Origin of the sequence: Roseibium sp. MMSF_3544 (assembly GCF_030732845.1) — a bacterium.
Classification (GTDB): Bacteria; Pseudomonadota; Alphaproteobacteria; order Rhizobiales; family Stappiaceae; genus Roseibium.
The window spans coordinates 1-57671 of sequence record NZ_JASHKA010000006.1; the positions used below are offsets into that span (position 1 = coordinate 1).

The window sequence follows — 57671 nt, forward strand, 5'->3', positions numbered from 1 at the left end:
GCTCTTCACACGCTTCCTTGCGTGATTTCGCCATTTATGCCGCCAAATCGGCTTCATTTATGGGTCCGTACCCTAACGTCCAACCGGCATTGTTTCGGGCAAACCGGGACGACAATTCCGCAATTCAGCCAAGCTCACTTGCAGATCGGCAGTTCCAGCGGCGGTTGCTTTGGCAGGGAACGGCGCCATGCGTTGATGATCGGCTGCAGCTGTCTCTTCGGCCAGAATTTGGGAGCGCCAATGGACTTGAGGCATGTGGCGTTCCAGTAGAGACCGGCACTGGAGAGGGACTTTCCGCTCTTCACCGCTTTTGCGACGGCATTGATGTCGCGTCCTTCGGGGTAAATATAGAGCGTCGTCGGTCTTCCTTTCACCAGTGACAGGATCTCTCTGGATACAGATGGTGACCAGGTGGTGCAGCCGTTGCTGCGGCCGCCCGTATAGTTCACCAGCTTTCCGAAAGGGACATACCCCTCCTTGTCGGCATGGGGGCTTTTAGGGTTTTTGAACCGGCATTGCCATCTCAGGAAGACGGCCTGGTGACCGCCGATGTCCCGCTCTCTGGCATTTGAGGTTTCGCCTTCTCCGTCAAACAGCAGGAACGTGCGGTGAAAGGCTTGCCTCTTTCCAGCGCTGCGATAATACCCCTTGAAGGATGTCCTTGTTTCAGCTGTTACGTAGGATCCGCCAGCGGTCAGCTTCGACCCTTCCGCATTGCTGAAGTTTCTGGCGCATTGGCGCCCATTCGAGAAGTTTGCACGCTGCAGTTTTCGCCCATTGCCGTAGCCTGACGAAACTGCGCGAAATGACTTTCGGTTCTCGCAGATGGTGTAAAACCGGCGCCCGGGCTTGCCGCTTCGCGACGTGCTCGGGCGCGTCGCGTCCATGGCGAAGTAGCAGGGATTTCGCACCTTGCCCTGGCGACGTTTACGCTCGTAGAGCGCACGCGCCCTCTGAAGGACGATTGGAGCAATCTGCCCATCGGCCGTGCCCACGTGTTTTTGCAGCCAGGCGGGAATTTTTGAACTTTGCTGAGCCGAAACCGCCGGCACCGCCGCCAGCGTGGCAACGGTGAAAGCGATGGCAAGTGTCAGATGAGGCCAAACAATCCGCAACGGTCAAGTCTCCTCCAAACCGAATCAGCGTCACTCGTGGGACTGAATCCTAACCTGTGTTTGTTAAATCAATGCCATCAGGCGACACGGTCCTCCCGTACCGCCCTTATGCTTGGGGGCGCCAACAATCAAAGTGGCGCCGGTCGCAGGCAACTGGTCCAGATTGGCCATGTTTTCCAGCGCCCAGCGGTTCGCCGGCAGCCATGTGTAGTGGGTCGCAAAATCTGCCGAGAGGCCATAATCGATGGAAAGCGTATCGACACCGATGCCTGCGACTTCAGCCTCTTCCAATAGCATCTTCACTGCTTCAACGTGGAACCCCGGAAAGTGCATTTTTCCGGCATCGTCGGCATTGCGGAAATCCGGAGAACCCAGCCGTTTTTGCCAGCCCGCGTTCTGGGCGACACAAGCTCCCTGCGGAATTGGGCCATTGGCGGCGATCCAGGCCTTCAGATCGTCTGGCGTTACCTGTGCATCCGGATCGGCATCTGCCTTTTCCCGAATGTCGACCACCGCAAGGGGGCAGACCAGGCTTTCGACCGGAACCTCGTCAATCCCGGCTCCGCCATCGGTGAAATGCAGGGGGGCGTCAATGTGGGTTCCCGTATGTTCGTTTACCCGCAGGTTCTTCAAGTTGAAGCTGTTCTTTGCATAGGTGAACACATCTTCGTCGAAGAACTGTTGTTCGCCGAAATAGGTCGGAAAGTCGTGTGTCAGGGTGTGGGTCAGGTCGATGACCTGATTTGCAGCCTGTGCAAGCGCAGGTCGCGGCGCAATCGCCGTCGTGGCGACAATCGCCGCACCGGCTGCCGCCGAACCGCGAAAGAAGTCGCGGCGGCTGAGCGCCTTTCCCTTGACGTAGTCCATGATAATTGGATGACACATATGAGACCTCCCCGAATTGCGAAAGAAACTGGTGATCGCCACCAGCCAGATAAAATCCAAAGGAACGTTTGATGCGAAGACGTTACCTTGTAACAAGACTGGCCGCAACTTCCGCTCCCCGCGCGACCGGGGCTTGGTCTCCGAGGTCGAGACCGGCTCTCAACTCTGGTCAGAGGTCGTTTTCATTTTCAGTTAAAGGCAGATTGCCGGACGCACGCTGGGGCGCACCCGGTGCCTCGTGCCCAACGCGGGTTCGAGGATGCAAAAGTCCTTTGAAGGCTACTTCTTTTATTGTTCCAACTGCCCAAGCCATTCAAACACCGATGCAGCGGAGGGATTGGACTGTGCCCGGGCAGTCAGGCAGGCGAAATACCCGCGATCAGTCGACACGCGTCGCTCCGTAACAGGTGTCAACAGTCCGAGTTCGAACTGGTCATCAAGCAGAGTTTCCCATCCAAGCATGACACCGTCACCGTTGAGCGCCGCCTGGAGATAGACAGTAAAGCTTGTAAATTTGCTGCCGGAGGAGGGATGCGCCGGCGTCAGGCCGGTGCCTGCCAGGAAAGTCTGCCAGTCGTTGCGATGAATACCCATTGTCAGGTGCAGAAGGTTCTGTTGCATCAGATCCTCCGGCTCGCCACCCGCGCCAGCGGCCACATCCGGCCTTGCTGCGGCAACCAGCGTCTCGCTGAAAATGCGTTTGTGATGTGTTCCGGGAAGACGCTCGGGATGATCGAAAACAATTACGATATCCGAAGCTTCGGACGCGTAGGCGTCGTTCTGGTCGCGGGAAACAAGCTCGATGGAAACGTCCGAATTTGCGGCTCGAAAGACCGGGAGCCGTTTCATCAGGTAACAACTCGCAAATCCGATCGTCGTGTTGACCGTAACGACGTGCTGCTCCGGCCTTGCGCGAACCTGCTCGATCGCATTTCCAACTTGGAATATGCCGCCCGATATGGCGCGAAACAGGATTTCACCCTCGGGTGTGAGCGTGGCACGGGGCCTGGAGCGCAGCAGAAGCCTCGTGCCCAGCTGGTTTTCAAGTGCAGCGACACGGCGGCTTATCGCCGGCTGCTGCACATTGAGTTCCTGCGCCGCTCGCGTGAAGTTTCGATGCCGAGCAGCGGCCTCGAATGCCGTGAGCAGCTTCCAGTTCAATCCCTGCATTTCATTCCCTCAAGGAATGCTGACTATACGCTTTTTGCGCGTTCCGTTGAGAACAAAACAAAATTAGATTTGAGGCAGAAGCAACACATTCCACGATGGGTGGGTGATGTCTGATCACGTTAAGGATGCGCCGGTCGCGCCCGGTGAAGCCAGGGAATGGAACTGGAACCCGGCCTTGCCCATTCCGGTCAGCCCGGTCTTTGCCTGGCCACCCCGGCCCTTGGCCGCCCTGAAATGGCTCTCCGGGTACTGGCTTGCGATCTCGTCAACCGTGCTCGAACTGGCTTTGGCATTTTGTGTCTGGTTCCTGACGCAGCCCACATGGGAGGTAATGCAGAGCCTTGCGCCCGGCTGGGTCCTGACGATCTGGATGCGCAATCTCGTCCTCCTTGTCCTGGTTGCGGGTTCACTTCATCTCTGGCTGTGGAAGCTGCAATGTCAGCAAACACACTTGAAGTTCGACGCGCGCGGCATGGCCCGGAACAACGGTCACTTCACCTTCCGCAATCAGGTGTTCGACAACATGTTCTGGTCGCTCGCTTCCGGGGTCACGGTCTGGACACTCTACGAGGTCGGGTATTTCTGGCTGGCCGCGAACGGATTTGCTCCCGTTCTCGGACTTCTCGAGGCGCCCGTCTGGTCAGTTCTCTGGTTCCTGCTGATCCCCTTGTGGGCGTCCTTCCACTTTTACTGGGTGCACCGGTTCCTGCACTGGCCGCCGCTGTATCGCCGGGTTCACAGCCTGCATCACCGCAATATCAATGTCGGGCCCTGGTCGGGACTGTCGATGCACCCTGTCGAGCACGTGTTCTATTTCTCATCCGTCCTGATCCATCTGGTGGTGCCGTCCGATCCGGTGCACGTGATCTGCCACCTCTACAATCTTGCGCTCAATCCGGCGGTATCGCATGCGGGTTTTGAGAAACTCTTCCTGGGCTCGCGAAACCGGATGGTGCTCGGTGATTTTTTCCATCAGCTGCATCACCGCTATTTCGAATGCAATTACGGAACCGCCGAAGTGCCCTGGGATACGGTTTTCGGTTCGTTTCACAACGGAACGCCTGCAGCTACTGACAGGATACGCGAGCGCAAGCGCAGGAAGATGATCTGACATGATCTGCCCGCGCCGGTTTCCCTGTGGGCCCGTGATCCTGGCTGCGGCCCGCGTCCCCCCGTTTTTCGGAAGAAGGAGCAAGTCATGAAAGCGATGGCTGCCGTTCTTTATGAAACAGGATCGGCGTTGGAAGTCGAGGCGCTCGACCTTGATCCTCCGGGCCCCGGCGAAGTTCTTGTCCGGATGGGTGCTGCAGGTGTCTGCCACTCCGACTATCACGTGATGACGGGGCAGGCGGAGCATGCGCTTCCTGTCGTGCTTGGGCATGAAGGGGCCGGTGAAGTCATTGGTCTGGGCGACGGTGTCACCGGGATCTCGGTCGGCGATCATGTCGTCCTGAGCTGGATACCTTTTTGCGGCGACTGCTTCTTCTGCTCAAAAGAGAAAACCCATCTCTGCCAGACCTACAAGACCCCGCTCTGGAACGGAACGATGATGGACGGCACATGCCGTTTGTCGAACGGCAAACAAAGGGTGCGCCATCTTTCGATGTTGGCCTGTTGGGCCGATCTCGCGGTCATTCCGCAGGAAAGCTGCGTCGTCATTGACAAGGCTGTTCCGTTTGAAATCGCCGCGCTCCTCGGCTGCGCGGTCACAACGGGTGTTGGTGCGGCGCTGAACCGGTCCAAGGTCGCGCCCGGAGAGACCGTGGCCGTGATCGGTGCCGGAGGGGTTGGCCTATCGATCATCATGGGCGCCCGGCTGGCAGGAGCGGCCCGGATCATGGCGATAGATGCCTCTCCCGGCGCGGAAGCCAAGGCAAGAGAACTCGGCGCGACGGACTTCCTCCTGGCCGGGGACGACCTGCGTGCGCAGATCCTGGAGTTGATACCTCATGGTGTGGATCACGTCTTCGAAGCCGTCGGGAAGCGAACGCTGCAAAGAGCGGCTATCGATTACTGTTGCCCCGGCGGGCAAGTGACCTTTGTCGGACTGGATTCCAACGACGCAACGATTGATCTTCCCTCTACCGGGATCACCCGATCCGAAATCAATGTCACCGGGTCCATGTTCGGCTCGGCCTGTACGACCCGTGATTTTCGGACTTACGCTCAGCACTACCTGGACGGAAGGCTTCCTATCGACCAGCTGATCGGGAAACGCTACCGGCTAGCCGACATCAACCAGGCGGTAGACGACATGCTTTCAGGTTCCACGGGCCGTGGGGTGATCCTTTTTGAGGGGGCCGCTTCATGAGCGACGATGCGCTCGTCCGTCTGGCCCGCTTTGTCGTCGACGATCCGTTGGACGCGGATCCACGGACGCTGGCTATTCTGCGTTCAGGTGTGATCGATACGCTTGGCTGCATTCATGCCGGCGCCCGATCCGACGTGGCGGGACGTTCGCGCAAAGCTGCCACGGCTATGGAGGCCGCAGGGGCGGCGAAAGTGATCGGAACGGACCTGTGCGCATCACGACCGCAGGCGGCCTTTCTGAATGCCGTTGCCGGCCATGCGCTAGACTTCGACGACTGGGAGATCCCCGGTAATACGCATCCCACCGTCGTGTTGCTGCCCGCTCTTCTTGCTGTCATCGGCAAGGAGGTTCGCGGAGAGGATTTGGCGCGTGCTTACCTGGCAGGGTTTGAGGTTATCGCCCGGCTTGGCGAAGCCTTGAATTTCGATCACTACGACGCGGGCTGGCATACGACCGCAACGCTTGGAGCACCGGGTGCCGCCGCAGCCTGTGCCCGCGTCCTGGGGCTGAGTGTCGAGCAGACGGTCAACGCGTTGTCTTTCGCAGTCAGTGCGGCGAGCGGCTTCACCTGTCAATTCGGGTCGAATGCGAAACCTCTACAGGCTGGCTTTGCGGCGCGATCGGGTGTCGAGGCAGCCTTTCTGGCATCGGCAGGTTTGACGGGCCAGCCTGACGTGCTGGACCATTCTCGTGGTGCGGCCGCGCTCATGGGCGGGTTGAACACCAGCCGTCTTTCTGCCGCGCTTGCGAAGCTTGGCGGCACTTATGCGCTCGCGGAGCACGGCCTAGTCATGAAACCCTGGCCAAGTTGCGGCTACACCCACCGGATCATGACGTGCGCGCTTCGGATGCGCGATCGCGTCGGTTCAGGTCGAATTGAACGGATAGAGCTGCATCTGCCGGATTTCCACGCGGCGGTGCTTCCTTTCGGATCACCTTGTGACAGGTCCGAAGCCTTGTTCAGCTTGCCTTTTGTCGCAGCGATAGGGCTCTCGAAGGCAGGTCTCGATCTTACCGACCTTGAAACGCGCGCCTGGGAGCAGCCTGATATCAAAAAACTGATGGCAGTTACCGAAGTCCACCCGTTCAAGCCGGTCAAGCCAGAGGTGAACTATAGCGAGGAAGATCCGGATCGCATGATCGTTGTCGGATCAAACGGACAACGTCTTGAGGAAACATGTTCGTTTCCAACAGGTTCCCCCCAGTTTCCGATGGATGAGCGGCAGATCTTGAGCAAGTTCGAAAGCAATACCGGGCCTGTCTCCGAGGCGCAGGCATGCAAACGTCTTTGGACCAGAAAGCTTCGAAACTGGTTGCAGGAAGACAACGTTCATTCTCTCTTTTTCGAGCAAGGATCAATGCAATGAGCAGAGCAAGGGGAGGGCGCGCCGCGCGCCGGGCTGCGCGTGAGGGTGGCGCGGGGTCAGGACCGACCACGTCAATCTGGCCAGGTATCGATGGCGGGCAATACCGCCCCATCCCTGACGACGGCATCGCGGCAATCCACAGGACGTCCTTGCGCATTCTGGCCGAAATCGGATTGGCCAACGCTTCAGAGCGCTGCATCGAGACCGTTTGCGCCGCAGGTGGATCAGTGTCCGACGACGGACGGCTCTTGTTTCCTGAAAGTCTGGTGGAACAGGGGCTTCAGATCGCGGGACGGGGGTTCAGGCTCCATGGCCAGCGGCCCGAGTATGACCTTGATCCAAGCGGAACCCGAATTCACCTCGGAACGTCAGGTGCTGCGGTCCATGTCATCGATAGCGAAACCGGTGATGTGCGAAACAGCACGTTGGAAGATCTGCAAGACATGGCGCGCCTGGCAGAGGCACTTCCCAACATTCACATGTTTCAACGCACCGTCGTGGCCCGTGATATCGAGGACCCGCACGCAATGGAGCTAAACACGGCCTATGCCTGTGCAGCCGGCACTGCCAAGCCGATCGGCACATCTTTCAGCTCCGCAGAAACAATGCGGGCAGCGATTGAGATGTTCCACATGATTGCAGGTGGGGAAGCTGCCTGGCGCGCACGTCCTTTCTGTTGCGTTTCCACCTGCTTCGTCGTGCCGCCGCTGACCTTTGCCGAAGAAGCCCTCAGCATCATAGAATGTGCGGCCGACACGGGAACGCCGCTGAAACTTGTCGCGGCTGGTCAGGCCGGAGCGACAAGTCCCGCTCCGCTTGCCGGTGCGGTCGCTCAGCAGACTGCGGAAGTCCTGGCCGGGCTGGTTTATGTGAACTTGCTGAACCCGGGACATCCGGCGCTCTTCGGGGCTCTTCCCTTTGTCAGCGACTTGCGCACGGGGGCCATGTCGGGCGGCAGTGCGGAACAGGGTGTTCTGATGGCCGCATGCGCCCAGATGGCACAGCATTACGGCATTCCGTGCGCCGTCAGCGCCGGGATGACCGACTCCAAGCTTCCGGACTTCCAAGCTGGCTATGAGAAAGGCATTACCGAGCTGCTCAGCGCTCTTGCAGGTGCCAACCTGATCTATGAGGCTGCCGGCATGTACGGCTCTCTCCTGGCGGCCAGCAAGGAGAGTTTCGTCCTCGACAACGACCTCATCGGCTCGGTTCTGCGCGCAACGCGCGGGTTTGAAATCAATGATGATGCACTGGCATTCGACGTGATACGCGATGTCTGCATCAACGGGCCCGGCCACTTTCTCGGCAGTGGGCAGACCCTCGGTCGAATGCAGAGCGACTATTACTACCCCGCGCTTTCCGACCGGGCGACGCCACAAGCCTGGGCGGAGGCAGGGGCGCCTTCGCTTGTGGCGGCTGCGCGCGCCAGAACCGATGCGATCCTTTCTGAATCGCGAGCGCCTGTCTTTGGTGTTGAAACCGCAGGTCGCATCGTCGACCGCTTTCCGGAATTGGCCAGGCATTGGCCGGCGCATCGGCAGGAGCTGTGTTCCGGCGCAGACAGCGTCGGCGCGTAGTCGGTCTCCGGACGTTCGTACCCTAGTCGCGGGCGGAGTCCTTGTTCGTTTCGGCAAGAATCCAGTCGCAGAAAACCCGAGCATCTTTCCGGTTTTTGGTTGTGTCGATCAGGTAGAAAAAATCCCGTTCGTGTTCGAGAAATCCGTCCAGCTTTCTGAGCGACCCATCGGCCAGGTATGTGTCGACAAGTGGATACCCGGCCAATGCGACGCCCTGGCCGGCAATCGCGGCCTGCAGCATGTTGATATAAGTGTTCATCACCACGCCGCTTGCCTCAGGCGGCGCGTTCAGACCGTTCAAGCGAAACCAGTTGGGCCAGCGCGCTCCCGGGCGATAGATGCCGGACAAATGAAGCAGGTTCTCGCTCAACAGGTCCTGTGGTGTCGCAAGCGCCGTGCGCGCCACGTATTTCGGACTGACGACCGGAAAGATCCTCTCCTGCAGTAGTCTCGTCACATTATCCCAGGGAGGCGGTGTCCTGGCATAGCGGACAGCGACATCCACCCCTTCTGCCGCAAGATCGAGCATGCGGTCGGAGACGACGAGGTTCAGTTCAATTTCGGGGTGAAGGTTGTTGAAGTTCACCAGCCGCGGCATGAGCCAGTAGGTGGAAAAGGCCGAGGTCGTGGTGACCGTCAAACGTGTGCGGCCCGAAACAGCCGACACATTGTTGAGCGCGCCGGCGATCTGGTGCAGGGCAGGGCAGACTTCCGCCTCGAGCATGCGCCCTGACTGAGTCAGGAGAACTTTCCGGTGGCCGCGATGAAACAGGCGCACGCCCAGGAGCTCTTCCAGTTCCCCGATTTGCCGGCTCACGGAGACCCGGGTAACGCCGAGTGCTTCAGCTGCTCGTGTAAAATTTTCGTTTCTGCAAACTGCCTCAAATGTGATGAGATGCGGCAACTTTGTCAGAGTTTTGCGCAAGTTTCCCATAACACACAAGTTAACAGATTGAACCGAATTTTGGAACTTCACAAACCAATCGCATCGGCCGAACATGCAGGCAGAGAAGGGTTTGGTCGCATGTTTGGGAGGAGAATATGAGACAGCTGTCACACTTGGTTCTTGCAGCGGTTTTGGTGTCAGCCGTTCCGGCTACAGCACAGGAAATGCCCGGCAAGGGCATATCGGTGTCGCCGATCAAGGGGTCGCCGGCAAATGCCTGGTTCCAGCACATGGTGGTCCAGCTCGGCCTTGAAGCGCTCGGCTACGATGTTCAGGAAACGCTGGAAGCGGACTTTCCTGCCGTTCACCTGGCGGTCGCTTCAGGGGATGCGGATTACACGTTCAATCACTGGAGACCCCTGCACAACGATTTCTTTGACAAATCCGGCGGCGAAGGCGTGATGACACGCGTAAATGCCTCGATCACCGGCGCCGGACAAGGCTACTTCATCGACAAAAAGACAGCCGAAGAACACGGCATCAAGGACATCGGTCAGCTGAGCGATCCCGCCGTCAGCGCCATCTTCGACAGTGACGGCGACGGGCGCGCCAACCTCTCGGGATGTAATCCGGGATGGGGCTGCGAGCTGGCGATCGAGAAGCATCTGGACGACTATGAACTGCGCGACACAGTCCAGCATGACCAGGGCAGCTATTTCGCGATCATGGCGGATACGATCACGCGCTACAATGAAGGCGGTTCCATTCTTTACTACACCTGGACCCCCAACTGGATCAGTGACGTTCTGGTGCCGGGTAACGACGTGGTGCAGATCGGCGTTCCGTCCGACGGCGACTTTGATGCCGGCTTTGCCGTCAACGATGTCTACATCGTCGCAAACAACGACTTTCTTGAAGACAACCCGGCCGCGGCGAAGTTCTTCGAGTTGGTGGAGATCCCGATCGCAGCGGTGAACGCCGCCCAGGTCAAGCTGCGCGATGGCGAGAATACGCTCGAGGACTTCCGCCGCCACGCCGAAGATTGGGTCAAGGCCAATCAGGCGGATTTCGACGGCTGGGTTGCGGAAGCAGCCAAGGCAAACTGACATCCCTCCCCACCTTCAGGGCGCGGTCTTGACCGCGCCTGTTTTTCTCAAAGGGAACATGTCATGAGCGATGCGCAGATCGAATGCCGGGACCTTTGGAAGATCTACGGCAAGCGCTCCGACGAAGCCATGAAGGCTGTCCTTTCCGAAGGCCTGACAAAGGACGAAGTTCGCGACCGCTACGGCTGTGTCCTGGGTGTGCGCAACGCGAGTTTCTCCGTCAAGAAGGGCGAAATCTTCTGCATCATGGGGCTGTCCGGATCGGGAAAATCCACCCTGGTGCGGCACGTGAACCGCCTGATCGAACCGACGGCCGGTGAAATCCATGTGGCAGGAAAACGGGTCGACACGATGGGCGAAGACGCGCTCAGGCAGCTTCGCGCGGAAACCATCGGCATGGTGTTCCAGCACATGGCCTTGTGGCCCCACAGAACGCTTGGAGAAAATGTCGGTTTCGGCCTTGAGGTGCGCGGGGTTCCCCTGGAGGAGCGCCGCAAGTCGGCGGAGACCGCGTTGGGAGCGATGGAACTCAGCGGCTGGATTGATCACTATCCGGACCAGCTGTCCGGCGGCATGCAGCAGCGGGTGGGGCTGGCGCGCGCCCTTGCAGCAGACCCGGAAATCCTCTTGATGGACGAACCGTTTTCCGCGCTCGACCCACTCATCCGGCGGCAGCTGCAGGATCAGTTTCTCAGCCTGTCGGAACACATGCACAAGACCACCTTGTTCATCACCCACGACCTCGATGAAGCGATCAGGATGGGAGATCACATCGCCATCATGAACGACGGCGAGATCGTGCAGATCGGAACACCGGAAGAGATCGTGACCAATCCCGTCGACGATTATGTCGCAGACTTCGTCAAGGGGATAAGCCGCGTCGGTCTCGTGCGTGCCGAAACGATCATGGAGCCACTGGACGGCCGCGAAGGAACGCCGAAACAGGTGCGCGCCGACGCGGAGCTCGGGGAGATCATCGACAAGTTCATGGAGGACCAGTCGCCGGTAACGGTGACGAACCCGGAGAACGCTCCTGTCGGACTGATCACAATCAAGGCGGCGCTCACGGCGCTGCGGGGCTAGACCCCTTTTGAATGATAGGGAGGCGACGGTGGATCTCTGGAACATCTTCGACAAAGAGTGGATCCCGGTCGGTGTCTGGGTCGAAACAGCGCTGCAATGGGTTGTCGCGAATTTCCGCTTCATCTTTCAGGCAATCAAGGTCCCCTTCGATCTGGTTCTCACCGCGCTTGAAGACGGGCTGACGGAGGCTCCGGATCTTCTGGTGCTGGCACTGATTGTCCTGATTGCGTGGCAGGCCGGTGGCCGCAAGCTCGGGATCATCTCGGCTATCTGCATGACGGCGATCGGGCTGATGGGTGCCTGGGAAGAGAGCATGACCACGCTGTCGATCGTGCTGACCTGTGTTGTGTTCTGTTCGCTGATCGGCATTCCGCTCGGCGTGCTTGCCGCCAAGCGCAACAGGTTCTGGATGGTGCTTCAGCCCATATTGGACCTGATGCAGACGATCCCGTCCTTTGTCTATCTCGTGCCCATCGTCATGCTGTTTTCCATCGGCAACGTCTCCGGCGTGATCGTGACCTTTATCTATGCGCTGCCTCCGGTCGTGCGGCTCACCAATCTGGGCATCCGGCAGGTGCGCCCGGACATGGTCGAGGCGGCCCGGGCCTTCGGCGCGTCCAATCGTCAGACGCTTTACAAGGTGGAGCTTCCCCTTGCGCTGCCAACCATCATGGCTGGCGTTAACCAGACCATCATGATGGCGCTGTCCATGGTGGTTGTCTCGTCGATGATCTCCGTGACCGGCCTCGGACAGATGGTGCTTCGCGGCATCGGTCGGCTGGACATGGGTCTTGCGACCGTCGGCGGTCTCGGCATTGTTTTCCTGGCCATCGTCATCGACAGGGTTTCGCAAAGCTTCGGACAGTCTTCCCGCGCACGCAATCATCAGAAATGGTACGAAACCGGCCCGGTCGGGGCCGTCAGAACCCTGGTCCGCAAATGACAAAATCCCCCAATATCCTGTTTCTGCAGGTTGACCAGCTGACCGCATCCGCGCTTCGCGCCTATGGCGACAATATCTGTCACGCCCCGGCTCTGGACAGGCTGGCCGAGACCGGCGTGGTTTTTGAGAACGCTTATTGCAATTTTCCGCTTTGTGCGCCGTCGCGGTTTTCCATGGCGACCGGCCAACTCTGTTCGGCAGTGGGTGCTTATGACAATGCCGCCGAGTTTTCCGCCGAGATACCGACCTATGCCCACTATCTGAGGGTGGCCGGCTATCAGACCGCGCTTTCCGGAAAGATGCATTTTATCGGACCGGACCAGTTTCACGGGTTTGAAAAACGCCTGACCGCTGATCTCTATCCCGCCGATTTTGCATGGGTTCCCAACTGGGCAAACGAGGGCAAGCGGGACACGAACGACGATCGCGCCGTGCGCATTGCCGGGATCTGCGAGCGCTCGGTGCAGATCGACTACGACGAGGAAGTCACGTTCAAGGCGGTTCAGCACATATTCGACATGGCCCGCTCAGATGATGAGCGGCCGTTCTTCCTTCAGGTTTCCTATACGCACCCGCATGAACCGTATCTTTGCCGGAAGGAGTTCTGGGACCTTTACGAAGGCAAGGATATCCCGATGCCGGCCGTTGCCTCGCTTAGCGAACAGGAACATGATCCGCATTCGGTCCGCCTTTTGAAGGACTTCGGGATGCTCGGCATCAGATTCAAGGACGAGGATGTCAACCGCGCCATTCGGGCCTATTACGGCTCCATCAGTTATCTCGACAGTCTGATCTCAAGAATACTGGACGCTCTTGAAGCCACCGGAACCGCTGAGAACACCGCGATTGTGTTCACGTCCGACCACGGCGAAATGCTGGGTGAGCGGGGCATGTGGTTCAAGAAGCATTTCTTTGAAAAGGCCCTCCGCGTTCCCCTGATCGTCAAGGCCCCGGGTCTGAATGCGCAGCGGGTGCGCGAGCTCGTGTCGCTCGTCGACCTGCTGCCGACCTTCAATCGTCTCGCCGGCGCCGGGGCACCGGTTGAGCCATTGGAAGGGACTGACCTTCTGACCCTTCTCGACCAGGGCGATCCACCGCCGCAAAGAGCCGTTTATGCCGAGTACCTGGCTGAAGCGACACCGGTGCCTATCTTCATGATCAGGCGGGGCACATACAAGTTCATCCATTCCTCCCATGACGGCACGATGCTGTTCGACCTTGCGAACGATCCGAACGAACTGACAAATCTTGCCGTCTCAAAATCGCATCAGGAGATTGTTGACTCCTTCCAGAAGGAACTCAGCACCAAGTGGGATGAAGCGGCGCTGACCGAAGCCATTCTGCTCAGCCAGAAGCGCCGGGCCGTTGTGCGCGACGCCATGAACAAAGGACAGAAACGCCTTTGGAACCACGGCGAAAGCGATGCCGACAAGGTGCTCTGGTACCGCGGCGTTCAGGGCTACAACGAATGGGCGTTCGACTACATCTAGATTGAGGCGAGGCGCAGTAACGCGGCAGCAAATCCCCCAGTGGCTGGAGGGCTATGCTCTACGAAATGAGTCCGTACGCCAGAGCAGATTGCAGACAAACGCAGCGCCGCTGACAAACCTCTGTCGTGCATGGTCACTGGACGTCGTGTCGGTTGTCCCGGGCGACGCGTGTGTTATCCATTGCTGGCATCTTTTGGGTTAGTTCTGTGCACGTCACAGAAACTGCCTGCCCGTTTGTTGGTGCCGCCTCCAACAGAGGAAGCCGAACGACAATGCTCAACGTTTTGTCCCGCAACTCGGCGTGAACCGTGCCCCCACTTCCAAGGCACAGCTGCTTTACGATAGACAGACCAAGCCCGCTGGAGTGGTTGTTGCGCCCTCGGGTCCGGCTGTGAGAAACGCGAAAGAAGCGATCAAAGAGCAAGGGAACATCCTGCGGCGGCAAGTCTGCGGCGCCGTTGGAGAAGATCATTTCAATTCCCTGCGGATCATGCTTGGAAAATTGAACCCGGCATTCCGGTTCCGGATCAGCGTATCTCAGCATGTTCGACATCAGGTTATCGATGATGTGCCGCAAGGATTTTCCCGACAGGGCAACCCATCTTTCGATCAGCGCGTCATCGAGGCTCACACTCAGCTGAAGGCCCTTTGCGCCAAACTGGGTGTCCCAACGGCGCTTAACGTCTTCCAGAATGGACCGCACCTCGACACCTTGCGACGTCGGGTCTTCGTCCTCGGGTGAGAGCTCCAAGGCTTCGATCGAATGGGTCAATGAGGTCAAATGATTGAGTTCATCCGACATGAGTGAAAAGAATTTCGCGTCGGCCTGGAAAACGCCATCCTCCAGACCCTCGGTGTAGCCACGAAGACTGGTGATGGGTGTCCGCAGCTCGTGTCCAAGATCGGCAAGGTATCGCGCGCGGCGCTGCTCTTCCTGCTGCAACGCCGCGGCAAGGGCGTTGACCGTATCCGCCAGTCTCCCGACCTCTCCTGACTGGGTTTTCGCGCGTACGCTGTAATCGCCCTGTCGCAACCTGTCCGTCGTCCGGGCGAGCACACCGAGGGGGCGAACGATCAGGAGTGTCACTCCAATGGACGCCGCGACGGCGAAGACCAGTCCAAACGAGATACTTGTCCAAAGTTGACGTTCGACCTCGTCCACGAACATGGCGTGAACCTGACCCGGTTCGATGTTGAAAGTGGACATGAGGCGATCGGAGTAGGTCGTGCTTTGACCCATAAACAGCCAGTACCAGGCAACTCCCAGCATCAGAACAATCGTGATGTTGGCCGCGATCATCTGGAGCGTTAGCCACGGCACCCGGTGCAGGCGGTGTTTCACGATATCATGTGCCCGGCGTTCGCGGTGGTCGAGAACCGGTAGCCAAATCCACGCACCGTCTCGATCATCGTGCCGGTTTCATCACCAAGTTTCGTACGCAGGTTATGGACGTGCACATCGATCGCCTTGGGTCCGACCGCAACGTCGTTTCCGTAAAGAAGCGCGATCAGTTGGCCCCGCGACAGGACCCTGCTGGGCTGCTCCAGAAGACGCCGCAGAATTTTGTGCTCGTAGGGCGTCAGCGCGATTGTCTGACCGGACACGTTGCAGATTGGCTGCCCGACATCCAGTTTCAGGGGGCCGACTTCCAACACCTCTTCATGACTTGCACTTGCCATTTGACTGCGGCGCAAGATCGCCTGAATGCGGACGATCAGCTCCCGAGGCGAAAAAGGTTTGATGACATAGTCGTCTGCACCCGAAGCAAAGCCGTCAAGCACATTGGTTTCCGCACCCAGCGCTGTCAGAAACAGGACGGGTGTCAGGGTGCCTTGCGCGCGCATAGCCTCAACGATGTCCGTCCCGGACCTGTGCGGCAGCATGACATCGAAGATGCAGATGTCGAACGTATCCGTCAGGGCCGCCTTGTAGCCCGTCAGACCATCCTGGTGCTCGAACACTTCATGACCGGCACTTTCAAGATAGGCGCTCAGAAGATTGAGAATGTTCTCATCGTCTTCGACTACCAGGATTTTGGCTTTGGTAGCGATACCACCCGTCTCCCCAAATGAGCTCTTGGACGGGGAGAAAGGTGCATTCGTTTGCATGGTGCGTCCAATAACGATCCGGAGACTACGAGTTGATTGGAGGCGCGCCGGCCTCAGGGGGGAGGCCGGCGCACGCGGCAAACCCTATTGTGCGGCAAGCGTTTCGGCCGAGGTGGCGAAAATCACTTTCCAGTTCGACTCACCCTTTGAGATCACGGTGCCGGTGTCTGCGAGGAAGAGCTTGTTATGGGCTGCCGGGCTGCTGTTGAGGTAAAGCTGACCATCAACGATGGCCCAAAGATCGGGCTGGGTCGGCACTTTCTTGCCCTTGCTCGCACCCGCTGAGCACCACCCGCCATAGGCTGGTGCATATTTCGCCGGGTTGGCATCAAAAAGCGCCTTGTTCTCCGCGGAGGCAAAATGCCAGGTCGCCCCTTGATATTCGGATGCAAATTCCGGTGAACCCGGCGTTGGTGCTCCCACCGTGTGGTAGGCGACAACGTCTGTCCCCCCAACGACGGCGCCACCGTCAAGGTAGTGCTCATCCACGGCCAGCGCCGGACTTGCCATAAAGCTCACGGCCATTGCCATAGAAACCGCCGCGATAGTCTTTCCGTAGGTCTTCATAGGTTACGTCCTCGGGTCTGTGTTTTGACAATTTCAAAAGGATGAGTACTAGGGTACGGACCCCTAAATGAAGCCGATTTGGCGGCAAAATGGCGAAATCTCGCAAGGAAGCGGGTGAAGAGCGGGCTGTGTGCCCGGTCAAGCTCGGTGACGCTGCGAGGTAATGCCATTTTACCGTCCTTCGGATTTGGCCGTCTTGACCATCTGCTGCGTCGCGAAAGGCTTGAAAATGAACCACATTTCCTGCGCCTTCGCTCCTTTCATATGGTCAAGACGATCCAAACCAAATCTGCTTCATTTAGGAGTCCGTACCCTAAGGTGAACTCTTCCCAGGACGTCGGGTATAACGGTGCAGTGTTTTGGGGCGGTTTGGGCTGCGTTAGGTTTCGGTTAGGATCGAGTTTCGTCCTGCGCGGCAATGCGCGCAGCTGCCAGGACGAAGGCGGTTTCGGTATTAAGAAGAATGGAAGGTTTAGTGCCAGCTAGCGGGAAATCAGAATTTGATGTTCGACCAAAACTTAGTTGATTTCGGCATAGACCAGTTCGAACCTAATTCGATCTTTAGCTTTGCTGAATCAAAATGACCTTAAGAAAACTCGCGGTCATTTTGATTAGATTCATTCACTTTCGTCTGGAACGACCGCCAAACTAGCCGGAATGCTTCTGGAAGAAACTGTCAATCTTGTCGGCAACCTCAGCGACAAAGTGCGGGTAGTCATAAAGATCGACATGACGTGCGTCTTTGACCTCGTAAAGCTCCTTAGGTTCGGTCGCCTCGGCGAAGAAATCGAGTGTCGCCTGAGCCGTGTTGTCCATGGCCGCTGATCCATAGATGCCAAGGAATGGTGTGTTGAGATACGGAGCCCACTGCCGCGCACTGACAAGAGGCTGTGTTTCGAACATGGTCGCTTGAACACGGTAGTCATAGTTGGGGAAGGTTTGCGAACCCGCCCGCGCGGTCTGGTAATAGTCGTAACCCTGGCCATTGATTGAATTCGGATCGAGCGTCGCCGGATCATTCTTCTCGAAGCCTATCAGATCAACAGGATCGAGCGTACCTTGTTCATATAGGCTCTGACGCGCTGCGTTGGATGCTTTGATCAGCGTCAGCAACACCTCTTTAGGCATTCCTCCACCGAAAAACCGAGAGTGACCATCCAGAAGCCCGCTGACTGTGGCCAGTGCCTTTATCCGTTTGTCGGTCACGGCCACGACGGGCATGTAACTCGCGCTGGCGCACCCAGCGATCCCAAACAGTCGGTCCCGATCTACAAACGGAAGTGTGCCGAGATAGCTGACGGCATCCCGGATGCCTTCCATCTTCTTGAACGGGTTTTCGTCCTGACGCAGATCACCTTCGCTATCGCCAAAGCCGATGTGATCAAATGCCAAGTAGACATAACCACGCGCAACCATGGCATCGCCGTAGTTCGCAGCCATCTGTTCTTTCACCTGACCCAAAGGCCCTGAAAACACCACGGTCGGGTACTTTTTCGTGTTGTCAAAATCCTCCGGCAAATAGAGGTGGCCGACGAGATTAACCCCTTGTGATCTGAAGGTTACGTCATTTCGACCAGAAGTGAGTTCAAGCATTTTCTTTTGTCCATTGTTCGTAATTTCGATCGCGGCTGAAGCGTGTGCAGAGAGGCCCGTGACGGGGACGATGGCGGCTGCGGCTGTCAGGGAGAGAGCGTTGCGCCGAGTAATATGTGTAGTCATGGGATCGAGCCTCCTGATCTTCGGATGTGGATTGTGTTCCTGATTCACTCTGAGCGTTGCGGAAACGATGGCACGACGATTTTTCCAATTAGGTCCGTGGTTTGTCTCGTTTCGCGCTTCCTAAAGTAGAATTTATATTTTACATTTATGTACGCGAACAAAAATGTAAAGGGTTGATTCTACTTTTTGTGGAATCTTTAGTCTTGATGAAGCTCACTGAGAAAAAGCGCCAAAGCATAATCGAAGCGGCTATTGCCGATTTCCGGGATCATGGATTCGCTGGCGCGAACATGACGCGTATCGCAAAGATGGCAAAAGTGTCGATCCGTACGCTCTACAATCACTTCGAAAGCAAAGATGTGTTGTTTGATGCAATTACGGCGATGCTGATTGAAGCGAAAGAAGCTCTCGAGCCGTTCCCGTTTGATCCGAACAAGAGCCTAGAGGAACAGCTGAACTCTGGCCTACACGAGTACATGAGTGCACTCTCAGACCCACTGATCATCACCCTGAACCGCATCATGATCCCTGAGTACATGCGGGATCTTGAGAAGTCGCGCGACTATTACCGGGAACTCGGTGACAATGATTATGCGATGACGCATTTCGTTGCGGAAGCCATGAAAGCCGGGCTGTTGAAGGAAGCTGATCCCGTCTTGGCGACCGAAAATTTGCTCGGCCTTGCTCGAAACTACTTTTTTTGGCCATTGGTTCTTACAGGCGAGCAGCCTGACCGAAATGACATAGCCAACAACTGTGTCGAGATGTTTTTGGCGCGGTATGACAACCGCTCAAACGCAAAGACATTAGGGAAGCGAACCGTTTGATCCTGCTGAAAAAGCGCGGCGGAGGGCCAGGCCTTGGCTGAAGTGGCAACATCAGAACAATCGATTTTTGCGCGTGACGCCCTGCGTCGCCACAGACAGGAAGGGACCCGCCTTGCGGTGAAGGCAAGGCTTTGGGTGCTTGGGACCATCATGGTCCTCATGCCGATCCTTAATCCAAGTTGGACAGTACTTTATTTTGAAGCCATTGCACTGTTGTTCGCAGCTATCGGGTTCGTGCAGCTTCGTCTCGTGAACACCAAAAGTGTCTGGGCGGAAGTTGCGGTCTTCAGTGCAGACTTTGCGCTTCTTACGGTCGTTCTGTTGGCACCGCGCCCGTATGGCGCATATGACATGCCGGACGTCGCCATTTTCCGGTACGTGGAGTTCAGTTACTTCTTTGTATATCTCGCGCTTGGGACAATCGCGTACTCTTGGCAGGCCATTCGCATCGTTGCGGTTCTTGGAGCGCTCTTCTGGACTGTCGGTGTTGTTGTCGTGGTGCTGACACCGGATACACATCCGTCGGGAGCGGCCGTGCGCGAAGCTCTAGCGGCCCATCCTTTTCTCCGATCACTAATCGATCCGGAAAGTCCTCAAATCGCCGCCCGGATTCAAGAAGTGGTGCTGTTTGCTTTGGTCGCATTCACACTCTCAGTAACCGTGAAACGGTTTGGCGACCTTTTGCTGGAGCATGTGGCTGTGGATCGACAGCGAACAAACCTCTCTCGATACTTTTCTCCCAACATGATCGAAGAGCTCTCCGCAAATGACAATCCGCTGGAGGAAATTCGAGTTCAGGAGATTGCGGTTCTGTTTGTCGATATCGTTGGTTTTACGACCTACGCCAACAGCCGATCTCCCGAGGAAGTAATTCAAACCCTTAGGGATTTCCATGCCCGAATGGAACATGCAGTTTTCGACAACCACGGCACCCTGGACAAGTTTCTTGGAGATGGCGTCATGGCCACCTTTGGCACGCCAACACCAGGAAAATGTGATGCATCAAACGCGCTGAAATGTGCGAGAGACATGATCAATGCCATTGAAAAGTGGAACCTGGAACGCGTCAGCGATGATAGTGATCAAGAGCTCTCAATCAGCATAGGCATTCACTATGGCCCCTGCGTTTTGGGTGATATTGGCGGTGAAAACCGTCTCGAATTTGCGGTCATTGGAGATCCGGTCAACATAGCAAGTCGCGTTGAAGCCAAAACACGCGAGCATGGAGTCAACATTCTGCTTACCGAAGCTTTTGCCGCCCGCATACGCAAGGAAACAGGTGAAGGTGGCGACCCGTTGATCGATTTCACTCGATTTAATGATCAGACGATCAGAGGCCTCACAGACGCAGTAACGCTATACGGGCTGTAAGGCTACTTCGAGACGTCAACACGCGTTGGTCCAAATTCAACAAGCGCAAAGTTTTCCCACTGCACGCGCCGCGAAAACGCACTTGATTGCAGTCTCACGCACCAGTGATTCAAAAAATGTAGAATCAATCCTTTACTTTTTAGGTAGAATTCATATTTTACTTTTCACCAACGCTTTTCATACGGGGTGCAGTCAATTGAAAAACGCAATCACAACACTGGCCGCCAGCGCAGTCGCTATCGCTCTGATGCTTGGCACAAAAGCTCAGGCCGAAGAGCTATCGCGTGCGGGAACGCCGATCACCGCAGAAAATATCGTTGATGTGTTGGATATCCAACGTGTTCTTGATGCGCAGGTCGATGCGTTTGACAACCAGGACTGGGAACTTGCCCGGTCTCTGATGACCGAAGAATTCTTCACGACGATGCGCTCACAAAATGGCCCTCACACGCTGTCCTCTGACGCCTTTCTCGAAGGTGCAGCAGACTATTACGATGGGGTAGACCACTTTCTTACGCATCATACCAATTCAGGATATCGGGTTTTCTTTCACGACAAGGATAGCGCAACAATATTCGCGCGCGGCGTCATCATTGTTAATCGCACTCCCGCTGGAGAACATGCGGCAGATGGCGGCTCCGTGCGTATGGAACGCTGGAACAGCTATGAATATGGCGTTGAGCGGACAGATGAGGGCTGGAAGATCAATAAAATCCTGATCACTTACAACTCGGACGACATTCGCTCCGATCCGAAAGTACAATGACCAGCAACGCAATGACCATTAACCGGGTCACCGCTCAGCTTTGGCGAGACCCAAAAATATGAGAGAGAAGGTCAATGCGCTTCATCCAAGCTTTTTTGGCGCTAGCATTAGTCTTTGCATCCGCGCATGCACTTGCAGATGAAACAATCAAACTCGGAAGCCCTATAACGTCAGAAAACATTGCAGACGTCTTCGAGATGCAACGCATTGCTTCGGTTTTGGGCGATGGCTTCGACAGGGAAGATTGGGACGCGATTATCACGTTCTTCGCCGACGAAGTCAGCACAACAAGTGGCGCCGCTGTTAAGGGCGTACCTGAAATCAAAACCAAAGAACAAATCGTAACTCGATGGGAGAGCTTGTACTCCAGCGTGGATGAATTGATCGTCCATCATTTCACGTCCAACGAACGTGTTTTTTTCCACGACAAGGACAACGCTTCGATGTTCAGCAAAGGCGTTATTGTGGGTTTGACCACGCCAGGTGGGGACAAAGCTACGACCGGCGGAACACTGAAGACATTTAGGTGGATTGACTACGAGTACGGGTTCACCAGAACCGAAGACGGATGGAAGGTGAACAAGCTTCTGGTCGACTATATTGTCGATGAAGCCGTTTCATTGGCAGCCTCACAATAGTTCCTACCTGAAAGGGATGCAGAGCGAGACAGTCAGGTTAACAGCCGCAATGCAGCCATTTGTTAGCAGAAAAGATTGGATGCTTTCGGCCTCGAACAGAAAAAGCAGCCCAAATGCGATGAGGCTCAGGCAGCGTTCTGGAACCTTGCCGCATTTCTACGGATGATTGTTCATTTCGATCTAAGGGGCATTTTTCAGACCGTCGACATAAGTCTTGATCAGGGTCTTTGCCAGCATCAACGACGTTTCGCCTTCCTGCAGTCGTCCGGAGCCTTCCAGCACTGTCATGCCAAAAAGGCTCATCCATAAAATGCGTGCGTGCTGATGAATTTCGGCATCACTTCGGCCCGACAAAATGGGCGCGAGCGCGTGCTCGATCAGGGCGAGCAGCCTGGATACCTTTTCCGAATACCATTCCGGCACCGGCCGGTCCTCAGGCAACTTATGCTCGAAAATCGCGTTCCAGAGCTTTGGATTTTCATGCGTGAAGCTCAGATAGCAATGCACGAGCCGCTCCAGGTCCATGTTCGGGTTTTGGGTGAGTTCGACTTTCGAGCACTCCTGCATAAGCTGATCCAGGGTCTCGCCATTCATTTGCATGATGAGGTCGTCGAGATCATCGAACAAATTGTACAAAGTCCCGATCGTGTACCCAATATCGCGTGCAATCTGCCGAGCGCGGATGCCTCTAAGGCCCTCTTTTTCAACAACTTTTCTTGATGCATTTATAGCGAGCCACCAAAGCTCTTCACGCGTGTGATCGGACCGACGGGCCATTCATTTCTCCAAAGATTCATCAAAAAATGAACAATGTTCATATTTTATCTTGATATTGATCGCTGATCAATTTATTTAAATGAGCACTGATCAATTATCAGTCTTTCACTTCTAGTCCTCACGAATGGGAGCGTTTATAATGGTTCGGATTTCTAGAGACTGGTGTGCCGCCACCGCAATTGCTGCAGGGCTCTGCCTGAGTGTTTCAGCTGTAACACCCGCCAATGCCGTTGGCCTGCTTACGCCATCAGATCAATCGCAGTCGTTGGATCTTCTAAATCACAAGGTAAGCGTGGTCGTGGAAGACGGCTACGTGATCACCACGGTCAATCAAACCTTCAGCAATCCACATGGGAACGACATGGAAGCGACCTATTCGTTTCCGGTCCCTCACAAGGCTGCCGTGTCCGAGTTCACATACTGGATGGATGGAAAGCCGGTAACAGCCGAGGTCGTCGAGAAGGAAAAAGCCCGTCAGATCTACGAAAGCGAGAAACAAGCAGGCCGCAACACCGGTCTTGCAGAGCAGGACGACTACAAGACCTTTGACATCAGCGTCTGGCCGGTCCGCGGCAACGACGATGTTGATATTCGCTTCTCCTATATCCAACCCGCAAAACTCGACACTGGCATCGGGCGGTACCTCTATCCGCTCGAGGAAGGCGGTGTCGACGAGGAAAAGCTTGCCTTTTGGACCGCCAAGCAGACGGTGACCGGGACATTCAGTTTTGACCTCCATCTGCGAACAGATTATCCGGTCGATGCCGTTCGCTTGCCCAAGCACCCGGGCGCTCAAATTACACAAGAGCAGGACGGGAGTTGGCGTGTGCATATGAACAACGCCGCCTTGGCGAGCGGTCTGGAGAAGGATGCGGCTTTGGATTTGCAAAGCGCTCCCACCATCGATGAGACCGGGCTCAGCGAGGGTCAGGCAACGCAAGGCCAGACCCCGGTGGCGCTGGATCAGGATATCGTCGTCTATTGGCGGCAAACGCAAAATCAGCCGGCACGCGTCGATATGGTGCCCTACAAGGCGGACCCGTCCGGTCGCGGGACGTTCATGCTGACCTTGACGCCGGGCATGGATCTTAAGCCCATCACCGAGGGGCGTGACTGGATCTTTGTTCTGGACCGGTCCGGATCAATGGGAGGCAAGATCGCAACGTTGAGTGAAGGTGTCGGCAAGGCGCTCGGAAAACTGCGGCCAGAAGACCGTTTCCGGATCATCTTTTTCAACGACGGAACAAGCGAGCTTACGAACGGCTTCACACCGGCGTCTGCCGATCAGATCAATCAGGCACTGAACAGTGTCCGCGGCGTTCAGGCCGGCGGCGGCACCGATCTTTATGCAGGACTGAAGCGAGGCCTTAATGCCCTGGATTCCGATCGCACGGGTGCCATCGTTCTGGTGACGGATGGTGTTGCGAATGTCGGCACCACGGAGACCAAAAAGTTCCTGGAACTGACGCAGCAAAAGGATGTGCGTCTCTTCACCGCGATTATGGGCAACAGTGCCAATGTCCCCCTGCTCGAGCCGATGACGGATGCGTCCGGCGGCTTCGCGGTCAGAGTTTCAAACTCCGACGACATTGTCGGTACGCTCCTGCAGGCAACTTCAAAGGTGACGCACGAAGCGCTCCATGGCCTGAAACTGGATCTGACACAGAAGGACGGGTCCGTGCGCATCAACGATATCAGGCGGCGCAACAATCCGTCGCTCTATCGCGGTGAGCAACTGGTTCTCTTTGGTCACTATTGGGGAGAGGGCGAAGCATCGCTCAAACTCACGGGCGAAATCTCGGGCACGCCCGTCAGTTACGAAACCAGCTTCACGTTTCCCGAAACGGCAAAGCGCAACCCCGAAATCGAACGTTTGTGGGGCTATGCGCAGATCGAGCACGACCTGCAGACGATTGGTCTTTTCGGCCCGGACCGGGACCTCAAGACCTCCATTGTCGACACGTCGAAGGAATTCGGCATTCTGTCACCCTATACGTCGATGTTGATCGTTGAGGAAACGCGGTTTGAAGAGCTTGCGATTGACCAGACCAACAAGAAGCGTCTTGCCACCGAACAGGCTGCCCAAAAGGAACGGAAGGCAAAGCCGGTTCAGTCGACCCGCGTCGACACGCAAAAGCCGATGTTCAAGGGCAACCAGCCAAGCCATTCGGGTGGCGGTGGCGGCGGCTCCGGATCGCTGGGCATCCTGGGGCTCCTGCTCGCCTTGTCGGCCTTGACCATCGGCCTCAAGATGCGCCGCCGGACTGCGCAATGACTGGAGCTCTTTCCACTCTTTCCCATGGCGGCGTAAAGCTGCCATGGGTTTCCGTCACGCTGGCTGCGATGAGCCTGGTTCTCTTCGCTGTCTTTGGCGGAAAACCCGAGGCACTCCTTTATGACCGGGCGCTGATTGAAAACGGAGAGGTCTGGCGTCTGGCGACGGGCCACTTCGTGCACCTGGACGCCCAGCATTTGCTCATGAATGTGGGCGCCCTGATCGCGCTTGGGTTTCTCTATGAAACATCCCCGCACGGTGGTGCGCTGAGGCTCTTGTCCGGATGCTTCGTTCTGTCCGGCACTCTGATTTCGTCAGTCCTGTTTTTTGGCGATCCCGCGACGCAATTCTATTGCGGCCTGTCAGCAATCTTGAACACGCTTTATGTCGTCACAATGAGCGTGATGTGGCGTGAAACCGGTAGCAGAATATGGCTTGTTGCCCTCGCTCTCCTGTTGGCAAAAACTGGGTATGAAACCTTCTTTGGCTCAGTCTTTTCGAGCAATCTCGAATGGCCGCCTCATATCGGCGCCCATGTCACCGGTATCTTCGTTGGCGTCCTCCTTTCGGTTTCGAATTGTCTGAGAAGGCGTTCCTGACACCGAGACGGTTTTGCGAGCGCAGCTTTTTTGCGGCGGAGCGCCCGATCTGAGGACGAAACAGTCCTGCCGATCCCCCACTACCAGTGCCGGTTTGAGTGCTTGACACCCGACGCGGCGCCTTGCAGCACGGGCAGCGTCCAGATTTGCTTGCCCGCTTCTGTCCCGCGTGAGATTGTCCGAAAATGAACGCTGCACATCCGGAAAAAACGTCGATTATCGACACTGATTGGTGGTCCGTGGGAACGGTGACCATCGGCATTACCGTGTTTGCCATCGCACAGGGTCTGACCTATCCGCTGATCTCCTTGCTGCTGGCGGCGCGTGAAATCTCCGATACGATGATCGGCTTCAATGCCGCCGCGTTCATGCTCGGGCTGGGAACGTCTGTTCTGATCGTACCAAGCCTTTCTCGGCATCTTCGGGCGGGCCAGGTCATTGTTGCCGGCCTGCTGGGTGCGGCGATTTCGCTTGGAGGATTTGCGGCCACGGACAATCTGGCTGCCTGGTTTCTCCTGCGCTTTGCTTTGGGGTTCTGCGTCAACGCGATCTATGTCTTTGGTGAGGCGTGGCTGAACGCTGCAACAGCCGATGCGGTGCGTGGCCGCGTCTCCGGCGTCTACAGCGCGGGCATGGCGACAGGCTTTGTGATCGGACCTTTGGCCATCCCACTCTTCGGGATCGAAAGCGGGCTTGCCTTCGCCGCTTGTGCCGTCCTGGTTTCATTCGTTGCCTTTGGCCTGGCGCTGCTGTCCAAACGCGCCAGGGTGGAACCCGAGAAGCCCGCGATTTCCGATCTGCCGCGGTTTGCGCGGTCGGCGCCAATGCTCGTATTTCTCGTGGTGGCATTCGGATTCATTGACGCATCGGTCCTGTCTCTCTCACCAGTCCATCTGACCGGTGCCGGGGCGAGTGCGGCTCTGGCGGCGACGTTTCTGGCCGTCATGCATATCGGCATGATCGTCGCGCAACCGCTCCTGGGCATGTTGCTGGATCGAATGGATCGCTGGCGTGTGGCGACCGCCTGTCTGGCATCGACCGGCCTTATCTTTTTCCTGCTGACGTTTGTTCCGATCACTGGATGGCTTATCTGGGTCTTCGCCACTTTGGGTGGGGCTGCTTTCCTCGGGATCTACACGTCTGCGCTTGCAATTCTGGGTCAGGAACACAGCGGGCGCGGATTGACCGCAGGAGCGGCTGCCTTTTCCCTTGCTTATGCGACTGGAGGGGTCATCGGACCAGTGGTCACCGGACCTCTCATATCGGTCGTTCCGGGCGCAACATTCATACCGGTGGCGATAATCGGTTTGTGCGGCGCCGCTGTCGTCTGGCTCAAGAGATAGATTGGGCGTGACGGGGCTCTGAACCTTTAGATCCGTCGCGTCGCTGCGAAAACGCTTGGGGCAAATACGTCGGTCTCCACCCGATCTGTTTCCGGTGTTTGTACGCAAAGTGGCGTTCACGTTGCGGCAGGACCGGTGGCAGCAATGGGCCGGATGTCAGCAGATTTAAAATCAGACCTGACCAGACCCTCGGCCAGATGATATGCCTGCAGAAAGGCTCGCGTTCACCAGAAAAGGCTCTGTCATGCCCGCCCGATTTACGCTGTACTACTGGCCAATTCCCTTCCGTGCGCAGTTCGCGCGCTACATTCTCGCCCATGCCGGCGAGGCGTGGGATGAACCTGATGTGGATGCGTTGCTCGTGCTATATCAGGCGCCTATTCAAGGGCAGCCGGTCCCCTTCATGGCGCCTCCCGTATTGCACGATGCTGAAGCCGATCTGTGGCTGTCGCAAGCTGTGGCGATTACCAGCTATTTGGGCGAGCGCTTTGGCCTGATGCCGGGAACCCCTGAAAAGGACGCGCTGACCCGCAAGGTTCTCGGCGACTGCCTCGATGTGCTGCACGGGCTCACGCTCAATTGCGGCGCAGCGATGTGGGAAGACGAGGGCTGGGCCGAATTTGCCGAAGAACGCCTGCCGCGCTGGCTGGAGATTTTCGAGGCACTCGGGTCGCGCCACGGCTTGCAAAGCGATCAAGGCACGCTGCTGGGCACCGATGAACCAGGCGTTGCGGATCTGGCTTGCGCGGCGCTCTGGGTGACGATCTGCGATACCTTGCCGGAGCTGGAAGAGCTTATCGCTCAGCACGCACCAAAGGTGTTGGCATTGTCCCGGCGTATCGGCGCGCTGCCGACGATCGCCGAGTTGCGCGCTGACCAGAAACAGCGCTGGGGCAATCTATGGTGCGAAGGCCAGATCGAGGAGTCACTCAGATCCGTGCTCGCCAACTGGCAACGCTGATACAGGGCTTTCGGACTTTGAGCGGTTGTTTGTCCGATTTCGCTGCCGCGCGAGAGAAAGACAGTTTTGCGCACGAAGTTGCCTGTCTACTCGAAGAACGCAATGCCGGATTTTGGGTTTGCGGTGGTGAACTTTATGAACTGCAAATCGCAGAGACATCATTTACGGTCAAAAAAAAATTTTCGGATTGTCGAATTCGCCTGGTTTCGCGCGTCTGGTCGCCAGAAGGCAACAGGTGCTTTCGATTACCAAGAAGGGATGACCGCTATGCAATTCATGCTTTTGATCTACAGCCAAGAAGGTTCGGGACCACAGCCGGGCACAGATGAGTTCGGGCCGTTCATCGGGGCCTACATGGGCTTCACGCAGAAAATGAAGGACGAAGGCAAGCTTATCTCGGGTGAAGGACTGCAGCCCGTCGCAACGGCGACAACGCTCTCCATCCGCAACGGTAAGACCCAGACCATGGACGGGCCTTTTGCGGAGACCAAAGAACAGTTGGGCGGCTACTATCTGCTCGAACTTGCGGATTTGGACGAGGCCCTGAAATGCGCCGCCGAGATCCCAACCGCCAACTATGGTCGGATCGAGGTACGACCCGTCGCGGTCTACGACTGATCCGCCATGCAGTCCCCGAACCAGGTCGATGCCCAGATCACGCGCCTGATCCGAGAGGAGTGGGGCCGGCTGTTGGCGGTGCTGACCGGGTTCGGCGGAGACCTGTCCCTGGCCGAAGACTGCTTGCATGACGCCGTCGTTGCGGCGCTGCAGACCTGGCCTGAAACGGGGTTGCCCAGTGCGCCAGACGCCTGGTTGATAACGACAGCACGGCGCAAGGCGATAGATCGACTGCGCCGTGTCCAAACCAATGCGAGCAAGGCCGAAGCACTTGCATTTTGGCAGTGGCAAAACGCGCCAGAAGCAGAAGAACTTCAGACCCTACCCGACAGAAGGCTGGAGCTTATCTTTACCTGCTGCCATCCGGCTCTGGACGAGAAGTCCCGCGTTGCGCTGACTTTGCGCGCTGTCGGGGGATTGACCACAAGTGAGATTGCCGCCGCTTTCCTGGACAAACAAGAGGCAATGGCCGCCCGGCTGACCCGCGCCAAGAAAAAAATCGCCTCGGCAGGCATCCGGTTCCGTCTGCCAGATGCGGAGGACTTGCCAGGGCGCATCGACGGTGTTCTGCAGGTGATTTACCTGATCTTCAACGAAGGGCATCGTGGCAGTTCAGAGCAGCTGACACGTACCGATCTCGCCGAAGAAGCCATCCGGCTAGTGCGCATCCTGTCCACCTGCTTGCCGGACCATCTGGAAACCAAGGGTTTGCTCGCCTTGATGCTCTTGACCGACGCTCGTCGCTTGGCGCGCAAGGGGCCGTCTGGCGCGTTCATACCGCTTGAGGAGCAAAAGCGTTCCCGTTGGGACAGAGGCAAAATCCGTGAAGGCAAGCGATTAGTGGAGACGGTCCTTAAGGCCGGCCCGCCCGGTGCCTACGCGCTGCAGGCCGCGATCAGCGCTTTGCACGCCGAGGCACCCGACTTTGCCAGGACTGATTGGACCCAGATTGTCGCGCTCTACGACCTGCTGTGGAAGCTCCAACCCAATCCAGTGGTGCTGCTCAACTGTGCAGTCGCCCAGTCCTACGCGACAGACCCGTCAACCGCTTTGGAGCAACTGGAGGCCACCGGCGCCGGTCAGCACTTGCAGGCCTATCAACCCTATCATGCCTGCCGGGCGGACCTTCTGGCACGACAGGGCCGATGGAAGGAGGCAACGGTCGCCTATGACCGTGCCATTGTCCTGACCGAAGCGCCTGAAGAAGTTGCTTTCCTGCAGGCGCGCCGCGAAGCAGCAGCCAACTCTGGTCAACCCAGTTCCTGAGCCTTTTCGAGGAGCTGCCGTCTAGAGCATTGAATCACTTGAGTTGGTGGAGTTGATGATCTGCCGGTTGTGATCGAAGCTAAGCGTTCATTTTGTCTGCAGAAAGGGTTGCTTTTGGGCCCATAGCGCGCCGCGCGCCAGAAGCGATCTCAATGCCTGTGTGGCGGACGAAACAGACGCTCACTGCAGCGATGTGAACGGCCGTTTTTGGCATCACAATTGAACCGTTGGAACGGTTTTCCCTTTCTGGTTCTGCTCCCATTCGGAAATCAAGGCATCGCCACAACCTTCGAAACCGTCAGCTAGCAGTTTGTAACGGATCACGCGATCCAGCCTGAAATGCCGAATGTCACATCGCAACTCGCACCACGCCGCAATCATGGCGGCATCCAGATAATAAATCAGAACAAGTGGCCAGATCACACGCTGCGTCTCGCGGCTTTCGGCATCACGATAAGTGATCCGGACTTTCTTCTCGGTGCGGATTGCCTTGCGGAGCTCCGGTAGCTCGAAATTCGGCGTGGACCCCATTGACCAGGACGACGTGACAAGCCGGCGTGTACTTGGGGCCGTTTCGTTCAGCTTTCGCGCGGCCCGTTTGGCTGCCCGCCAAAGTCCAACATCACCCGTGCGCGCAATCATGCCGAGGCCGACCGAAATCGCCTCCGCCTCTTCGACATCAAAGTTGATCGGCGGGAGGTCGTAGCCCTTTCGCATGACGTAGCCGACGCCCGGTTCCCCCAGGATCGGAGTTTGCATCGCTTGAAGCGCGGCGATGTCTCGATAAACCGTCCGTATCGACACCTCCAACGCGCTGGCAAGGTCCCGGGCCAAGAGCGGTTTGTTTGCCGATCTCAGCAGCTGAATGACCTCAAAGAGCCGCGCTGATCTGGACATCGTTTTTCCTCCTGATCTCACGCATACAGCAAAACACTACTGCCACACAGTTGGCAGTAGTGTTTTGCTATCAAAGCGTCAGTTAATCGTCATGCGGCAAGGGGAGCGGCGAATGGCGGCGCCTGCGACAGGAAACCAGATTTGGCGAGGGGCCGCTTATGTTATTGCCGCAGCGTTTCTTTTTGCCCTCGCACCTGCAGTCGCGCGACACGCGTCCAGCGAACTGAATGTCCTTATCCTCGTGTTCTGGACCAACATCTGGATGTTCGTCCTCATGTGCTTGTGGGTCATGGTTCGCCCGCCGGCTGGCGGTCTTCAAACTGGCAAGCTGGGGAAGCACTTCCTGAGATCCGTTTTCACCTACGGTGCCATCGTGACCTATTTTTACGCGGTGAGGCACATCCCTTTCGCCAACGCTGTCATCCTGCAATCCATGGGCCCGCTCTTCGTACCGATTTTGGCGCTCCTGATCTTCCGCAGATTGTCAGACCGGTATGTCTGGCTCGGCGTTCTCATCAGCTTCATTGGCGTGATGCTGATCGTGCGCCCTGACCGCGTGGACGTTTCCGTCGGAGAGGTTTCTGCCTTGCTCGCCGCTTTGGGTGGCGCAGCGGCCGCGCTCGTGATCTGGTCCCTGGGGACCACGGAGCCCCCGGACAGGCAGATGTTCTATTTCGCCTTCTTTGCGCTTTTGCTGTCGACTGTGTCGCTTCCCTGGGTGTGGCAGTGGCCGACGACAGATCAGATGATCCAGGTGTTCTTCATCGCGTTATGCACCATTGTCGGGCAGTTCTTCTACGCAAAGGCCTTTTCAATCGCACCGGGTGACAAGGTGAACACGTGGATCTACATGTCGCTCGTGTTCGCCGCGATTATCGGCTTCGTCTTGTGGGACGAACCCATTCTGGGGTTCACGGTCGTCGGAGCAGCTCTTGTGGTCGGCGGCGCGTATCTCGCAACGCGTGAGAACGGTGCGAAGAAATCTCGTGCGGGATGAGCCTCGGGCGGTCGCCCCGAGAACAGGGCTACTCTAGCAACGGCTGTTTATTCATCGCGCAGCATCGGCAGACAAGGCCTTGAAGCGACCCCTAGTTGCGGGCTTCCCGAACATCCGCTTTGGGTCCAGTTTGACAAGAGGCACGCAAAATCAGTGCAAATTGCCAATGATCGCTGCTGCCGGACCGGAATTGACGGTATTCTTCGGGTTCGTCAACGAAAAGGGTCGACGACCCGTGTTCACCAGCTGCACTGCCGTGGCTGACTGGAGCTCTCATGCGCCTGCTTACCGTTACTTTTGCCTTCTTCCTTTTTGCCCAACCGGCTCTGGCTGATCTTAAAGGCAAGATATCAGCGGCCGCGCCATCGGGTGTCGTGCTCGTGCTGGATGAAGAAGGCAATGAACTGGTGGCGCAAAACGCTGACCGGAACTTCGTGCCGGCTTCTGTTGCCAAGATCGTCACCGCATGGCTGGCGATGGAGGTTCTGGGGAGCGATTACCGGTTTGAAACCAGCTTTTACCTGGACAGCGACAGGGTGCTCCATGTTCGCGGCGGTGGCGATCCCTTCCTTGTGTCCGAAGAGCTCGAATTGCTCGCTTCCGACCTCGTTGCCGCGACCGGCAAGGAGCCTTTTAAAGGGCTCGTTCTTGATGCAAGCTATTACCCTTCAGACCTGCGCATCCCCGGTATCGAAGACACCAACAAGTCATATGACGCCCTGAACTCCGCCTTCGCCGCAAATTTCAATACGATCCATGCCGTGCGCAAGGGAAACTCGGTGCGCTCTGCCGAGAAGCAGACCCCGATCACGCCGTTGGCAATCAGCCAATTCCGCGAGCGTGGTCCCAACGGACGAGGGCGCATTAATCTTGCTCCAAAAGATCCTGCCGTGGGCGTGCGGTATGCCGGTGAGCTTCTCGCCGCCTTTATCGAAAAGGCCGGCGGGAGCGTTGAAGGCGACATCAAAGTCGGATCCATTCCCGCGAACCTGGAGCCCGTTCATGTGCACCGCCAGTCGCGCCCCCTGTCAGAGGTCCTTACCTTGCTGCTGCTGGGGTCGAACAACTACATTGCCAACCAGATCTTTCTGGAGATTGGTGCACATCGTTTGGGTGGGCCTGTCAGCCTCGAGAAATCACTCAAAGTTGCCTCGGAGATCTTTGCAGAGCACGGGATCGACGGCGCTATCGAGCTCAAGGAAGGCTCCGGCATCAGCCCCGAAAACCGCTTCTCCACTTACGGCTTGGCCAAGGTTCTGAAGGAGTTTGCGCCTTATGCCGAGCTGCTTCCAAAAACCCGGGCGGGGTCCCGGTACAAGACAGGCACGATCCCCGGTGAGCGTACGCTGGCGGGATACGTGAACACGACCAAGTACGGCCTGGTGCCTTTCGTGATCTCGCTCGGTGGCAAAACCGGAAAGACCCGGTTCCGGCTGCTCCGGACCATGGAGAAAGATCTTTAGCAGGATTGTTTTTCGAACCTGGGACCTGGCTGGTTGCCGTTAGACCTTCGTGCCGGGTCTCCTCCACATCGAAATGAGAACCGCCGCAAAGATGACGGCGCCGCCGGTCAATGTTGCGACAGGTGGTATCTCCGACAGGACCAACAATGCGAGCAAAGGGGCAAGCGGTGTCTCCAAAGCTCCGATAAGCGCGGTCTGTCCCGCAGGAACACGTTTTGCGCCTTCTGCAAGCGTGACAGATGCGATCGCAAAGAGAATTCCAAAGGCTGCAAGTATCGCGATTTCCTGGGGTGCAGTCTGAAACGGCGTGCCGAGCACAATTGCCAGCGGCAGCAGCAAGGCTGACTGCATGACCGATGGCCCGGCGCTCGGCGTCTCGGGTCGCGCCCGGTAGACGACCATGATCAATGCCATGACCAGCGTCATCAAGAGAGCCAGGAAGTCTCCCCAAAGGTCCAGACTTCCGACGGACCCCCAAACGACGATCCCGACGCCGGCAAAGGCAGCCGCGGCGCAGAACATGGTTCTTCGTTCCATGCGTTCTCCGATTGCCACCCACGCCATGAGAGCTGCAATGAGTGGGGCGATCGCATAAATCAGCGCGACATTGGCAATCGATGTCGACTTGAAGGCGGAAATAAAGGCCACCTGGCCGGCGGCGCCGACCAATGCGACTGTAAGCCCCGCCGTGCCCATGCCGAGGAACTCTCGTCTCAATGAGCTTCGTTCAGCCGCCCAGGCGGTTGTCGCCAGCACCGCAAAGACGCCCCGCCAAAAAATCACGGCCCAGGCCCCGGCCTCCACGCCCTTGGTGAAAAGACCCGCCGTACTGAATGTAACAGCCGACGCGACAAGGAGACCGACGCCGAGGGCGTAATCCGTTCGCAATCGCGGGGCTGATGATCCGTCTACAGTCATTTTATGATTTCTTGCGTGAGATGAGGGACAAAATCTGTGCTTTGTTCAGTTTCGGGTTCGACTATTCGGCACCGCGAGCCCTGTGACAAAGGAATTGATTTCACCGCATGAATTAGCTTTTCTAATGCATGATATGCGTCGAGATTTACCGCCACTCCGTTCCTTGAGAGCGTTTGAAGCCGCTGCGCGGCATTTGAGTTTTGCGAAGGCCGCCAATGAGTTGGGCGTGACCCCGGGCGCGATCAGTCACCAGATCAAAGCTCTTGAGGAGTGGCTCGGGGCACCGGTCTTTCATCGTTTGACCCGCGCGCTCAGGCTCACCGACACGGGTGCTGCTGCTCTACCGCTCCTGACGGAGGGCTTTGACAGCCTTTCGGCAGGCGTGGCCCGCATGCGAAACCCGCGAAATGACAACGCGCTGGCCATCAGCGTCAGCCCGGGCTTCGGCTCGCTTTGGCTTGTTCCTCGCCTCGACACGTTTCGGCAGAAACATCCGGAGGTCGAATTGCGGATCGACGGCACGGATCGTCTCATCGACCTTGCCGGGGGCGAAGCCGATATCGCCATCCGCTACGGGCCGGGCGGCTACGAAGGCGTCCTGAGCGACCGTCTCTTTTCGATGCGCGCCACACCGGTGTGCAGCCCAGATCTACTGAGTGCCGGGCCGGCATTGAGATCGCCGCAAGACCTGAAGCATCACACGTTGCTGCACGTCGAGTGGAAGGAAGTTGAAGGCAGTTGGCGCATATGGCTCCTGGCAGCAGGCGCGCAAAACGTGGATCCCTTTGACGGCCCGCGTTTTACCAAGGAAGAAATGGCTGTACGCGCCGCGCTTGACGGGGAGGGTATCGCACTGGTCGGTGACCGGATGGCGGCAGACCATATTGCGTCAGGCCGTCTCGTGCGTCCCTTTGATGCCGAATTGAGTACGCCTCTTGTCTATGCATATTATCTGCTGCGGCCGAAGGCTTTGGCCGATTCACCGAAAGTGGCGAAGTTCCGAGACTGGCTTCTGGAACAGGTCGCCGGTGACGAAGTTGGATAGGCGACTGCCAGGCAGCCTGCGCCGCATCGGGTGTTTTGGGTTCCTGGCTTCGCATTACTCCGCGCGCGACGGAGAACATCTTGTTTTGTGAAACCGCCGCTCAACGACATTCAGACAAAGACTGTTGTCAGGCCGCAAAAAAGACCCATGTGAATGAACGCATGAACAAGGGGCGCAGCGACAATGGGAATGTTGGTCGACGGTAAGTGGGACGATGCTGCGGATCAGTCTATGGTTTCCGGGACCTACCGCCGCGAAACAAGCAGCCTTGCGGACACCATCGACGATGAGGTCCTGCGGCTGATCGGCGAAGAGCGCGAGAGGTTCTATCTCGTGGCCTCCGCAAGCTGTCCGTGGTCACACGGTGCGGTCATTACGCTTGCGCTTTCTGAATTGGGCGAAACGATCCGGGTCCAATGGGCTGGTGGCCGAAGAATTGAGGGATACGGCTTGTTGCCAGGCGGGCCGATTCCGGGCCGTGCTGATGTCCAGCATGTTCACCAGTTTTATACCAGGACGGTTCCTAACTTTACCGGACGTGCAACCGTTCCGATCCTTTGGGACGCGAAGGCAGGAAAAATTCTGTCCAACTCTTCCGTCAACATCATTGCGGCCATCGACGCAGTTGCCACCAATATCAATCTGCGTCCGGCCGGCAGACACGCTGAGCTCGAGGACCTGACACAATTCATTTTTGACGGTCTATCAAATGCGGTCTACCGCGCCGGAAAGTCAGAGCGGCAAGACGAATATGACGAGGCGGTCGATACCGTGTTCAGGACGATGGACGCGCTCGAGGCCCGCTTGGCGGATCAGAAATATCTCCTGGGCGATGGAATGACCCTGGCAGATGTCCGCCTGTTCGCGACGCTAGTGCGTTTCGATACGGTCTATGCAACGCATTTTCGCTGTACTCGAAAGCGTCTTATTGACTATCCGCTGCTGTGGCGTTTCACGCGCCGCATCTACCAGTTGCCGGGCATCAAGGAGACTGTGGACTTCGATGAGATCCGGTTCGGTTACTACATCAATGACGGAAGCCATAATCCGCATGGCATCATTGGTCAGCAGCCCGAAATTGATTGGGAGAGCCGTGAAGGGCTCGAGGACTGACAGCCATTCCGTGAATTTGCAGTAGCAACAAGACGGCCTGTTACGGTCCCGCGTTTTCCAGCGTTAGCGAAGTCGCTCACGTCCAGTTGCGTATCATCAACTCAAGGCTGGCATTGCTTCGGCCATTGACCGTCATCCGGGCGGACAGCCGCTGTCATTCTGAAACGGAAAGCGTCAGGTCCGTCAGCATGTCCGCCGTGTCTTCAAGATCGAGCGGCACAGACCGTCCGGTGATCGAATAGCCTTCAAAAAACGGGATCAGCAGGGACTGGACACGCGCGCGGCCGGTATCATCCAGGCCATCCGGGAATGCAAAATTGACCATTACATCGGCGAAAGTCCGGTAGTAGTCGATCAGACACTGGTCGATCATCTCGTTCCTGCTGGAAATCGCCCAGATCTCGCGAAATGCGCGGCACATATCGGAGATCTCCTGGCCATGGGCCAGACCGGAAAGCGCAAGAAAGCGAACACGTTCACGAGCGCCTGCAGCTTCGCTCTGCTGCGTCAGCTTCATCAGTGTTGCGGTACATTCCTCGAAGTAGCGGGCCACCATGGCCACGAGCACGTCGTCTTTCGATTTGAAGTAATATTGCACATTGCTGAGCCGCATGCCGGCACGCTCCGCGAGCTTGCGAAGGGTGAGCCCGGCATCCCCCGTCTCGATGAGCAGCTTCAATGCGCAATCGAGGATGAGAATTTCCTTGGGCGATCGGGTTTGGGCGGTAATCGCTTGTTCCTCTTCAACTTTTCTGATGCGAGGCGATTATGCCCCGCCGGTTTCCCAACAACAATCAGAATATAGGCTTGACGAATTAGGTCAAGTGACCTAATTATTGGTCAGTTGACCTAATTTCAGTAGAGGCACACCTATGATCGATGCACTCCGCACCCCGGACTCGCGCTTTGAGGCGCTGCCCGATTACTCCTTTTTCCCGAATTACATCGATGATCTGAAAGGCTATGAAGGACTTCGCGGACATTATCTCGATGAAGGCGACCCGACCGCCGACGAGGTGTTTCTGCTCCTGCACGGAGAACCTAGTTGGAGCTTTTTGTACCGGAAAATGATCCCGGTCTTCGCAGGCGCGGGCGTGCGCGTGATTGCGCCGGACTGGCTGGGTTTCGGCAAGTCCGACAAGCCTGTCGACGACGACACCTACTCCTTTCATTTTCACCGGAACTACATGCTGGCGCTGATCGAGCGTCTGGACCTGAAGAACATCACGCTCGTCGTGCAGGACTGGGGCGGTGTTCTCGGCTTGACGCTGCCGATGGAAATGAAAACCCGCTTCAAGCGCTTGTTGATCATGAACACAGGCCTGATGGCCGGCCCGGTCAACAGTCCGGCGTTCGACGCCTGGAAGGCCGATATCGATTCAAGTCCAGACGTCCCGGTCCGGTTCATCATGCAGAAGAACGAGCCGGTGATCACTGACCTGGAGGCCGAAGCCTACGAAGCTCCGTTTCCCGATCAGCGCTACAAGGCAGGTGTCCGGAAGTTTCCGCATCTGATCGCGACAACGATGGACGCGCCTGGAGTCGCAACGTCGCAGCGCGCGGCACAGTTCTGGTCAAACGAATGGACCGGCGAAAGCTTCATGGCGATCGGCATGAAAGACAAGATGCTTGGGCCCGACGTCATGAATTTCATGCGCACCATCATTAAGGGCTGTCCGGTTCCGCTGGAGATCGCGAACGGCGGTCATTTTGTCCAGGAGTCCGGCGGGGTCCTGATTGCGGAAAAGGCTCTGGCGCATTTCGGCCTGGCGACGGACTGAAGTCGCCGACACCACGTTCCAAATGAAGAAGACACCAGGAAATCATCATGTCATCTGAGATACTTGTCATCGGTGCGTCCGGAAAAACGGGCAAGAGAGTGGTCCAGCGTCTTGAAGCGCGTGGATTGGGAGTGCGTCACGGGACCCGCCGAAGTCAGATCCCCTTTGACTGGGAGAAGCCCGAAACCTGGCAGGCGTCTCTTGCAGGAATGAGAACGGCTTATGTCGCCTATTCCCCGGATCTTGCGGTGCCCTCCGCGCACGCCGTAATTGCGGCATTCGTGGAGAAAGCGGAGCAGGCTGGTTTGCGGCGCGTTGTGCTGCTTTCTGAACGCAATGAAGCACGCGCACAAGCCTGCGAAAAGCTGGTGATTGAGTCCTCCCTGGAATGGACGATCCTGCGGCCCAGCTGGTTCATGCAAAACTTCAACGAGGGCGGCTTCCTCGATGGCGTTATGAGCGGCGAAGTGTCCGCCCCGGACTCCGGCGCCCCCGAGCCCTGGGTTGATCTCGATGATGTTGCCGACGTGGCGGTGGCCGCGCTCCTGGATGACAATCACATTGGAAAGATATACGAAATCACCGGCCCCGAACTGCTGACCTGGAGCGAAGCGGTGGACTGCATTGCCGAGGTCAGCGGGCGGGAGGTGTCCTACAGAACCGTCACGCCGCAAGAATTCGAAGGCACACTGATTGCCGAAGGCTTTCCGAAGGATGGCGCGAGTTTTGTTGCCACGCTTGTTGCCGAGATTCTCGACGGCAAGAACGCAAGCACTTCGGACGGTCTGCAACGCGCCCTTGGCCGCGAACCAAGAAGCTTTGCCCGGTTTGCAGCAGATGCGTATGCCACGGGCAGCTGGAAGTAGGTCAAATCCATCGCCGCCCGCTGAGCGAACACCGAAGCACGAGCAGATCCCCATTTTGGCGTGATTGTTCAAGAACGGGCACCTGAAGGCTCCTAGTTGCCTACCAGCAACAGCAAACCGGAGCCTGCCATGTCCTTCACGCTTAATGGTCAAACACATGACATTCCCGATGACTGGCGCGAGGAGACCTTGTTGGTCCTCTTGCGCGAGCATTTCAATCTTGTGGGCGCGAAGTTCGGCTGCGGGGTTGGCCTTTGTGGGGCATGCACGGTGATCGTCGATGGCGTTGCAACGCGGTCCTGCATCACGCTTGCACGCGACGTTGATGGTGGCACCGTCCGAACCGTCGAAGGTCTTGCCGGTGAAGACGATCTGCATCCGGTCCAACAGGCCTGGCTCGATCTATCCGTTCCGCAATGCGGATTTTGTCAGGCGGGTCAAATCATGTCCGCTGTCGCACTGCTGGAAAACCGATCGCGACCGAGCGAAGCCGAAATTGAAGAAGCGATGGACGGTAATCTCTGCCGATGCGGCACATACCCGCGCATTCGCGCCGCGATCGCCCGCCTGGTGGAGGCGAGCATATGAAGCGGAGAACGTTCTTGGCTGGCGTTGGGGGCGGGATTTTCGCGCTGATAGGCGCCGGAACACTTGTTTATTCTCAGATCCCCGTCATCCCAAAGCGCCCTGAGCCGGATGCCAAAACCGCAATCGGCTGGATCTCTTTCAATAACAACCGCTTCAGCCTGACCCTGCCGCGTGTCGAGATGGGGCAGAACATTGCGACCGGCCTCAAACAGATCGCGTGCACCGAACTCGGTGCTGACTGGGATAGGGTTGACGTGGCGTTTCACGACACCGGTATGGATCGGGTCAAGGCAACGGTCGGCAGCGAAAGCATGATGTTGTTCGCCGAACCTCTGGCGCAAGCTTGTGCGTCTCTCAGAGACGCTCTGGAAGCGGGGCGGGACAGCGGCGAGATTGCTGTCACGCCCCGGCCGGGGTCAGAGCTTCGGGCGATGAAAAAATGTGGCTACATCGGCAGGTCACCTGAAATCGTTCAGGGGCAGGACATCGTGACAGGCCGGCCGCTTTATGCAGGTGACGTCATGCGATCAGGCCAGCTGTTCGGCCGGGTCTTGAGGGCGCCAGAATCTGTCGAGCGTTCGACACGTCCGCTTTCCTGGAACGCGGATGATGCACGGACGGTTCCAGGCTTTGTTGCAATCGTGGAAGATTGCGGACCGGCGATAGGCAAGGCCCAGGGCCTAGGCATCGTTGCAGAGCGGTCGGGCGCTTTGGACGCGATTGCTGAGGCCCTTGCTGTCAGCTGGGACGTCACCGGGACGCCAGAGAATGTCGACATTCAGGAGACGATAGACATCGATGCCAACCTTGCCGCCGGTGGCCTGCCACATAGCGTGCTGGATGGTGTGCCGGAAGACGGGAAATATGACGTGGATCAGCGCCTTGATGTGCCGCTTGCCGCGCACAGTCCCATAGAGCCACGGGTTGCCGTTGCGGAGTGGCAAGGCGGGGCCCTGACGGTCTGGTCCGGGACTCAGGATGCCTTTTATGTGCGTGATGTGCTTCTGGATGCGTTTGGCGCGGATGGTGTGACCTTGCAATCCATGCGTGTCGGCGGCGGTTTTGGGGGTAAAGTCAGTGCAACGGTTGAGCTGGAAGCGGCGGCGCTGGCCCGCGGGGTGGGGGCTCCGGTCAAGGTCCAGTGGACCCGCGCCCAGGAGTTCACCTTGGGTTATCATCGCCCACCGGCCTCTCACCGGGTCAGGGCGCGCGTCTTTGACGGCAAGGTAACCGACTGGGATCACGGACAAGTCTCGTCGCACATATTCTTCACCTCTGCGGTCGCGCCAAAATGGATGCAGCGGGCGACCGATGCGCTGATCGGCGATGACGGCGTTGCCCGCGGGATGGTTCCGCCCTACGCGCTGGGCCGCGCGCGAGCGGCATATGACGTGAAGCGCCTGGCCGTGCACACGGCAGCATGGAGAGGCCTCGGTGCGGGGCCGAATGGTCTTGCCATCGAGTGCGCCATGGATGAGGCCGCGCGAGTGGCGAACGAGGATCCGCTTGAGTTTCGTTTGAAACACATTGACGACCGGCTTCTGAGAGCGGTTTTGCAGCGGGTGGCTGAGATTTCGGATTGGGAACACCCTCCCTGTTACGAAGATGGCCTTCGAAAGGGGCGCGGCATAGCGTGCGGGATCTACAAAGGCACGAGTTATGCCGCCGTCGTCGCCGACGTCGCGGTTGAAGACAACGGCGCGACCAAGGTTGAAAAGCTCTGGTGTGCCCACGACTGCGGCATGGTGGTGAATCCCGATCAGGTGCGCGCCCAATGTGAAGGCAATCTCGCCTGGAGCATCGGCATGATCTTCACCGACAATTTGCCGACCGACAAAGGCGTTGTAATGGCCCAGACTTTCATAGATGCCCCAATCCCCCGCAACAGCGATGTCCCGGACATGGTGATCGAACTTGTCGAAAGTGCGCGAGCACCGCAAGGTGCCGGGGAAACCGCGATTGTTGCCGGTCCCGCCGCCATTGCCAATGCGATCCGGGCGGCGACAGGGGTGAGAATTGAGCAGTTTCCGCTTAAACAAGGGGACCTGGCCGTTTGACTTCAGCCGACGAAGATTTTGCCTCTGCTGCGATGATGCGCCTCGTCGCGATGGGTCTTGCGAACCAGGGAATTTCTGTCCCGATGGCTGCGCCTACAGGTGCGCATGTTCGGCGCGGAACCAAGCGAGATCTTCTGGACCGCGTCTTGCAGGACCACGGCCCGAAGGCAATCCTCGCCATCTCGGACGCCGTGCCACAGATGCCGCCCGAACCCGTTGTCCTCGCGTTGCGAAAAGCGGTAAGTCTCGCAGACCTTCTCGACCGATGGGCCCGGCTGGAAACCTTCAGTCACGGACGTCATCGCGTGGACACAGTCCAGGTCAGTCCGGACAGTTTTCAACTCCATCATGTCGCCAGAGACAACGGGCCTCCGCCATCCGCGGTCGAAAGTTTGCTGGTCTTTGGGCTGATCGCACGACTTTGCGAAGACCTTGGTGCCGAGCCCGTGACACTCAAAGATGAAGGTGGCAACTTCTGGCGCCAGGACGGTGTCTGGTCGGAACATGTGCTCAATCAATCCGTTGGTCGTGCCACGCTCAGTGCACGGTTCCCGGATCGGCTGGATGGTTTCTCGAAAACCGATCATCAGGACCCCAACGTGCTGCGGCAAGCCATTGCAGAAGATCCACTCAGGCGCTGGACGTTAAAGTCGCTGGCTCAATACGCGGCAACCTCCGAACGGACTTTGCAACGGCGCATGGCCAGCCAATCGACCAGCTTTTCCAGGATCCTTTTCGAAGCCCGCCTCCAGATTGCGGCCGATCACCTGTGCGCTGAAGACGGGCCCGGACTTGCCGAAATCGGATTTCTTTCCGGCTACGCCGACCAGGCTCACTTTGCCCGGTCGTTCAAGCAAGGTGTTGGAACAACACCGAAAAAATACCGGGAAGCGTTTCAGCAGAAATCGTAAAACGACCACCCGCAGACATGGCGTTTTGGACCAACGCCCAATCGGCGGGTGCGCCCGTGGTCTCAGTTCTTTTTGCTGCTGGTCGCTTCGCCGGACGTGTCTGCACCTGCGCGTCCCTGCACGCAAGTATCAGTCTGTCTCCTTTAAAAAATCGCTGACGGTCTCTTCCCAGAGGTTTGGAACGAAGAGGGCCCAGTGGCCGTTTCCATGACCCGGGACTTTGACGACGTGAAGTCGATGGTCGGTGCCAAGCTCTTCCATTTCAGCAAGGTATGTTTTCGAATAGGCGACGCTGTAGAAAGGATCTTCTTCGCCGTAGATCGACAAGACAGGTCCGTCAAAGGCCCCAATTCGCCTGAAGAGTGTCGGATTGGTCTCCGGATCCCCCCAGTTTTCGCTGACCCAGCCACCAACAAAGTTGAGCACGCCCGAAAAGGCCTGCGGCTTATGGCCGGCCTGCAAAATGGCGACGACCCCGCCACGGGACATGCCGCCAAGCAGGGTCTTGCCATCGTCGACATCCGCGCGGCGCTTCAGTGCAGTTAACGCGGCATCGGCATCCACCAACGCTCTGTCGGCTCCGGGCAATGACACTGCAGCTTCAGGTGAATAGCCCTTTGAACGGTCTTCGGCGAAACCTTCATCGTAGAGGCCGTCAGAGCCACCTCGGCCGCGTCTTTGAGGGAAGGCGACCAGCCAGCCTTTCTCGTTCAAGATGTCGGCAAGCCAGTCCGCAGACCAAACCTGGTCAAATGCCCTGGGGTTCTTGCCGGATCCCGTGGACCCGTGATGGATCATCGCGAGCGGAAAAGGGCCCGGCCCATCCGGGCGAAAGAGGACAGTGGCAAGGCGCACGTTCCGACCGTCTTCGACCAAATCGGTTTTCAGGAATTCAACACTGCCGATCGTAAACCAGTCGCTTTTCGGAGACGCAAGAAGCTCTGCGAGGTCCTGGCGCTGCAACACCGCAAAGCCCTTGTTGCCGTCGAAGACACCGCGAATGCGACCGGACGCAGACAGCGAGTAGCGCGCGGGGAAACCGCCGTCGTCAAACTGGAGCGTGTCTCCTTCAACTTGCGCTTTCCGTCTGAACCAGCGGCCGGAATTGTGCGGGTCCCGGCCGACGGCATAGACAACGTCCGCGCGCCCGTCATCGCTGACGTTTTCGACGATAAGAATATGGTTTTTGCGCTCGTCCCACTTTCCAGTCCAGGTTCCCAGGAAAGGGCTCTTCGCCGAGGACGGTGAAACAACATTGTCCGGCAGGGGAACATCGCCAACGAACACCTTTTCCTGTGCATTGGACTGAATGACGAGCAGAAGCAGAGCTGCGCAGACCAGCAACGCGCTTCTAAGCATCCCAAAACACAGTCTCGCTTCGTGTTGTCCCATATGCGCAGCCAGATCAAGTTGGCGACAAATTTCCCAGAAATCGGTTCTTGATCTTTCTACCACAGGCTGCGTTCGCGAAGACAGATATGTGCCGGCAACGCTCCGCAGAGGAGGGCACTACGTGTTCGGAATGGCCTTTATGCTGTTTTGCGCACGCACCAGGCTTTGAACCTGGTCAGGATCTGCTGCCTTGAGTTGGCGCTCAGGCCGTCCTTCCAGAATGGCCGTCACATCATGAAGTATCATGTCACCGATCAGTTGCCGTCCTTCTGGCACGGCGGCTGCCCTGTGCGGTGACAGGATGACGTTTCGTGCCTGACGTATTGGATCGTTGGCGGAAAGTGGTTCCTCGGGGAAAACGTCCGTTGCCACGCAGATGCGCCCCTTTTGGGCCGCACGGACAAGAGCGTCGAAATCGGCGCACCAGGCCCGGCTGACCAAAACGACCAGGGCGCCGGGCCGGAGGCGCGCGATCAGGTCCGCACTCAAGAGACCGCGCGTGTCTTCCGAAGGAACTGCGGCAACCACAACCACACGGCTTTCGGAGATCAGCGTATCCAGGTCGCAAAATGTGACGCCTTCAGCGCTGTGATCGGCATAAGGATCGAACGCAAGAACCCGCGGGGCAAAAGGCGCCATCAGCCGGTGGGTTTCGCGCGAGATCTGACCATATCCCAGGAAGCCGACCGTCTGGCCGAACAACGAAAAATCACTCTCTTCGCGGTCGTCCAGCCAACGTTCGGCGCCACGCCGGAATGCTTCATGTTCAGCAACCAGACCCCGCCCACCTGCAAGGATCATCGCCAGCGTCATCTCGGCAACGGATGAACGAAAGCCGGGTGAACTTGAGAGAATTTCGACACCGCTGGCAAAGCAGGCTTCGTAGTCGAGACCGTCCCGGAAGGCACCGGACACCTCGATTGTCGCTCGTAACTTGGTGGCCGCTGTTACCTGCGTCGCCGTCAGTTCCGGTCTGGCGGCGACGTAAAAGGCAGCGTCCGGCAGCAGATCGTCGATGTTTTGGCGCGGCATCGGCCAGTTCCGGCCCCCTTTGACGTCGCAAAGGCCGCAAAGCGCATCGAAGGTCTGCGGTCGAAACAGTTCTTCCACTTTGCGGAAATGCTGATCCAGTATGAGCAAGGGTTTCATTGCTAGGCCGCGTTCCTGGTGGCTTCTGCATCAAGGGCAAACAGGTGCGCCCGGGCCGGGTCGAAGCCGAGTTCAACGGGTTGGCCCGGTTCGAACACACGATCTTCGGGAAGAGAGACAAGCAGTCGGCTGCCGTCCTTCAAGGTTATGTCCACCACGGTCTCGATCCCGAGCCGTTCGGCAATGGCAACGTTGCCCTGCAAAATGCCACCGGTGTCGACAGTGCGCAGATCCTGCGGCCTGATGCCGAGAGTCGCCCGGCCGGAAAACGGTACGCCTTCGCGCCAGGCAGGCACCGTAATTTCAGAGACCAGGTCCGAGTGTATCCGGGCACTGTCGCCCTCGCGCGAGACAATCTCGACATCCAGGAAATTCATCGATGGAGCTCCGATGAAGCCTGCAACGAACCGGTTTGCCGGGTTGTGGTAGAGATCCATGGGTGCGCCGATCTGCTGCACGTAGCCATCCTTCAGAACCACGATCTTGTCGGCGAGGGTCATCGCCTCAACCTGATCGTGGGTCACGTAGACCATGGTTGCGCCGAGCGACTTATGGAGTTTTCCGATTTCGATGCGCATGTCGAGCCGCAGAGCTGCATCAAGGTTTGAAAGCGGCTCGTCGAAGAGAAAGACTTCAGGTTTTCGGACGATCGCACGACCGATCGCCACACGCTGACGCTGCCCGCCCGAGAGTTGGCTTGGGCGGCGGTCGAGCAAGTGTTCCATCTGCAGAATACGCGCCGCCTCGGCGACCTTGGCTTCCTTTTCGGCCTTGGACGCTCCGGCGATCGTGAGGCCGAAGGCCACGTTCTCGCGCACGGTCATATGCGGAAAGATCGCATAGGACTGAAACACCATGGCGATGCCGCGCTCGGATGCCTCGATGTCGTTGACGACTCTGCCCGCAATTTCCAGCGTCCCGCCGCTGATGTCCTCCAGTCCGGCGATCATCCTGAGCAATGTCGATTTTCCGCAGCCGGATGGGCCGACAAAGACCACGAACTCACCGTCGTTGATGTCGATGTCGACGCCCTTGATCACCTCGACCGGTCCGTAACTTTTCTTGATGGCTTTCAGCAAAACGTCTGCCATTGGTTCGTTCCCCTTAAACAGTTTCGGTGAGAGACAGGCGGTGGTCCGTCGTGATGAAGACATCGGCCGGATCGGCGATGACGCCCCGGAATTCGCCTGTTTCGGGATGCTCCATGAGGAAGCCCATGAGTTTCATCGATCCACCGTCGTTCACGATCCGGGCGGCATAGCGTGCACCTACTTCGGCGCCATCCAGCATCGGGCCTGAAGCAACATGCCAAGGCCCCCTCGGATCTTCCCCGATCAGGTAATGACTTCCCGTCATGGGCGTGCCGATCAGACTTTTGGCGGCAGGTGTCCAGAAACGCGCCGCCGTGCAGAACAGGCAATACCAGCGGCCCCCGTGCTCGAAGACCTGGGGGACTTCAAGCTCCCCAAACCCGCCGGTAAAAACAGGGTCCTGCAAAGTCCACTCATAAAGATCCTTGGAGGTTGCAAACCCGATGGCACCGGCGGCCTGGCTGTCCGCGACCCGGGCATTCCTGGCGGTGAAGTACATCAGCCAACCGTCGCCTTGCGGGTCCTTGATGACCCAGGGGTCTCTGAAGGCGCGGTCGTGCCATCGGCCGTCTTCGTATTCTTCGTATCTGTCGTCCCGGTCGAGAATGAGACCCGAGCCGATACGCTGCCATGTGTGGAGGTCGTTGGAGACAGCGTGGCCCAGCTTCTGGTGCTTGCCATCGCCCTCTCTGCTGGTCCCGGTATAGAAGAGGTGCCAGGTGCCATCGTCTTCCTTGATTACCGAACCGGTCCAGACAGTGTAGTCGTCCCAGGCAGGACCTTTTGAGGGCTCGAAGCAGGTTCCGAGATAGCTCCAGTTTGTCAGGTCACGGCTCGTTGCATGTCCGTAAGAGACATGCCAGTGGCGCTGTTCGGGATCGCCGATGGACTTTGGCGCCTGCAGGAAGAAGCAGTGCCAAAGATCATCGGATCGAACGTACCAACTGTCCCAGACCCATTTGTCCTTGAGAGCCAGAACCATCAGCCCTTGACCCCCGTGGATGCGACAGAGGCGATGAACACGCGTTGCAGTGACAGGTAAAACGCCAGAACGGGTATTGTGATGATGGTGAGATAGGCCATGACCTCACCCCAAGGCACGTTGAGCTGGTCCGTGAAGTAGCCGAGCCCGACCATGACGGGCCGGATTTCTTCGGCCTGAACAACCATCAGCGGCCAAAGGTACTGGTTGTACATGAAGAGAAATTTCAGGATTGCCGCCGTGGCAATCACCGGGCCTGAAAGAGGCATGACGACACGGCGGTAGATAAACCACCAGCTCGCCCCCTCGACACGGCTGGCCTCGATCAACTCACGCGGCAGATCCTTGAAGAACTGGACGAACAGGAAGATCGACAGACCGTCGGCGATGAAAGGAATGATCTGAACCCGGTAGGTATTCAGCCAGCCGATCTCGATTCCTTCCGTGCCGATCCAGGGCAGTTGCGATGCCATCAAAAGCAACGGGATGAAAATGGTCTCGTAGGGAATGATCAGTGTTGCCAACAGGATGGAGAACACCACTCCGCGTCCGGTCCAATCGAGAAAGACGAAGGCAAATCCCGCAAGCGAGCAGACCAGGATTGTCAGGACGACAGTGATCCCCGTTACCAGCACCGAGTTGAAGACAAAGACGCCAATCGGCGCACGTTCAAAGGCGGCGAAGTAGTTGTTGAACGAAATATCGCCGACCGGGAGAAACGCCCTCAGACTATCGGTGTCGCTCAACAATTGCTGATCAGGTTTCAGGGACGACATCGCCATGAAGAGAAGCGGAAAGACAAAGATGATCGCGACCAGGAGGAGCACGGCATAGCGCGTGGCCAGCCTCAGACCGCGATTGTCAGCAGAAACGGCAGCCATCATTTTTTCTCCCGCGTGAGCCAGCGTTGCAGAAGCGAAACGCTGAGAACGATGATGAACAGGATGACCGAAATCGTGGAGCCGCCCGAGATATCCTGCTTGCCGTAACCACGCTCAAAGGCCTGGAAGACAAGAACCTGGGTGCTGTCGAGCGGGCCGCCCTGGGTCATCACCTCGATCTGGGCGAAAAGGGCAAATGCCTGCATGGTGATGACGATCAGGATAAGGATCGCCGTGTTGCGCAATCCGGGCCAGGTCACATATCGGAAGGTCTGCCATTTTGACGACCCTTCGATCTGCGCGGCCTCGTAAAGGGTTGGTGAGATCGTCTGCAACCCGGACAGCCAGATGACCATGTGGAAGCCGACACCCTGCCAGATGGACATCGCAATGATGGAACCGAGTGCCGTCGACGGGTTGCCGAGCCAGTCCTGGGGGGTGAATGCGCCGAATGTCAGCGCAGACAGGAGATTGTTCAGCAAGCCGTCGCCCGGTGAATAGATGAAACGCCAGAGCAGCGAAACAACCACGATCGAAACGACGACGGGCATGAAATAGACCGCGCGGAACAGGCTGATCCCGCGGAGTTTCTGGTTGATCAGCAGTGCCAGAATGAGGGCAAGGCCAGCCTGGACAGGTGCCACGACGACGACGAATGTAATCGTGTTGACCAGCGCCTTCATGAAGACGACGTCGGAGGCAAGGACAACTTTCCGGTTTTCACCTGACTGCCAGCTGAACCATTCCCGCTTACCCTGAAGGTTCGGGTAGTCGGGATTGTTGCGGGTAAAGTTTCTGAGGCGCGGATACTTGATGTCCCCATCCGCACTGCGCACAACCGCGCCCGCGTCGTCCCGCTCCGGCTCAAGCGTGAAATAAGCGAGGCCCAGCAAGTCCCGATAATTCTCGAAACCGACATATTTCGTCGGGTTTGGCGAGGCAAGACGCTGGTTTGTCAGCGAAAACGTGAACGCCAGGAAGAACGGGAGGATGATGAAGGCGGCAATAAGGGCAATACCGGGGGATGCCATCAGCCAGCCGGCGCGGTTCGACCGCGTCAGTTTCGACGCCATGAGGCAGTCTCCTTACACTGGAAGAACCGCCCGGCTTTCGCCGGACGGCCCAGGGAGGATCGGTTTAGTGGCCGTAACCGCCGTTGTTTTCGATGTCTTCGTTGATTTCGTCCGCGGCCGCGTCGAGCGTATCGGCGACGTCAGCGCCGTTCGCGATATCGGCCAGCGCCTTTTCAAACACCTTTGCCTGGACGATGTATCCTGGTGTTACCGGGCGCAGGAGTGCCTGTTCCTTCGAGAGGCCGTAGAACACTTCCAATGGTCCGCCGGGCTTGTAGTTTTCGGTCGCTTCGGCCGCGCTGGCCGTAACCGGTATCAGGCCCGTGCCGTCGGAGAAGGCGGCAAACCATTTGTCCTGCAGTGCAAATTCGATGAAGGCGCGGGCACCTTCTGGATGCTCGGAGGTTCCGGAGATGCCGAATTGCCAGGACGCGGCACCGATCTTTGAACCGTTGCCGAAATCAGGCGCCGGCAGGAACAAGACATCGTCGCCGAACGCTTCGACAACCGGCAAGGCGGCCCAGTTGCCGTTCCAGGACATTGCATATTTGCCTTCAAGCAGTCCGGTTTCGCGGTCAGCAGAATCCTGACTGGTGCCGGGCACATACCCATTTGTGAAGAGAGACTGCCACCATTCGCCAAAGGCGAGTGCCTCGTCGCCATTCAAAATGCCTTCAGCGCTCTGATAGCTATCCCGGTCCACGATGTCGCCGCCGAAGCTCTGCAGGAAGGGCGAAAACGCGTAAGGATACCATTCGCCCTTCCAGGCCATGCCCAGATCGAGCGGGTACTCGAAGTCGCCGGATGCCTTGATCGTTTCCAGGGCGCTGTTGAATTCGTCCAGCGTCCAGGGTGTTTCAAGCGTCGGTATTCTGATGCCGTATTTTTCAAGGGTCGAGCGCCGTGTCGTCAGCGCGACCGCTGCGTCCCACAGGCCGACCGAATAGACTTCGCCGTTCCAGCGGCCGATCGGTCCCGGCAAATAGCCTTCTAGGGTGCTTTCGTCGATGCCAAGAGGCTGCATGTAGTTCGCCCAGGCCCAGTTCGGCATGACCGGCCCGTCCACGTCCAGAATGTCTGGCAGTTTTCCGGCGAGCGCAGCGGCTCCGACAGCGTCGTTGTAGGCAAGCTGGGGAAACGTTTCGATGACCACTGTCCAGTCGGACTGGCTGGCATTGAATTCCTCGACGAGCTGGTTGACCAGCGCCTCTTCTGCATTGGCGCTTCCGGCGCCGTGGTACCAAAGGCTCAGTTCTGTCTGGGCCAGGGCGGAGCCCGTCAGGCTTCCCGCGATCAATGCGCTCAGGATCAGCGTTTTATTCATTTCTCGTTCCTCCCATTCAGGTTGATTACGTTACCCTGCATCTGGCCCGGCCGGACTAGCGAACCGCGGCGCTGAACCTGCCCGCTGATGCGGATAGGCGCACCGGGCAAGGGCTTGGCCGGGTCGGACAAAAGGTCCAAAAGCAGTTGGGCGGCGCGCGCTCCCATCGCGCTGTAAGGCAACTCCGCCGTGGTCAATGCAGGGAAAAGCGTTTCAGATATCAGGCGGTGGTCGTCGTATCCGACGACGGAGACTTCTTCCGGCACCGCGATGCCGCGCTTGCGCAGAATTCCGTAAACGGCCATGGCAAGGCGGTCGTTGCCGCAACAGATTGCTGTGGGGGGATTGTCGAGTGCAAAAAACTTTTCAATCGCATCCCAGATCAGCTGGTGCTCTCCCGGCGAGCCAAACAGGTCGGTCGCCATCACCAGCTCCGGATCATGCTCAATTCCGGCTTCTTCAAGCGCTGCCCGGAATCCGGCGAGCCTCAGTTTTGTCGCAACCATTCCCGGCGCGAGGGTCAGATAGGCGATCCGGCGATGGCCGGCGGCAACAACTTCGCGCGTCAGCTCATACTGACCGCCTTCATCGTCGGGAACGACGGCAGGCGTGCCGCTGTCGTCGAAGCAATTGATTAGCACTTTTTGGATGTTCTCGCCGGGTAGCGCAAAATCCAGCGGTTTATGGAAGTCGGCAACATACAAGATGCCTTCCACGCGATGCTCCTGAAAGGTTCTGATGAGGGCAGGGACACGGTCCGCTCTGCCACCGGTATCTGAAATTAGCAGCGTCTTGCCGGAGGTCTCTATGATGGCCTGCGCCCCTTGAACAATGAAAAGTTCCGGCAGACCGGCGGGCGATACAGCTTCGTCGGCGTTGCTGATGGCGCCGGTGACGAGACCGATGAGCCCGGACTTTGAGGATTTCATCGACCGGGCGGCATGGGAGGGAACATATCCGAGCGCATTCATGGCGGCCGTAACCGCTTCACGTGTCTTCTGGGACACGGGAGCATCCTGGTTCAGGACGCGGCTTACCGTTTTCGGTGACACGCCTGCCTTTTTTGCAACGTCATAAATGGTAGCCACTGGTTGCCCTCTGATTTTCTTATGACATCGATGTCATGACACCGGTGTCATAGTCAAGCAAATATTTCCCTTCAGGCGACTTCTGTTGGCTTCAACTTGTTGCTTTTCGCAGCTTGAAGGAGAGATTTATGCCTATTTTTCAGTGCATTAGGCAGTGCCTTGTATGAGGTGGGCGCAAACGGAGTTAGTGCGTCTCGGGACGACGCGGCCGCGATGGAGGCGTACCGATCAATTCGAGCACCGGAGTGTGCCAACCGAGGCGAATCCAGAGTCCGCGACGGAAAAATCTCAGGCAATTCGCGTACGATCCGAATATGGCTGAAATTGATTCATTTAATTCCGCTCTTTTTTGAATTGGTTTTGACGGTTTCTTCGATGACACTCCGCTGAAGAGAGTGATTGCGGAAAGGCATCGATGCGCCGGTCAAGACTGAAACGCAAGGCAAGCGGTGCGGAACCAACACCACTGCAGCCGCCAATTGGCGGGCGCTTCGCCCCGCTGACAGACGAAAAGCTGAGGGACATTACCAACTCGGCGTTCGCAATCCTGGAGCAGATCGGTGTCGGCGGTGCGCCCTCCGATATTCGGTCGCTGGCTCTTGACAACGGCGCCAATGAACGCAGCGACGGAAGGATCACCTTTTCAAGGCCGCTCGTTGAGGACATGATCGCGCGCGCATGCAAACGCGTCGAACTGCCCGGCTTCGTGCAGGAGCGCGGGATAGAAGTCGGCGGCGGCCGCGTTCACATCGGCACAGGCGGGGCAGCAGTCCAGGTTCTTGAGGCGGCGACGCAGACCTTCCGCGACAGCACGCTTGAAGATCTTTATTCCCTGATGCGTGTCGTCGATGCATGCGACAACATTCACTATTCGCTGCGCCCCGTTGTCGCCCGGGACATGACCGACCCGTTCGTGCTGGACATCAACACGGCCTTTGCCGGGCTGAAGGCAACCTCCAAGCCCATCGGAACAAGCTTCTTTGAACCGGCCAATGTTGCACCGGTGGTCGGCATGCTGGATGCGGCACTCGGAGAAACATCCTTTGCCGCGCAGCCCTTCTGCTTTGCCTCTGTCTGCCACGTGGTGCCGCCGCTGACGCTCGCAGAAGAGGCTTGCGAGGTGATGCAGGAATGTGTCCGGCTGGGAATGCCCTTGCAGATCTGTTCGGCGGCACAGGCCGGGGCGACAAGCCCGGCTGCCCTTGCAGGTGCACTGGCACAAGGGCTTGCCGAATCTCTTGCAGGGCTGGTGCTGGTCAACATGATGAAACCGGGCTTCCCCTGCATTCTTGCGTTTCTGGCATTTATCTCCGACTTGCGGACAGGGGCAATGACAGGCGGCTCCGGGGAGGCGGCTGTGGCCAATGCGGCAGCGGCTCAGCTGCTGTTGAACCTCGGCATTCCTTCCACGGTCTCCGCCGGCATGACCGATGCCAAGACCGCGGACGCGCAGTCGGGCTACGAAAAAGGCTACACGATTGCGCTGTCTGCACAGGCAGGCGCGGACATGATCAACCTCAGCGTCGGCATGCTCGGCTCGATCATGGTCGCCAGCAAGGAAGCGCTTGTCATCGACAATGACATGTGCGGCGCCATCATGCGCACGGTGCGCGGGGTCGAACTGTTCGACGGGTCGATTGACCTGGATATGATTGAACAGGTGGTGACGGGCGAAGGGCACTTCCTTGGAACCGCTCAGACCCTGGATCTCATGACCAAGGAATATCTTTATCCAAGCCTCGGCGACCGGCAGAGCGTCAGCGACTGGCTGGAGGCGGGAGCCCTGACGGTCTGGGACAAGGCGATCGCCCGGGTTTCGGAGATCGAGGCGCTGCCGGTGCCGACGCATTTGCCTGCGGACATCGAGGCCGTCTTGCGCGAGCGTCTTCCCATTCACCTTTCAGAAGGGCTCTAGCCGATGAAGAGCCACGCGCAGGTTGTCATTATCGGGGGCGGCGCCGTCGGCGTTTCAATCCTCTACCATCTGGCGAAAGCCGGGGTGACAGACACCCTGTTAATCGAGAAGAACGAACTCACCAGCGGGTCCACGTGGCACGCGGCCGGTAACATTCCAACCTATGCCAATAGTTGGGGCGGCATGCGGGCCGGGAACTATGCCTGGCGCCTTTACAAGGATCTCGGTGCCGAGGTCGACTATCCGATCACCTACCGCCATACAGGAGCCTTCTGGCCCGCCCATACGCCCGAGCGCATGGATTTTTTCCGGCACCTGGTCGGTATCTCCAAGGGGCTCGGCTATGATCTCGCGATGCTGTCGCCCACCGAGATGGATGCCATGCATCCCTATTTCAGGTCTGGCGAAAGCGTCCTTGGCGGCATCTATGACCCTTATGAAGGCGACGTCGATCCGAGCCAGTTGACGCAGGCACTTGCCAAGGGCGCGCGTGATCTCGGAGCGGTAATCGCGCGTTTCACGCAAGTCACCGGCATCACCCGCCAGCTTGGTGGCGCGTGGCTTGTTGCAACCGACAAGGGCGATGTGGTTTGTGAAACCGTCGTCAACGCCAGTGGCTACTATGGCCGGGTGGTTGGTGAAATGGTCGGGCAAAGCCTGCCGGTGGTGACACTCGAGCACCAGTACCTTGTGACGGAAAGCCTGCCGGAGCTGGAGGCGGACCCCAAGAATTTCCCGCTCGTGCGTGACCCGGACATCATGTACTACCTCCGCCGCGAACGGAACGGCCTCCTGCTCGGATCCTACGGCCACGAGGGGCGTCCGGCCTGGCTGGATGGCACGCCGGACTGTTTCGCCAATCAATTGTTCCCGGACAGCGTCGATGACATCGCCGAAGTGCTTGAGGCGGCGCTCAGCCATGTGCCGATCCTGGGCGAGGCCGGCGTCAGCCGGTTTATCAACGGACCCATTCCCTACAGTCCGGACGGAGCGCCGTTGTGCGGGCCGGCCTTCGGGCTGCCGAACTTTTATCATGCCTGCTGTTTTCCAGTTGGCATCACCCATTCGGCTGTAGCGGGCAAGACCCTGACGGAATGGATCACAGAGGGTGAGCCGGAATGGGATATGTCCATGTGGGATCCGCGCCGCTTCGGTGACTGGGCAACCTTCGACTACACCTCGAAGCGCGCCAGCGAGCTCTATGAGCACCAATATGCGATCCCGTATCCGCACCGGATCTGGAAATCGGCACGACCGGTCCAGCGAACACCGCTCTATGAGACCCTGAAGAACCAGGGCGCCGTTTTCGGTCAGGTCGCGGGTTGGGAGCGTGCGTTCTGGTTCGAGACAGATGCAGCCAAAGACAACGGCGAACTCTCCTTCCATCACGAGGCCTGGCACGAGGCGGTTCGTGCGGAAAGCGAAGGTATTCGCGATCGGGCCGGCGTCATGGACCATGGAGGTTTCACCCGCTACGAGGTGGAAGGACCAGGCGCCACCGGATTCCTGGATCATGTGTTTTGCGGTGCGATGCCGGCCGTTGGACGCGTCAAGCTGAGCTACATGCTGACACCAAAAGGCAAGGTCTGGTCCGAAGCGACGATCGCGCGGCTGGCGGAGAACAGGTACCTCCTGTGTGGACCTACGCTTGCCGACCAGCGTGATCATGACTGGATGGTCCAATTCCTTCCGGAAGCAGGGGTGACATTGCAACGCGGGTCGGCTTTCGATGCAGCGCTGATGGTCATGGGCCCGAAATCGCGCGAGATTCTGCAGCCCTTGACCGATGCTGATCTTTCAAAGCACGAAGCGCCGTGGATGTCGGTGCGCGAAATCACGATCGCCGGTGCGAATGTGATTGCCCTTCGGATTTCCTATGTCGGCGAACTCGGCTGGGAGCTTCACATGCGCAGTGAAGATCTTGAGACGGTTTACGGCGCGATCATGCGCGAAGGAGCAACTGACGAGATTGTCCAGTTTGGCTCCTACGCCCTCAACGCATTGCGGCTTGAAAAGGGCTACCACGGCTGGGGTGCCGATTTCGGTGTTGAGTATACGGCCTTCGACGCCGGGCTCGACCGGTTCGTCAGCAAGAAGAAAGACAGGTTCGTCGGGCGTGAAGCGTTTTATGAACAAGCCAAACAGCCCAAGGACTATCATTTCACCGGCTTTGTTCTGGACGGCTACGGGCCCGATCCGCTGTCATCCGATCTGATTTTGCGGGACGGCAAACCGGTCGGATATGTGAGTTCCGGCGGGACCGGCTTTCGCATCTGCAAACGCATTGCGCTTGGCTACCTGACGGTCGCGGCCGTGCCTGGTGACGTTTTTGACATCGAAATTCTGGGAAACCCTGAGCGCGCAACGGTGACCGAATTGCCTTTTTATGATCCTGAAAACAGCCGCCTGAAGAGCTAACCCAGAATGACGAAGCCTCTTCCATCGGACGTCCAGGTTGCCGTTGTCGGCGGAGGGATCGTCGGCTGTGCGACAGCTTATCATCTGGCGAGAGCGGGCTGGTCCGTTGCGCTCTTTGAACGCAAGAAACTGACCAGTGGCACGACCTGGCATGCGGCCGGTCTTGTAAGCGAGGCCCAGGCCGTTCCGGTCATGAGTGCGCTTGCCAGATATGGTCTCGATCTCATGGAGCGCCTTGAGAGCGAGACGGGTCAGAACACCGGCTTTAAACGTAACGGTTCGATCACGCTCGCCCTGACCGAGGCGCGCACCGAAGAATTGCGACGCAAGGTTGACTACGCGCATGGCTGCGGTATCCGGGCGGCTGAAATTGCCATTTCAGAGGCCGTGGAAAGATGGCCGTTGTTGTCGGCGCATGGCGCGGAGAGCGCGTTCTGGTTTCCCGGAGATGGTTACACCAATCCGATCGACACGACGATGGCGCTTGCCAAAGGGGCAAGAGCCGGCGGGGCACTGATATTTGAAGATTGCAAGGTCGACAGGATCGTTGTGGAACGAGGCAAGGTTGCCGGTGTCGAGACGGAACGGGGGCTGGTGCGCGCCGAACATGTTGTCAACGCAACCGGAATGTGGGCACGGGACTTTGGTCTGTCGCATGGCGTTCATGTGCCGCTGAACAGCACCAACCATTATTATGTCGTCACGGATCCGATCGAGGGTGTTTCCGGTGATCTGCCGGTCCTCAGGGTCATGGACGAGTACGCTTATTACAAGGAAGACGCCGGCAAGCTGTTGATTGGTTGCTCCGAACCGAACGCAACGCCCTGGTTGCCTGAAGGCGGAATTCCCGACCGGTTCGAGTTTGACGAACTGCCCTGCGACGAGGAGCATCTTTATCCGGTTCTGGAAGCCGCAATGGAACGGGTTCCTTCACTTGCAAACTCCGGGATCAGGAAATTCTTCAATGGTCCGGAAAGCTTCACACCCGACGCCAAACACTATCTCGGGCCGTTTGCTGAGGTAAAAGGTCTTTGGGTCGCAGCCGGGTTCAATTCCACCGGCATTCAAAACGGGCCAGGCGCCGGTAAGGCACTGGCCGAGTGGATCATGGCAGGTCACATGACCATGGACCTGACCGACGTCGACAGCCGCCGGATAGTGCCGGGCCTGAACGCGGCGCGTTACACTGCGGTCAAGGCGGCCGAAACGCTGTCCCACGCCTACGCCATGCATTGGCCATACCTGCGCAAGGAACAGGCGCGCGGTTTGCGCCGGACGCCCTATTTTGCGCATCTGAAAGCGGCTGGCGCGCAATTCGGCAGTGCAAACGGTTGGGAAAGGCCGCTTGTTTACGGTGCCGAATTCACCGACGGGTTTGGCCGTCAGCCGTGGTTCGATGCATGGCGCGGTGAACATGAGGCGCTGCGAACCGATCTTGGCATGATCGACCTGACCTTCGGACGGTTTCTGGTCGAGGGCGCTGATGCAGAACGACAGATGCAGCGCCTGTGCGGAGCGGATATGACATCACCACCCGGTTCGCTGCTCTATACGCACATGTTCAACCATCAAGGCGGGATCGAAGCCGATGTAACAGTCGCGCGCCTTGCAGCGAACCAGTATCTGGTCATGGCGTCTGCGGGAGCTGAACCTCAGACAGGATACTGGTTGAAGACCTCTTTGCGCGAGACCGGTGTCAGTGTCGCCAACATCACGTCCTCGGAAGCAACGCTCGCCGTTATGGGGCCGCGCTCACGAGACTTCCTTCAGAAACTGACAGATACGGACCTTGCCGGCGACGCGTTTCCGTTTGCCACGTGGCAGAACATTTATGTGGGTCATGCGCCCGTTCGCGCACAGCGGATAACCTATGTCGGGGAACTTGGCTGGGAGTTGCATGTTCCCTCCGAATTTGCACAGCACGCCTTTGAGACGCTGGCCGTTTCACCTGAA

The 57671-nt window shown here is 57.9% G+C and carries 50 protein-coding genes (1 of these 50 running past the window's edge); 30 read left to right on the forward strand and 20 right to left on the reverse strand.

Annotated elements, in window-relative coordinates; all coding sequences use genetic code 11:
- Positions 1-134: 134 nt before the first annotated feature.
- The 3 genes from RBB47_RS10185 to RBB47_RS10195 all read right to left on the reverse strand — a co-directional run bounded on the left by RBB47_RS10185 (position 135) and on the right by RBB47_RS10195 (position 3170).
- Positions 135-1115 (reverse strand): murein L,D-transpeptidase catalytic domain family protein, encoded by a 981-nt coding sequence (locus tag RBB47_RS10185; RefSeq protein WP_305985682.1) that lies wholly within the window; start codon positions 1113-1115, stop codon positions 135-137.
- A gap of 63 nt (positions 1116-1178) precedes the next feature.
- On the reverse strand, positions 1179-2000 hold the full coding sequence (locus RBB47_RS10190) for a cyclase family protein (protein ID WP_305985683.1): 822 nt from the start codon (positions 1998-2000) through the stop codon (positions 1179-1181).
- Between the two features lie 288 nt (positions 2001-2288).
- The gene (locus RBB47_RS10195; protein ID WP_305985684.1) at positions 2289-3170 is read right to left on the reverse strand and encodes a LysR family transcriptional regulator; all 882 of its coding nucleotides are present in this window, start codon (positions 3168-3170) and stop codon (positions 2289-2291) included.
- A gap of 106 nt (positions 3171-3276) precedes the next feature.
- Here RBB47_RS10195 and RBB47_RS10200 point away from each other — a divergent pair, with 106 nt between their 5' ends.
- The 4 genes from RBB47_RS10200 (at position 3277) to RBB47_RS10215 (ending at position 8425) form a co-directional block, all read left to right on the forward strand.
- Positions 3277-4281, forward strand: a complete 1005-nt coding sequence (locus RBB47_RS10200) for a sterol desaturase family protein (protein WP_305985685.1) — start codon at positions 3277-3279, stop codon at positions 4279-4281.
- Between the two features lie 87 nt (positions 4282-4368).
- Complete coding sequence (locus RBB47_RS10205) at positions 4369-5481, forward strand: zinc-binding dehydrogenase (protein ID WP_305985686.1); 1113 nt, start codon at positions 4369-4371, stop codon at positions 5479-5481.
- Positions 5478-6848 (forward strand): MmgE/PrpD family protein, encoded by a 1371-nt coding sequence (locus RBB47_RS10210; RefSeq protein WP_305985687.1) that lies wholly within the window; start codon positions 5478-5480, stop codon positions 6846-6848. Before RBB47_RS10205 ends, RBB47_RS10210 begins: the two co-directional genes overlap by 4 nt.
- Complete coding sequence (locus tag RBB47_RS10215) at positions 6845-8425, forward strand: trimethylamine methyltransferase family protein (RefSeq protein ID WP_305985688.1); 1581 nt, start codon at positions 6845-6847, stop codon at positions 8423-8425. Before RBB47_RS10210 ends, RBB47_RS10215 begins: the two co-directional genes overlap by 4 nt.
- 22 nt (positions 8426-8447) lie before the next feature.
- Here the strand turns inward: RBB47_RS10215 and RBB47_RS10220 are convergent, their stop codons facing one another.
- Positions 8448-9359, reverse strand: coding sequence for a LysR substrate-binding domain-containing protein (locus RBB47_RS10220; protein WP_305985689.1), 912 nt, complete (start codon positions 9357-9359; stop codon positions 8448-8450).
- A 107-nt stretch (positions 9360-9466) separates the two neighbouring features.
- Between RBB47_RS10220 and proX the strand changes: the two genes are divergently transcribed.
- From proX to betC, 4 genes are all read left to right on the forward strand, one after another.
- The gene (gene proX / locus RBB47_RS10225) at positions 9467-10417 is read left to right on the forward strand and encodes a glycine betaine/L-proline ABC transporter substrate-binding protein ProX (RefSeq protein WP_305985690.1); all 951 of its coding nucleotides are present in this window, start codon (positions 9467-9469) and stop codon (positions 10415-10417) included.
- Between the two features lie 63 nt (positions 10418-10480).
- Positions 10481-11500 carry a glycine betaine/L-proline ABC transporter ATP-binding protein gene (locus tag RBB47_RS10230; protein WP_305985691.1) on the forward strand — a complete coding sequence of 340 codons (1020 nt, stop codon included), beginning with the start codon at positions 10481-10483 and terminating at the stop codon, positions 11498-11500.
- A gap of 28 nt (positions 11501-11528) precedes the next feature.
- Positions 11529-12443, forward strand: coding sequence for a proline/glycine betaine ABC transporter permease (locus tag RBB47_RS10235; RefSeq protein ID WP_305985692.1), 915 nt, complete (start codon positions 11529-11531; stop codon positions 12441-12443).
- Positions 12440-13933, forward strand: a complete 1494-nt coding sequence (gene betC / locus RBB47_RS10240) for a choline-sulfatase (RefSeq protein ID WP_305985693.1) — start codon at positions 12440-12442, stop codon at positions 13931-13933. Before RBB47_RS10235 ends, betC begins: the two co-directional genes overlap by 4 nt.
- Before the next feature lie 133 nt (positions 13934-14066).
- Here betC and RBB47_RS10245 read toward each other — a convergent pair whose 3' ends face one another.
- The 4 genes from RBB47_RS10245 to RBB47_RS10260 form a co-directional block, all read right to left on the reverse strand.
- Positions 14067-15275 carry a cell wall metabolism sensor histidine kinase WalK gene (locus RBB47_RS10245; protein WP_305985694.1) on the reverse strand — a complete coding sequence of 403 codons (1209 nt, stop codon included), beginning with the start codon at positions 15273-15275 and terminating at the stop codon, positions 14067-14069.
- Complete coding sequence (locus RBB47_RS10250; protein ID WP_305985695.1) at positions 15272-16042, reverse strand: response regulator transcription factor; 771 nt, start codon at positions 16040-16042, stop codon at positions 15272-15274. Before RBB47_RS10250 ends, RBB47_RS10245 begins: the two co-directional genes overlap by 4 nt.
- Positions 16043-16126: 84 nt before the next feature.
- Entirely contained in the window at positions 16127-16609 is a 483-nt protein-coding gene (locus RBB47_RS10255; RefSeq protein WP_305985696.1) for a YHS domain-containing (seleno)protein, read from the reverse strand.
- A gap of 648 nt (positions 16610-17257) precedes the next feature.
- Complete coding sequence (locus tag RBB47_RS10260; protein ID WP_305985697.1) at positions 17258-18328, reverse strand: alpha/beta hydrolase; 1071 nt, start codon at positions 18326-18328, stop codon at positions 17258-17260.
- A 206-nt stretch (positions 18329-18534) separates the two neighbouring features.
- Between RBB47_RS10260 and RBB47_RS10265 the strand changes: the two genes are divergently transcribed.
- The 4 genes from RBB47_RS10265 (at position 18535) to RBB47_RS10280 (ending at position 21930) form a co-directional block, all read left to right on the forward strand.
- Positions 18535-19155, forward strand: coding sequence for a TetR/AcrR family transcriptional regulator (locus tag RBB47_RS10265; RefSeq protein WP_305985948.1), 621 nt, complete (start codon positions 18535-18537; stop codon positions 19153-19155).
- A gap of 150 nt (positions 19156-19305) precedes the next feature.
- Positions 19306-20526, forward strand: a complete 1221-nt coding sequence (locus RBB47_RS10270) for an adenylate/guanylate cyclase domain-containing protein (protein WP_305985698.1) — start codon at positions 19306-19308, stop codon at positions 20524-20526.
- Positions 20527-20608: 82 nt separating this feature from the next.
- Positions 20609-21292 (forward strand): nuclear transport factor 2 family protein, encoded by a 684-nt coding sequence (locus RBB47_RS10275; RefSeq protein ID WP_305985699.1) that lies wholly within the window; start codon positions 20609-20611, stop codon positions 21290-21292.
- A gap of 74 nt (positions 21293-21366) precedes the next feature.
- Positions 21367-21930: a nuclear transport factor 2 family protein gene (locus RBB47_RS10280; RefSeq protein ID WP_305985700.1), complete on the forward strand. Its 564-nt coding sequence runs from the start codon at positions 21367-21369 to the stop codon at positions 21928-21930.
- Between the two features lie 180 nt (positions 21931-22110).
- On the opposite strand, the gene RBB47_RS10285 is transcribed toward RBB47_RS10280, so the two are convergent.
- The gene (locus RBB47_RS10285; RefSeq protein WP_305985701.1) at positions 22111-22707 is read right to left on the reverse strand and encodes a TetR/AcrR family transcriptional regulator; all 597 of its coding nucleotides are present in this window, start codon (positions 22705-22707) and stop codon (positions 22111-22113) included.
- Between the two features lie 139 nt (positions 22708-22846).
- Here RBB47_RS10285 and RBB47_RS10290 point away from each other — a divergent pair, with 139 nt between their 5' ends.
- The 6 genes from RBB47_RS10290 (at position 22847) to RBB47_RS10315 (ending at position 29769) form a co-directional block, all read left to right on the forward strand.
- Entirely contained in the window at positions 22847-24982 is a 2136-nt protein-coding gene (locus RBB47_RS10290; protein ID WP_305985702.1) for a VIT and VWA domain-containing protein, read from the forward strand.
- Positions 24979-25581 (forward strand): rhombosortase, encoded by a 603-nt coding sequence (gene rrtA / locus RBB47_RS10295; RefSeq protein ID WP_305985703.1) that lies wholly within the window; start codon positions 24979-24981, stop codon positions 25579-25581. Before RBB47_RS10290 ends, rrtA begins: the two co-directional genes overlap by 4 nt.
- Positions 25582-25766: 185 nt before the next feature.
- Complete coding sequence (locus RBB47_RS10300) at positions 25767-26924, forward strand: MFS transporter (RefSeq protein WP_305985704.1); 1158 nt, start codon at positions 25767-25769, stop codon at positions 26922-26924.
- A gap of 244 nt (positions 26925-27168) precedes the next feature.
- Entirely contained in the window at positions 27169-27885 is a 717-nt protein-coding gene (locus tag RBB47_RS10305) for a glutathione S-transferase family protein (RefSeq protein ID WP_305985705.1), read from the forward strand.
- Between the two features lie 102 nt (positions 27886-27987).
- Positions 27988-28503 (forward strand): YciI family protein, encoded by a 516-nt coding sequence (locus RBB47_RS10310; protein ID WP_371932767.1) that lies wholly within the window; start codon positions 27988-27990, stop codon positions 28501-28503.
- Positions 28504-28509: 6 nt separating this feature from the next.
- Positions 28510-29769 carry an RNA polymerase sigma factor gene (locus RBB47_RS10315; RefSeq protein WP_305985706.1) on the forward strand — a complete coding sequence of 420 codons (1260 nt, stop codon included), beginning with the start codon at positions 28510-28512 and terminating at the stop codon, positions 29767-29769.
- Between the two features lie 213 nt (positions 29770-29982).
- On the opposite strand, the gene RBB47_RS10320 is transcribed toward RBB47_RS10315, so the two are convergent.
- Entirely contained in the window at positions 29983-30666 is a 684-nt protein-coding gene (locus tag RBB47_RS10320) for a YafY family protein (protein ID WP_305985707.1), read from the reverse strand.
- Between the two features lie 112 nt (positions 30667-30778).
- On the opposite strand from RBB47_RS10320, the gene RBB47_RS10325 reads away from it, so the two are divergent.
- Both RBB47_RS10325 and RBB47_RS10330 read left to right on the forward strand, forming a co-directional pair.
- Entirely contained in the window at positions 30779-31663 is an 885-nt protein-coding gene (locus tag RBB47_RS10325) for a DMT family transporter (RefSeq protein ID WP_305985708.1), read from the forward strand.
- A gap of 275 nt (positions 31664-31938) precedes the next feature.
- A complete protein-coding gene (locus RBB47_RS10330) occupies positions 31939-33126 on the forward strand; it encodes a D-alanyl-D-alanine carboxypeptidase/D-alanyl-D-alanine-endopeptidase (RefSeq protein ID WP_305985709.1) in 1188 nt (395 codons plus the stop codon).
- Positions 33127-33165: 39 nt separating this feature from the next.
- Here RBB47_RS10330 and RBB47_RS10335 read toward each other — a convergent pair whose 3' ends face one another.
- The gene (locus RBB47_RS10335) at positions 33166-34044 is read right to left on the reverse strand and encodes a DMT family transporter (protein ID WP_305985710.1); all 879 of its coding nucleotides are present in this window, start codon (positions 34042-34044) and stop codon (positions 33166-33168) included.
- Positions 34045-34177: 133 nt separating this feature from the next.
- On the opposite strand from RBB47_RS10335, the gene gcvA reads away from it, so the two are divergent.
- Both gcvA and RBB47_RS10345 read left to right on the forward strand, forming a co-directional pair.
- Entirely contained in the window at positions 34178-35089 is a 912-nt protein-coding gene (gene gcvA / locus RBB47_RS10340; protein ID WP_305985711.1) for a transcriptional regulator GcvA, read from the forward strand.
- Positions 35090-35272: 183 nt separating this feature from the next.
- Positions 35273-36202 (forward strand): glutathione S-transferase C-terminal domain-containing protein, encoded by a 930-nt coding sequence (locus RBB47_RS10345; protein WP_305985712.1) that lies wholly within the window; start codon positions 35273-35275, stop codon positions 36200-36202.
- Between the two features lie 154 nt (positions 36203-36356).
- On the opposite strand, the gene RBB47_RS10350 is transcribed toward RBB47_RS10345, so the two are convergent.
- The gene (locus RBB47_RS10350) at positions 36357-36959 is read right to left on the reverse strand and encodes a TetR/AcrR family transcriptional regulator (protein ID WP_371932771.1); all 603 of its coding nucleotides are present in this window, start codon (positions 36957-36959) and stop codon (positions 36357-36359) included.
- A gap of 115 nt (positions 36960-37074) precedes the next feature.
- Here RBB47_RS10350 and RBB47_RS10355 point away from each other — a divergent pair, with 115 nt between their 5' ends.
- The 5 genes from RBB47_RS10355 to RBB47_RS10375 all read left to right on the forward strand — a co-directional run bounded on the left by RBB47_RS10355 (position 37075) and on the right by RBB47_RS10375 (position 42405).
- The gene (locus RBB47_RS10355) at positions 37075-37983 is read left to right on the forward strand and encodes a haloalkane dehalogenase (RefSeq protein WP_305985713.1); all 909 of its coding nucleotides are present in this window, start codon (positions 37075-37077) and stop codon (positions 37981-37983) included.
- A 47-nt stretch (positions 37984-38030) separates the two neighbouring features.
- Entirely contained in the window at positions 38031-38849 is an 819-nt protein-coding gene (locus RBB47_RS10360; RefSeq protein ID WP_305985714.1) for an NAD(P)H-binding protein, read from the forward strand.
- 129 nt (positions 38850-38978) lie between these two features.
- On the forward strand, positions 38979-39437 hold the full coding sequence (locus RBB47_RS10365; RefSeq protein WP_305985715.1) for a (2Fe-2S)-binding protein: 459 nt from the start codon (positions 38979-38981) through the stop codon (positions 39435-39437).
- On the forward strand, positions 39434-41494 hold the full coding sequence (locus RBB47_RS10370) for a molybdopterin cofactor-binding domain-containing protein (RefSeq protein ID WP_305985716.1): 2061 nt from the start codon (positions 39434-39436) through the stop codon (positions 41492-41494). Before RBB47_RS10365 ends, RBB47_RS10370 begins: the two co-directional genes overlap by 4 nt.
- Positions 41491-42405 carry an AraC family transcriptional regulator gene (locus RBB47_RS10375; RefSeq protein ID WP_305985717.1) on the forward strand — a complete coding sequence of 305 codons (915 nt, stop codon included), beginning with the start codon at positions 41491-41493 and terminating at the stop codon, positions 42403-42405. Before RBB47_RS10370 ends, RBB47_RS10375 begins: the two co-directional genes overlap by 4 nt.
- 129 nt (positions 42406-42534) lie before the next feature.
- On the opposite strand, the gene RBB47_RS10380 is transcribed toward RBB47_RS10375, so the two are convergent.
- The 8 genes from RBB47_RS10380 to RBB47_RS10415 all read right to left on the reverse strand — a co-directional run bounded on the left by RBB47_RS10380 (position 42535) and on the right by RBB47_RS10415 (position 51385).
- Entirely contained in the window at positions 42535-43764 is a 1230-nt protein-coding gene (locus RBB47_RS10380; protein ID WP_305985718.1) for a S9 family peptidase, read from the reverse strand.
- 150 nt (positions 43765-43914) lie between these two features.
- Positions 43915-44946 carry an NAD(P)-dependent oxidoreductase gene (locus tag RBB47_RS10385; RefSeq protein ID WP_305985719.1) on the reverse strand — a complete coding sequence of 344 codons (1032 nt, stop codon included), beginning with the start codon at positions 44944-44946 and terminating at the stop codon, positions 43915-43917.
- Positions 44947-44948: 2 nt separating this feature from the next.
- Positions 44949-46037, reverse strand: a complete 1089-nt coding sequence (locus RBB47_RS10390; protein ID WP_305985720.1) for an ABC transporter ATP-binding protein — start codon at positions 46035-46037, stop codon at positions 44949-44951.
- Between the two features lie 13 nt (positions 46038-46050).
- A complete protein-coding gene (locus RBB47_RS10395; protein ID WP_305985721.1) occupies positions 46051-47019 on the reverse strand; it encodes a hypothetical protein in 969 nt (322 codons plus the stop codon).
- Positions 47019-47903, reverse strand: coding sequence for a carbohydrate ABC transporter permease (locus RBB47_RS10400; protein ID WP_305985722.1), 885 nt, complete (start codon positions 47901-47903; stop codon positions 47019-47021). The genes RBB47_RS10395 and RBB47_RS10400 overlap by 1 nt, the downstream gene beginning before the upstream one ends.
- The gene (locus RBB47_RS10405; RefSeq protein ID WP_305985723.1) at positions 47900-48973 is read right to left on the reverse strand and encodes a carbohydrate ABC transporter permease; all 1074 of its coding nucleotides are present in this window, start codon (positions 48971-48973) and stop codon (positions 47900-47902) included. Before RBB47_RS10405 ends, RBB47_RS10400 begins: the two co-directional genes overlap by 4 nt.
- Before the next feature lie 64 nt (positions 48974-49037).
- Positions 49038-50297: an extracellular solute-binding protein gene (locus RBB47_RS10410; protein ID WP_305985724.1), complete on the reverse strand. Its 1260-nt coding sequence runs from the start codon at positions 50295-50297 to the stop codon at positions 49038-49040.
- A complete protein-coding gene (locus RBB47_RS10415) occupies positions 50294-51385 on the reverse strand; it encodes a LacI family DNA-binding transcriptional regulator (protein WP_305985725.1) in 1092 nt (363 codons plus the stop codon). The genes RBB47_RS10410 and RBB47_RS10415 overlap by 4 nt, the downstream gene beginning before the upstream one ends.
- Before the next feature lie 415 nt (positions 51386-51800).
- On the opposite strand from RBB47_RS10415, the gene RBB47_RS10420 reads away from it, so the two are divergent.
- The 3 genes in view from RBB47_RS10420 to RBB47_RS10430 are tightly spaced (at most 6 nt apart) and all read left to right on the forward strand, a layout consistent with a single transcriptional unit that may run on beyond the window.
- A complete protein-coding gene (locus tag RBB47_RS10420; protein WP_305985726.1) occupies positions 51801-53300 on the forward strand; it encodes a trimethylamine methyltransferase family protein in 1500 nt (499 codons plus the stop codon).
- A gap of 3 nt (positions 53301-53303) precedes the next feature.
- Positions 53304-55718 (forward strand): FAD-dependent oxidoreductase, encoded by a 2415-nt coding sequence (locus tag RBB47_RS10425; RefSeq protein WP_305985727.1) that lies wholly within the window; start codon positions 53304-53306, stop codon positions 55716-55718.
- A 6-nt stretch (positions 55719-55724) separates the two neighbouring features.
- Positions 55725-57671, forward strand: the 5' portion of a protein-coding gene (locus RBB47_RS10430; protein WP_305985728.1) for an FAD-dependent oxidoreductase. 468 nt of this gene lie beyond the right edge of the window; the window shows 1947 of its 2415 coding nt (coding positions 1-1947); it begins with the start codon at positions 55725-55727; the stop codon falls past the right edge of the window.

What these genes read in the sequence shown, in the direction of transcription:
- RBB47_RS10190 (WP_305985683.1), bottom strand. Translation starts at nt 2,000, where the DNA reads ATGTGTCATCCAATTATCATGGACTACGTCAAGGGAAAGGCGCTCAGC.
- RBB47_RS10195 (WP_305985684.1), bottom strand. Translation starts at nt 3,170, where the DNA reads ATGCAGGGATTGAACTGGAAGCTGCTCACGGCATTCGAGGCCGCTGCT.
- RBB47_RS10200 (WP_305985685.1), top strand. Translation starts at nt 3,277, where the DNA reads ATGTCTGATCACGTTAAGGATGCGCCGGTCGCGCCCGGTGAAGCCAGG.
- RBB47_RS10205 (WP_305985686.1), top strand. Translation starts at nt 4,369, where the DNA reads ATGAAAGCGATGGCTGCCGTTCTTTATGAAACAGGATCGGCGTTGGAA.
- RBB47_RS10210 (WP_305985687.1), top strand. Translation starts at nt 5,478, where the DNA reads ATGAGCGACGATGCGCTCGTCCGTCTGGCCCGCTTTGTCGTCGACGAT.
- RBB47_RS10215 (WP_305985688.1), top strand. Translation starts at nt 6,845, where the DNA reads ATGAGCAGAGCAAGGGGAGGGCGCGCCGCGCGCCGGGCTGCGCGTGAG.
- RBB47_RS10220 (WP_305985689.1), bottom strand. Translation starts at nt 9,359, where the DNA reads ATGGGAAACTTGCGCAAAACTCTGACAAAGTTGCCGCATCTCATCACA.
- proX (WP_305985690.1), top strand. Translation starts at nt 9,467, where the DNA reads ATGAGACAGCTGTCACACTTGGTTCTTGCAGCGGTTTTGGTGTCAGCC.
- RBB47_RS10230 (WP_305985691.1), top strand. Translation starts at nt 10,481, where the DNA reads ATGAGCGATGCGCAGATCGAATGCCGGGACCTTTGGAAGATCTACGGC.
- betC (WP_305985693.1), top strand. Translation starts at nt 12,440, where the DNA reads ATGACAAAATCCCCCAATATCCTGTTTCTGCAGGTTGACCAGCTGACC.
- RBB47_RS10250 (WP_305985695.1), bottom strand. Translation starts at nt 16,042, where the DNA reads ATGCAAACGAATGCACCTTTCTCCCCGTCCAAGAGCTCATTTGGGGAG.
- RBB47_RS10255 (WP_305985696.1), bottom strand. Translation starts at nt 16,609, where the DNA reads ATGAAGACCTACGGAAAGACTATCGCGGCGGTTTCTATGGCAATGGCC.
- RBB47_RS10260 (WP_305985697.1), bottom strand. Translation starts at nt 18,328, where the DNA reads ATGACTACACATATTACTCGGCGCAACGCTCTCTCCCTGACAGCCGCA.
- RBB47_RS10265 (WP_305985948.1), top strand. Translation starts at nt 18,535, where the DNA reads ATGAAGCTCACTGAGAAAAAGCGCCAAAGCATAATCGAAGCGGCTATT.
- RBB47_RS10270 (WP_305985698.1), top strand. Translation starts at nt 19,306, where the DNA reads ATGGTCCTCATGCCGATCCTTAATCCAAGTTGGACAGTACTTTATTTT.
- RBB47_RS10280 (WP_305985700.1), top strand. Translation starts at nt 21,367, where the DNA reads ATGCGCTTCATCCAAGCTTTTTTGGCGCTAGCATTAGTCTTTGCATCC.
- RBB47_RS10285 (WP_305985701.1), bottom strand. Translation starts at nt 22,707, where the DNA reads ATGGCCCGTCGGTCCGATCACACGCGTGAAGAGCTTTGGTGGCTCGCT.
- RBB47_RS10290 (WP_305985702.1), top strand. Translation starts at nt 22,847, where the DNA reads ATGGTTCGGATTTCTAGAGACTGGTGTGCCGCCACCGCAATTGCTGCA.
- rrtA (WP_305985703.1), top strand. Translation starts at nt 24,979, where the DNA reads ATGACTGGAGCTCTTTCCACTCTTTCCCATGGCGGCGTAAAGCTGCCA.
- RBB47_RS10300 (WP_305985704.1), top strand. Translation starts at nt 25,767, where the DNA reads ATGAACGCTGCACATCCGGAAAAAACGTCGATTATCGACACTGATTGG.
- RBB47_RS10305 (WP_305985705.1), top strand. Translation starts at nt 27,169, where the DNA reads ATGCCCGCCCGATTTACGCTGTACTACTGGCCAATTCCCTTCCGTGCG.
- RBB47_RS10310 (WP_371932767.1), top strand. Translation starts at nt 27,988, where the DNA reads ATGCCGGATTTTGGGTTTGCGGTGGTGAACTTTATGAACTGCAAATCG.
- RBB47_RS10315 (WP_305985706.1), top strand. Translation starts at nt 28,510, where the DNA reads ATGCAGTCCCCGAACCAGGTCGATGCCCAGATCACGCGCCTGATCCGA.
- RBB47_RS10320 (WP_305985707.1), bottom strand. Translation starts at nt 30,666, where the DNA reads ATGTCCAGATCAGCGCGGCTCTTTGAGGTCATTCAGCTGCTGAGATCG.
- RBB47_RS10325 (WP_305985708.1), top strand. Translation starts at nt 30,779, where the DNA reads ATGGCGGCGCCTGCGACAGGAAACCAGATTTGGCGAGGGGCCGCTTAT.
- RBB47_RS10330 (WP_305985709.1), top strand. Translation starts at nt 31,939, where the DNA reads ATGCGCCTGCTTACCGTTACTTTTGCCTTCTTCCTTTTTGCCCAACCG.
- RBB47_RS10335 (WP_305985710.1), bottom strand. Translation starts at nt 34,044, where the DNA reads ATGACTGTAGACGGATCATCAGCCCCGCGATTGCGAACGGATTACGCC.
- gcvA (WP_305985711.1), top strand. Translation starts at nt 34,178, where the DNA reads ATGCGTCGAGATTTACCGCCACTCCGTTCCTTGAGAGCGTTTGAAGCC.
- RBB47_RS10345 (WP_305985712.1), top strand. Translation starts at nt 35,273, where the DNA reads ATGGGAATGTTGGTCGACGGTAAGTGGGACGATGCTGCGGATCAGTCT.
- RBB47_RS10355 (WP_305985713.1), top strand. Translation starts at nt 37,075, where the DNA reads ATGATCGATGCACTCCGCACCCCGGACTCGCGCTTTGAGGCGCTGCCC.
- RBB47_RS10360 (WP_305985714.1), top strand. Translation starts at nt 38,031, where the DNA reads ATGTCATCTGAGATACTTGTCATCGGTGCGTCCGGAAAAACGGGCAAG.
- RBB47_RS10365 (WP_305985715.1), top strand. Translation starts at nt 38,979, where the DNA reads ATGTCCTTCACGCTTAATGGTCAAACACATGACATTCCCGATGACTGG.
- RBB47_RS10370 (WP_305985716.1), top strand. Translation starts at nt 39,434, where the DNA reads ATGAAGCGGAGAACGTTCTTGGCTGGCGTTGGGGGCGGGATTTTCGCG.
- RBB47_RS10380 (WP_305985718.1), bottom strand. Translation starts at nt 43,764, where the DNA reads ATGCTTAGAAGCGCGTTGCTGGTCTGCGCAGCTCTGCTTCTGCTCGTC.
- RBB47_RS10385 (WP_305985719.1), bottom strand. Translation starts at nt 44,946, where the DNA reads ATGAAACCCTTGCTCATACTGGATCAGCATTTCCGCAAAGTGGAAGAA.
- RBB47_RS10390 (WP_305985720.1), bottom strand. Translation starts at nt 46,037, where the DNA reads ATGGCAGACGTTTTGCTGAAAGCCATCAAGAAAAGTTACGGACCGGTC.
- RBB47_RS10395 (WP_305985721.1), bottom strand. Translation starts at nt 47,019, where the DNA reads ATGGTTCTGGCTCTCAAGGACAAATGGGTCTGGGACAGTTGGTACGTT.
- RBB47_RS10400 (WP_305985722.1), bottom strand. Translation starts at nt 47,903, where the DNA reads ATGATGGCTGCCGTTTCTGCTGACAATCGCGGTCTGAGGCTGGCCACG.
- RBB47_RS10405 (WP_305985723.1), bottom strand. Translation starts at nt 48,973, where the DNA reads ATGGCGTCGAAACTGACGCGGTCGAACCGCGCCGGCTGGCTGATGGCA.
- RBB47_RS10410 (WP_305985724.1), bottom strand. Translation starts at nt 50,297, where the DNA reads ATGAATAAAACGCTGATCCTGAGCGCATTGATCGCGGGAAGCCTGACG.
- RBB47_RS10420 (WP_305985726.1), top strand. Translation starts at nt 51,801, where the DNA reads ATGCGCCGGTCAAGACTGAAACGCAAGGCAAGCGGTGCGGAACCAACA.
- RBB47_RS10425 (WP_305985727.1), top strand. Translation starts at nt 53,304, where the DNA reads ATGAAGAGCCACGCGCAGGTTGTCATTATCGGGGGCGGCGCCGTCGGC.